Source organism: Tautonia sociabilis (assembly GCF_003977685.1).
GTDB lineage: Bacteria > Planctomycetota > Planctomycetia > Isosphaerales > Isosphaeraceae > Tautonia > Tautonia sociabilis.
In genome coordinates this window covers 57,672-114,543 of record NZ_RYZH01000019.1, presented here as the reverse complement: position 1 = coordinate 114,543, position 56,872 = coordinate 57,672, and the positions used below count along the sequence as shown (strand labels likewise).

At 69.8% G+C, this 56,872-nt stretch carries 45 protein-coding genes (1 of these 45 running past the window's edge); 27 read left to right on the top strand and 18 right to left on the bottom strand.

Annotated elements, in window-relative coordinates:
* Positions 1–280: 280 nt before the first annotated feature.
* The gene (locus TsocGM_RS11645) at positions 281–1,432 is read right to left on the bottom strand and encodes a Gfo/Idh/MocA family protein (protein ID WP_126725542.1); all 1,152 of its coding nucleotides are present in this window, start codon (positions 1,430–1,432) and stop codon (positions 281–283) included.
* A gap of 512 nt (positions 1,433–1,944) precedes the next feature.
* Between TsocGM_RS11645 and TsocGM_RS11640 the strand changes: the two genes are divergently transcribed.
* From TsocGM_RS11640 to TsocGM_RS11605, 8 genes are all read left to right on the top strand, one after another.
* Entirely contained in the window at positions 1,945–3,009 is a 1,065-nt protein-coding gene (locus TsocGM_RS11640) for a ferrochelatase (RefSeq protein WP_126725546.1), read from the top strand.
* 224 nt (positions 3,010–3,233) lie between these two features.
* Positions 3,234–4,301 (top strand): dTDP-glucose 4,6-dehydratase, encoded by a 1,068-nt coding sequence (rfbB, locus tag TsocGM_RS11635; RefSeq protein ID WP_126725541.1) that lies wholly within the window; start codon positions 3,234–3,236, stop codon positions 4,299–4,301.
* On the top strand, positions 4,298–5,209 hold the full coding sequence (gene rfbA, locus TsocGM_RS11630) for a glucose-1-phosphate thymidylyltransferase RfbA (protein WP_126725540.1): 912 nt from the start codon (positions 4,298–4,300) through the stop codon (positions 5,207–5,209). Before rfbB ends, rfbA begins: the two co-directional genes overlap by 4 nt.
* A complete protein-coding gene (gene rfbC / locus TsocGM_RS11625; RefSeq protein ID WP_126725539.1) occupies positions 5,206–5,772 on the top strand; it encodes a dTDP-4-dehydrorhamnose 3,5-epimerase in 567 nt (188 codons plus the stop codon). Before rfbA ends, rfbC begins: the two co-directional genes overlap by 4 nt.
* A 44-nt stretch (positions 5,773–5,816) precedes the next feature.
* The gene (locus TsocGM_RS11620; protein WP_126725538.1) at positions 5,817–6,716 is read left to right on the top strand and encodes a hypothetical protein; all 900 of its coding nucleotides are present in this window, start codon (positions 5,817–5,819) and stop codon (positions 6,714–6,716) included.
* A 189-nt stretch (positions 6,717–6,905) separates the two neighbouring features.
* Positions 6,906–7,985, top strand: a complete 1,080-nt coding sequence (locus TsocGM_RS11615; protein ID WP_126725537.1) for an NHL domain-containing protein — start codon at positions 6,906–6,908, stop codon at positions 7,983–7,985.
* A gap of 69 nt (positions 7,986–8,054) precedes the next feature.
* Positions 8,055–9,206: a YheT family hydrolase gene (locus TsocGM_RS11610; protein ID WP_126725536.1), complete on the top strand. Its 1,152-nt coding sequence runs from the start codon at positions 8,055–8,057 to the stop codon at positions 9,204–9,206.
* Positions 9,179–9,517, top strand: coding sequence for a hypothetical protein (locus TsocGM_RS11605; RefSeq protein WP_158633506.1), 339 nt, complete (start codon positions 9,179–9,181; stop codon positions 9,515–9,517). Before TsocGM_RS11610 ends, TsocGM_RS11605 begins: the two co-directional genes overlap by 28 nt.
* A gap of 107 nt (positions 9,518–9,624) precedes the next feature.
* Here TsocGM_RS11605 and TsocGM_RS11600 read toward each other — a convergent pair whose 3' ends face one another.
* Entirely contained in the window at positions 9,625–10,905 is a 1,281-nt protein-coding gene (locus tag TsocGM_RS11600) for an MFS transporter (RefSeq protein ID WP_126725534.1), read from the bottom strand.
* 224 nt (positions 10,906–11,129) lie between these two features.
* Between TsocGM_RS11600 and TsocGM_RS11595 the strand changes: the two genes are divergently transcribed.
* Together TsocGM_RS11595 and TsocGM_RS11590 are read left to right on the top strand one after the other, a co-directional pair.
* Entirely contained in the window at positions 11,130–12,725 is a 1,596-nt protein-coding gene (locus TsocGM_RS11595) for a DUF4070 domain-containing protein (protein WP_126725533.1), read from the top strand.
* 195 nt (positions 12,726–12,920) lie between these two features.
* Positions 12,921–13,706 carry a hypothetical protein gene (locus TsocGM_RS11590; RefSeq protein ID WP_126725532.1) on the top strand — a complete coding sequence of 262 codons (786 nt, stop codon included), beginning with the start codon at positions 12,921–12,923 and terminating at the stop codon, positions 13,704–13,706.
* Here the strand turns inward: TsocGM_RS11590 and TsocGM_RS11585 are convergent.
* Positions 13,610–14,791, bottom strand: a complete 1,182-nt coding sequence (locus TsocGM_RS11585) for an esterase/lipase family protein (protein WP_126725531.1) — start codon at positions 14,789–14,791, stop codon at positions 13,610–13,612. The genes TsocGM_RS11590 and TsocGM_RS11585 overlap by 97 nt on opposite strands.
* A gap of 595 nt (positions 14,792–15,386) precedes the next feature.
* On the opposite strand from TsocGM_RS11585, the gene TsocGM_RS11580 reads away from it, so the two are divergent.
* The 3 genes from TsocGM_RS11580 to TsocGM_RS11570 all read left to right on the top strand — a co-directional run bounded on the left by TsocGM_RS11580 (position 15,387) and on the right by TsocGM_RS11570 (position 17,890).
* On the top strand, positions 15,387–16,388 hold the full coding sequence (locus TsocGM_RS11580; protein ID WP_126725530.1) for an ABC transporter ATP-binding protein: 1,002 nt from the start codon (positions 15,387–15,389) through the stop codon (positions 16,386–16,388).
* Entirely contained in the window at positions 16,375–17,325 is a 951-nt protein-coding gene (locus TsocGM_RS11575) for an ABC transporter permease (RefSeq protein ID WP_233578759.1), read from the top strand. Before TsocGM_RS11580 ends, TsocGM_RS11575 begins: the two co-directional genes overlap by 14 nt.
* A gap of 148 nt (positions 17,326–17,473) precedes the next feature.
* Positions 17,474–17,890: an amidohydrolase family protein gene (locus TsocGM_RS11570; protein WP_233578754.1), complete on the top strand. Its 417-nt coding sequence runs from the start codon at positions 17,474–17,476 to the stop codon at positions 17,888–17,890.
* Here TsocGM_RS11570 and hisG read toward each other — a convergent pair.
* From hisG to hisS, 3 genes are read right to left on the bottom strand one after another with little or no spacing between them, the layout of a single operon-like run.
* On the bottom strand, positions 17,875–18,900 hold the full coding sequence (hisG, locus tag TsocGM_RS11565) for an ATP phosphoribosyltransferase (RefSeq protein ID WP_126725528.1): 1,026 nt from the start codon (positions 18,898–18,900) through the stop codon (positions 17,875–17,877). The genes TsocGM_RS11570 and hisG overlap by 16 nt on opposite strands.
* Positions 18,897–20,132 carry an ATP phosphoribosyltransferase regulatory subunit gene (locus TsocGM_RS11560; RefSeq protein ID WP_126725527.1) on the bottom strand — a complete coding sequence of 412 codons (1,236 nt, stop codon included), beginning with the start codon at positions 20,130–20,132 and terminating at the stop codon, positions 18,897–18,899. The genes hisG and TsocGM_RS11560 overlap by 4 nt, the downstream gene beginning before the upstream one ends.
* Positions 20,133–20,190: 58 nt before the next feature.
* Positions 20,191–21,585, bottom strand: a complete 1,395-nt coding sequence (gene hisS / locus TsocGM_RS11555; RefSeq protein ID WP_126725526.1) for a histidine--tRNA ligase — start codon at positions 21,583–21,585, stop codon at positions 20,191–20,193.
* A gap of 683 nt (positions 21,586–22,268) precedes the next feature.
* Between hisS and TsocGM_RS11550 the strand changes: the two genes are divergently transcribed.
* The 9 genes from TsocGM_RS11550 to ettA all read left to right on the top strand — a co-directional run bounded on the left by TsocGM_RS11550 (position 22,269) and on the right by ettA (position 35,186).
* A complete protein-coding gene (locus tag TsocGM_RS11550) occupies positions 22,269–24,056 on the top strand; it encodes a PAS domain-containing sensor histidine kinase (RefSeq protein WP_126725525.1) in 1,788 nt (595 codons plus the stop codon).
* 35 nt (positions 24,057–24,091) lie between these two features.
* The gene (locus TsocGM_RS11545) at positions 24,092–24,979 is read left to right on the top strand and encodes a response regulator (protein ID WP_233578752.1); all 888 of its coding nucleotides are present in this window, start codon (positions 24,092–24,094) and stop codon (positions 24,977–24,979) included.
* 111 nt (positions 24,980–25,090) lie between these two features.
* Positions 25,091–26,281, top strand: a complete 1,191-nt coding sequence (locus TsocGM_RS11540) for a glycosyltransferase family 4 protein (protein WP_126725524.1) — start codon at positions 25,091–25,093, stop codon at positions 26,279–26,281.
* A gap of 78 nt (positions 26,282–26,359) precedes the next feature.
* Complete coding sequence (locus tag TsocGM_RS11535) at positions 26,360–27,706, top strand: lipopolysaccharide biosynthesis protein (protein WP_126725523.1); 1,347 nt, start codon at positions 26,360–26,362, stop codon at positions 27,704–27,706.
* 261 nt (positions 27,707–27,967) lie between these two features.
* The gene (locus tag TsocGM_RS11530; protein ID WP_158633504.1) at positions 27,968–30,334 is read left to right on the top strand and encodes a polysaccharide biosynthesis tyrosine autokinase; all 2,367 of its coding nucleotides are present in this window, start codon (positions 27,968–27,970) and stop codon (positions 30,332–30,334) included.
* A 115-nt stretch (positions 30,335–30,449) separates the two neighbouring features.
* Positions 30,450–31,355: an efflux RND transporter periplasmic adaptor subunit gene (locus TsocGM_RS11525; RefSeq protein WP_126725521.1), complete on the top strand. Its 906-nt coding sequence runs from the start codon at positions 30,450–30,452 to the stop codon at positions 31,353–31,355.
* 202 nt (positions 31,356–31,557) lie between these two features.
* Positions 31,558–32,394, top strand: a complete 837-nt coding sequence (locus TsocGM_RS11520) for a transketolase (RefSeq protein WP_126725520.1) — start codon at positions 31,558–31,560, stop codon at positions 32,392–32,394.
* Positions 32,391–33,350: a transketolase family protein gene (locus tag TsocGM_RS11515; protein WP_126725519.1), complete on the top strand. Its 960-nt coding sequence runs from the start codon at positions 32,391–32,393 to the stop codon at positions 33,348–33,350. Before TsocGM_RS11520 ends, TsocGM_RS11515 begins: the two co-directional genes overlap by 4 nt.
* 159 nt (positions 33,351–33,509) lie before the next feature.
* Complete coding sequence (gene ettA / locus TsocGM_RS11510; RefSeq protein ID WP_126725518.1) at positions 33,510–35,186, top strand: energy-dependent translational throttle protein EttA; 1,677 nt, start codon at positions 33,510–33,512, stop codon at positions 35,184–35,186.
* A gap of 259 nt (positions 35,187–35,445) precedes the next feature.
* On the opposite strand, the gene TsocGM_RS11505 is transcribed toward ettA, so the two are convergent.
* The 4 genes from TsocGM_RS11505 to TsocGM_RS11490 form a co-directional block, all read right to left on the bottom strand.
* A complete protein-coding gene (locus TsocGM_RS11505) occupies positions 35,446–36,444 on the bottom strand; it encodes a quinone oxidoreductase family protein (RefSeq protein ID WP_126725517.1) in 999 nt (332 codons plus the stop codon).
* Positions 36,445–36,466: 22 nt separating this feature from the next.
* Positions 36,467–36,787 (bottom strand): Rieske (2Fe-2S) protein, encoded by a 321-nt coding sequence (locus TsocGM_RS11500; RefSeq protein ID WP_126725516.1) that lies wholly within the window; start codon positions 36,785–36,787, stop codon positions 36,467–36,469.
* Positions 36,788–37,067: 280 nt separating this feature from the next.
* Positions 37,068–37,868, bottom strand: a complete 801-nt coding sequence (locus TsocGM_RS11495) for a CAP domain-containing protein (protein WP_126725515.1) — start codon at positions 37,866–37,868, stop codon at positions 37,068–37,070.
* A gap of 449 nt (positions 37,869–38,317) precedes the next feature.
* Positions 38,318–39,706: a Gfo/Idh/MocA family protein gene (locus tag TsocGM_RS11490; protein WP_126725514.1), complete on the bottom strand. Its 1,389-nt coding sequence runs from the start codon at positions 39,704–39,706 to the stop codon at positions 38,318–38,320.
* Positions 39,707–40,498: 792 nt separating this feature from the next.
* On the opposite strand from TsocGM_RS11490, the gene TsocGM_RS11485 reads away from it, so the two are divergent.
* Genes TsocGM_RS11485 through TsocGM_RS11475 form a run of 3 tightly spaced genes read left to right on the top strand, consistent with a single transcriptional unit; the run spans position 40,499 to position 43,764 of the window.
* Positions 40,499–41,248, top strand: coding sequence for a class I SAM-dependent methyltransferase (locus tag TsocGM_RS11485; protein WP_126725513.1), 750 nt, complete (start codon positions 40,499–40,501; stop codon positions 41,246–41,248).
* On the top strand, positions 41,248–42,669 hold the full coding sequence (locus TsocGM_RS11480; RefSeq protein ID WP_126725512.1) for an amino acid permease: 1,422 nt from the start codon (positions 41,248–41,250) through the stop codon (positions 42,667–42,669). The genes TsocGM_RS11485 and TsocGM_RS11480 overlap by 1 nt, the downstream gene beginning before the upstream one ends.
* Before the next feature lie 51 nt (positions 42,670–42,720).
* Positions 42,721–43,764: a serine hydrolase gene (locus tag TsocGM_RS11475; protein WP_126725511.1), complete on the top strand. Its 1,044-nt coding sequence runs from the start codon at positions 42,721–42,723 to the stop codon at positions 43,762–43,764.
* A gap of 83 nt (positions 43,765–43,847) precedes the next feature.
* On the opposite strand, the gene TsocGM_RS11470 is transcribed toward TsocGM_RS11475, so the two are convergent.
* Positions 43,848–44,825 (bottom strand): 2-hydroxyacid dehydrogenase, encoded by a 978-nt coding sequence (locus TsocGM_RS11470; protein ID WP_126725510.1) that lies wholly within the window; start codon positions 44,823–44,825, stop codon positions 43,848–43,850.
* Positions 44,826–44,925: 100 nt separating this feature from the next.
* On the opposite strand from TsocGM_RS11470, the gene TsocGM_RS11465 reads away from it, so the two are divergent.
* On the top strand, positions 44,926–45,735 hold the full coding sequence (locus TsocGM_RS11465) for an SDR family NAD(P)-dependent oxidoreductase (RefSeq protein ID WP_126725509.1): 810 nt from the start codon (positions 44,926–44,928) through the stop codon (positions 45,733–45,735).
* A gap of 12 nt (positions 45,736–45,747) precedes the next feature.
* On the opposite strand, the gene TsocGM_RS11460 is transcribed toward TsocGM_RS11465, so the two are convergent.
* From TsocGM_RS11460 to TsocGM_RS11450, 3 genes are read right to left on the bottom strand one after another with little or no spacing between them, the layout of a single operon-like run.
* Positions 45,748–46,974: a right-handed parallel beta-helix repeat-containing protein gene (locus TsocGM_RS11460; RefSeq protein WP_126725508.1), complete on the bottom strand. Its 1,227-nt coding sequence runs from the start codon at positions 46,972–46,974 to the stop codon at positions 45,748–45,750.
* 16 nt (positions 46,975–46,990) lie between these two features.
* Positions 46,991–48,418 carry a DUF1501 domain-containing protein gene (locus TsocGM_RS11455; RefSeq protein WP_126725507.1) on the bottom strand — a complete coding sequence of 476 codons (1,428 nt, stop codon included), beginning with the start codon at positions 48,416–48,418 and terminating at the stop codon, positions 46,991–46,993.
* A gap of 58 nt (positions 48,419–48,476) precedes the next feature.
* Positions 48,477–51,458: a DUF1553 domain-containing protein gene (locus TsocGM_RS11450; protein WP_126725506.1), complete on the bottom strand. Its 2,982-nt coding sequence runs from the start codon at positions 51,456–51,458 to the stop codon at positions 48,477–48,479.
* A 248-nt stretch (positions 51,459–51,706) separates the two neighbouring features.
* Here TsocGM_RS11450 and TsocGM_RS11445 point away from each other — a divergent pair, with 248 nt between their 5' ends.
* Positions 51,707–54,454, top strand: a complete 2,748-nt coding sequence (locus tag TsocGM_RS11445) for a bifunctional acetate--CoA ligase family protein/GNAT family N-acetyltransferase (protein ID WP_126725505.1) — start codon at positions 51,707–51,709, stop codon at positions 54,452–54,454.
* Between the two features lie 24 nt (positions 54,455–54,478).
* Here TsocGM_RS11445 and TsocGM_RS11440 read toward each other — a convergent pair whose 3' ends face one another.
* The 4 genes from TsocGM_RS11440 to TsocGM_RS11425 all read right to left on the bottom strand — a co-directional run.
* Positions 54,479–54,862: a VOC family protein gene (locus tag TsocGM_RS11440; RefSeq protein WP_126725504.1), complete on the bottom strand. Its 384-nt coding sequence runs from the start codon at positions 54,860–54,862 to the stop codon at positions 54,479–54,481.
* Between the two features lie 196 nt (positions 54,863–55,058).
* Positions 55,059–55,565, bottom strand: coding sequence for an EVE domain-containing protein (locus TsocGM_RS11435; protein WP_126725503.1), 507 nt, complete (start codon positions 55,563–55,565; stop codon positions 55,059–55,061).
* A 284-nt stretch (positions 55,566–55,849) separates the two neighbouring features.
* On the bottom strand, positions 55,850–56,353 hold the full coding sequence (locus tag TsocGM_RS11430) for a BlaI/MecI/CopY family transcriptional regulator (protein ID WP_158633503.1): 504 nt from the start codon (positions 56,351–56,353) through the stop codon (positions 55,850–55,852).
* Between the two features lie 126 nt (positions 56,354–56,479).
* Positions 56,480–56,872: the 3' portion of a hypothetical protein gene (locus tag TsocGM_RS11425; protein WP_126725501.1), read on the bottom strand. It continues 546 nt past the right edge of the window; 393 of the gene's 939 nt are visible here — the last part of the coding sequence; the start codon falls outside the window, past its right edge; the stop codon is at positions 56,480–56,482.

The following is a 56,872-nucleotide window of genomic DNA, read 5'->3' as shown; positions in this document are numbered from 1 at the left end:
AAGCTGCGTCGGGCGACGACCTTGAGCTGATCGTCGAGGACGCACAGGACGATGGTCTTCTTGTGGAGGTCGATGCCGACGTGGTGCACGGGAGTCCTCCGGTTCGGTGGGGCAGGAGTTCGGTTCTGCACCTCCAGTCTTCCACCGGCTCGGGGCCCCGGGCCCCGTCGGCTCGACCTCCCCTCTCATAGTTTCAACGAGGCGGCGCAACGTGTTGCGCCGCCTCGTGTTCTCGATTCGATCCGGAGCGCACCGATCGCGCTCCGGGGGCGTACCGGGGTCAGAAGGTGGGGATCTTCACCTGCTTGCCGCCGTTCATGGCGGATTCATGGGCGCAGAGGCCGACCATCGTCCAGTTGGCCGAGGTCTCGGCGTCGGGGAGGGCGGGGCGTTCTCCCTTGATGGCCATGAGGAAGGCGTGGGCCAGGTGGGGGTGGCTGCCGCCGTGGCCGGCCCCTTGGGTGAAGGAGAGGTGCTCCTCCCCCTCGCCGCCGTAGACCCCTCGGGTGGTGAAAGCCTGGATCGGCTCGGGGAGCAGGTGGGCGTAGTCGGGCACCGTGACGCGCTGGGGGATCTCAGGCTCGGGGATCGGATGGGCCTGGGTGCTCTTGGTGTGGATGATCGGCTCCTCGTTCTCGATCTGCTGCCACTCGAACGACTTCTTGGAGCCGTAGGCGTCGAAGCTTTCGCGGTACTGGCGGGCGGTGTCGAACAGGGAGCGGGTGACCTCGGCGCAGACGTCGGAGTCCTTGATGGTGAAGGTGGCCGTTTCGATGGCGAAGGGGCTGCCATACTTGGGGATCAGCTCCTCCCGGATCCGGCCGGAGCCGTAGCAGGAGACGACGTCGGCGTGCTTGCCCAGGATCGCCAGGCAGGGGCTGACGCAGTGGGTGGCGTACCACATCGGAGGCAGGCCGGGCCAGTAGTCGGGCCAGCCGTCCATGTCCTGCTGGTGGGAGCCGCGGAGGAACTGCAAGCGGCCGAGCTCTCCCTTGTCGTAAAGCTCTTTGACGAACAGGTATTCGCGGCTGTAAACGACCGTCTCCATCATCATGTAGACGGTGCCGCTCTCGCGCTGGGCCTCGACGATCTGGCGGCACTCGTCGATGCTGGTGCCCATCGGCACCGTGCAGGCGACGTGCTTGCCGGCCTTCAGCGCGGCGATCGACTGCGGGGCGTGGTCGGGGATCGGGCTATTGATGTGGACGGCGTCGATCTCGGGGTCGGCCAGCAGCTCGTCGAAACTGGTATAGCGCTTGGCGATGCCGAAGCGGTTGCCGCACTCGTCCAGCGCCGCCTTGTTGCGGCGGCAGATGGCGTGCATCTCGGCGTCGGGGTGCTTCTGGTAGATCGGGATGAACTCGGCCCCGAAGCCCAGGCCGATGATCGCCACCCGGATCGGGCGGTCGGTGATCGTCTTCGTTGTCGCCATGATCGGTCGGTCCCCGTCCTCGCCGGGCCGGAAGGGGAGGGCGGCCCGGCCTCGCCTCGATGGGATCGCCCCGTCGCCCGGGCGCAGACCGTGATCCTCCGGGCCGGGGGCGTTCGGCTGCAAGATAGGCCCGCCGGCCTCCCATCGCAAGGGCCGAGCCCCGCCGACCGCTCCCGAGCCCGGAGCCTCCTCCTTCGGGCGGACCTCGGTCCGGTTCTCCCGGCCGGGACGCCCCCGGGACGGGAGCGGTCCGGAGCCGGGTCAGGGATCGTCGAGAAGGGAAGGCCGGGGATCGTCTCGGTGGTGGCGAGGGGGGGCTCCCCCCTCCTGGGGAGCGATCGATCCGACGGCTCGCTCCTCGATCGGCTTGATCTTGTGGGTTGCGGACCGGGAACATCGGGATCATATTCAGAGGAGCGCCGACTCATCCCAGGCCAAGCGATGCGATCATGATCCAAGCGCCGACCCCTCTCCCCGCCACCGACCCCACGCCGGGCATCGCTGGCCCTCCGGTGGCGGAGTTGCCTTATGACGCCATCCTCCTGGTCAGTTTCGGCGGGCCGGAGGGGCCGGACGATGTGCTTCCGTTCCTCGAGAACGTCCTCCGGGGCCGCCCCGTCCCCCGGGAGCGGATGCTCGAGGTCGCCGAGCACTACCGGAGCTTCGGCGGAGTCAGCCCGATCAACCAGCAGTGCCGGGACCTCATCACCGCCCTCCGCCCGGCGCTCCGGGAGGCCCAGGTCGAGCTGCCGATCTACTGGGGCAACCGCAACTGGCAACCGATGCTCCCCGACACGATCCGACAGATGGCCGACGACGGCATCCGGCGGGCCCTGGCGGTGGTCACCTCCAGCTTCAGTTCCTACTCCGGCTGCCGCCAGTACCGCGAGAACATCGAGGAGGCCCGGCGCCAGGTCGGCGAGGACCGCGCCCCGATCGTCACCAAGATGCGCGTCTGGTACAACCACCCCGACTGGATCGCAGTCAACGCCGAGCGGGTCCGGGACGCCCTCCGGACGATCCCCGCCGACCGCCTCCCCTCGGCCCGAGTGGCCTTCTCGGCGCACAGCATCCCCGAGGCGATGGCGAGGAACTGCGACTACGTCGCCCAGCTCACCGAGTCGTGCCGCCTCGTCGCCGAGACGCTCGGCCTTCCCGAGGAGCGCTGGGCGCTGGTCTACCAGAGCCGAAGCGGCAGGCCGGAGGATCCCTGGCTGGAGCCCGACGTGCGCGACCACCTGCGGGCCATCCGATCGGCCGGCGCGACCGACGTCGTCGTGCACCCGATCGGCTTCACCTCCGACCACATCGAGGTGCTCTTCGACCTGGACGAGGAGGCGAGGCGCACCGGAGCGGAGATCGGGCTGAACGTGGTCCGCTCCGCCACGGCCGGCACGCATCCGAGGTTCGTGGCGATGCTCGCCGAGCTGATCAAGGAGCGCATCACCGCCTCCCCGGTCCGCCGCGCCATCGGCCGGTGCGGCCCGAGCCACGACGTCTGCCCGCCGCTCTGCTGCCTGCCCCCGGCCCGACCGTCCCGGCCCAGCGCCCCTGGCGGGGGCCCGCCGGGGGGATGACGCGGCCCGAGGCGGTTGCGATGGAGCAACGCGTTCTCCGATCGGGCGTTGGGGGGGCTCGGCCGGGCTTGTTCGCCGGGGGGCGATCTGTCAGAATGCCGACGACCCGGGGAAATCCCCCGACCGGGGCGATCGACGCCGAGGCGCGTCTGCCCCCCGATCCCGGCCCCTCGCGCCCCCGCTCCATCGAGTCTCCTCCCAACCGCCTCGGAGGGCCCGCCCGGATGAGGATCCTCGTGACCGGCGGAGCCGGATTCATCGGCTCGGCCCTGGTGCGCCAGCTCATCGGAGAGACGAGCCATGAGGTCGTCAACGTCGACAAGCTGACCTACGCCGGCAACCTCGACTCGCTCGGCCCGGCCCTGGACGATCCCCGGCACCACTTCGAGCGGGTCGACATCTGCGACGCCGCCGGGGTCAAGCGCCTCTTCGACCAGTACCGGCCCGACGCCGTGATGCACCTGGCTGCCGAGTCTCACGTCGACCGCTCCATCGACGGCCCGGCCGCCTTCATCCAGACCAACGTCACCGGCACCTTCTGCCTGCTGGAGGCGGCGCTCTCCCACTGGCGGTCGCTCGACGCCCCGGCCCGGGACGCCTTCCGGTTCCTGCATATCTCCACCGACGAGGTCTTCGGGTCGCTCGGCGCCGAGGGGTTCTTCACCGAGACGACCCCCTATTCGCCCAACTCGCCGTACTCGGCCAGCAAGGCCAGCTCCGACCACCTTGTCCGAGCCTGGCACCACACCTACGGCCTGCCGACGCTGATCACCAACTGCTCGAACAACTACGGGCCGTACCAGTTCCCCGAGAAGCTCATCCCGGTGATGATCCTCAACGCCCTGGCCGGCAAGCCGCTGCCGATCTACGGCAAGGGGGACAACGTCCGAGACTGGCTGTACGTCGACGACCACGCCCGGGCCCTCCGCCTGGTGCTGGAGCGGGGCACGCCGGGCCAGACGTACAACGTCGGCGGTCACAACGAGAAGACCAACATCGAGGTCGTCCGCACCATCTGCGCCTTGCTCGACGAGCTGGCGCCGGAGTCTCCCCACCGGCCTCACGAGTCGCTGATGACCTTCGTCACCGACCGCCCGGGGCATGACAAGCGCTACGCGATCGACGCCTCCAAGATCGGCCGGGAGCTGGGCTGGACCCCGGCCGAGACGTTCGACACCGGGCTGAGGCGGACGGTTCAGTGGTATCTGGAGAACACCGAGTGGTGCGAGCGCGTCTCCTCGGGCGCCTACCGCGATCGCCTCGGCCTGCAGCGGGAGCAGCAGTCGGCATGAGCACCGCCACCGCCACCCCTTACGTCAGCGACCGCCGCGGCCTCATCCTGGCCGGCGGCCTTGGCACCCGGCTCTATCCGCTGACCCGGGTGACCAGCAAGCAGCTCTTGCCGGTCTACGACAAGCCGATGATCTACTACCCGCTGAGCACCCTGATGCTGGCGGGAATCCGAGAGATCCTGCTGATCTCCACGCCGACCGACCTGCCCCGCTACCGGGACCTGCTCGGCGACGGCTCCCAGTGGGGCCTTCGCCTCGAATACGCCGAGCAACCCCGGCCCGAGGGGCTGGCCCAGGCGTTCCTCATCGGCCGCCGGTTCATCGGCGACCGCCCCTCCGCCCTGGTCCTGGGAGACAACCTCTTCTACGGCCACGGCTTCCCCGAGATGCTCCAGCGCGCCTCCCGCCAGCCCGACGGCGCCACGGTCTTCGGCTACCACGTCACCGATCCCCAGCGCTACGGCGTCGTCGAGTTCGACGCCAACCGCAAGGCCATCAGCATCGAGGAGAAGCCGACCCAGCCCAAGTCCAACTACGCCGTGGTCGGCCTCTACTTCTACGACAACCAGATCCTCGACATCGCCGCCAACCTCGAACCCTCCCCCCGGGGGGAGCTGGAGATCACCGACGCGAACCTCGAATACCTCCGCCGCGGCCAGCTCCGCGTCGAGGTCATGGGCCGGGGGATCGCCTGGCTCGACACCGGCACGCACGAGTCGCTCGCCCAGGCGTCCGACTTCATCCGAGTGATCGAGCAGCGCCAGGGCTGGAAGGTCGCCTGCGTCGAGGAGGTCGCCTACCGCATGGGCTACATCGACGCCGAGAAGGTGCTGGAACTCGCCGCCGGGCTGAAGAACGAGTATGGCCGGTATCTCGTCGACCTGGTGGAGCGCGAGCCGCTGCGATGAACGTCATCGAGACCGAGCTTCCCGGCGTCCTGATCCTCGAGCCGAAGGTCTTCGGAGACGACCGCGGCTTCTTCCTTGAGACCTGGAACCAGGCCCGATACGCCGAGCTGGGCCTCTCCGGCCCCTGGGTGCAGGACAACCTCTCCTACTCCGGGAGGGGAGTCCTCCGGGGGCTGCACTACCAGCACCCGACGGCGCAGGGGAAGCTTGTGAGTGTGCTCAAAGGAGAGGTCTTCGATGTGGCCGTCGACATCCGCCTGGGCTCCCCCACCTTCGGCCGGTGGGCCGGCGTGACGCTCTCGGCGGCCAACAAGCGGCAGTTCTGGATCCCCCCCGGCTTCGCTCACGGCTTCGTCGTCACCGGTGACGACGCCCTGTTCTGCTACAAGTGCTCCGGCCACTCCTACTCCCCGAAGGACGAGGGGAGCGTCCGCTGGGACGACCCGGATCTCGGCATCTCCTGGCCCGTCGACCAGCCGACCCTCTCCGCCAAGGACGCCGCCGGTCTCCCCCTGAAGGACATCCCCCGGGACCGCCTCCCCCGGTTCTCCCCGGCCGGCTGACCCCCTGACGGAGGGGATCGCCCCGGGATGGGGCCCCATCGCCGATGCACATCCTCCTCAGTTTCCGGAACGTCCGCCCCCCCTCCCGGGCCGCCCTCGGTCTGTTCGACCCGGCCTCCGGGCGCTTCCGGATGGCCCTCGAGCTCCCCCCCGGCGGCCTCCGCTGCGACGGCCTGGGCGGCCTCGCGCTGGCCGGCCGGACCCTCTGGGTGGCCTCCTCCCCCTTCCGGCACCTGGGAGAGGCCGAGCCCTCGCTGCTCGCCCTCCGGGCCGACGACCTGATGCCCGAGGCCCGCTACCGGCTCGGCGGCCTGGCCGGGGTTTCCGCCCTCTGCTGGCACGAGGCGACCCTCTACGTCCTTTCTTCCGGCTCCGGCGAGGTCGTCGCCTTCCGCGCCGACTCCGGCCGACTCGTCGACCCCGACGACCGCTTCTCCTGGCGCCCCCGGATCGCCGTCGAGGGCCGCGCCGACCCCGAGCTGACCGATCTGGCCTTCTTTAGGAACGAGCTGTACGCCTCCGCTGTCGACCGGCTCGGACCGGATGCCTTCCTGTTCAACGTCACCCGGGACGCGATTGCCGCCCGGGCCCTCCAGGATCCCCAATCGCTCGCCGTCCTGGGAGACGCCCTCGGCTACGCCGCCGGCCGGTTCGGCGCCGTCCATCTGCTCGGGGAGGACTTCTCCCCGAGCCGATCCGCCGGCCTCGAGGGCGACTGCCGGGGGCTCTGCCTGGCCGACGGCTCCGCCTTCGCCTCCTCGACCACCCCCGACGGCCGCTGCCTGCTCCATCGCCTGGCCCCCGACGACCTGGCTGTCGAGCGGATCGAGACGCTGCCGGTCGAGGGCCTGGAAGTCGCGGCCCTGCTGCCGGTCGAGGGGGCCGGCGCCTGGCCCGATCCCCCTGAATCACTCTGGTTCGAGACCTTTGGCGAAGGGATCTGACCGGGGAGGCCGGCTTCCTCGATCAGCCGGGCCTCGGGCCCGTTTCTCCGAACCGGTGGGACCGGACCTCCGCCGAGCGTCCCGAACCGAGATCGTCTTCCGTGGAGGCCTCGGGTCGGTCAGAATAGGCCCTTCCCGCGGCGATCCGAAGCCCCATCGACCCGATCGACGAGACCCGGGACCATCGCCATGCCGCCCCTGATCCTGACCCTGGTCCTGCTCCCATCCCCTTCGAGCCAGGCCCCGATCATCGAAAGCCTCGTCGGCACCGGCCAGGCGGGAGACTCGGGGGATGGCGGCCCGGCGGCCGAGGCCCAGCTCGACCAGCCGTTCGACGTGGCCTTCGACGCCGACGGGAACCTGTACCTCTCCGACACCTTCAACCACCGGGTCCGAAGGGTCGACGCCCGCACCGGGATCATCACCACCGTCGCCGGCAACGGCCGCAAGGGGTTCTCGGGAGACGGCGGCCCCGCGACCGAGGCGAGCCTGGACGAGCCCTACGGCATCTGCCTCGACCGCGAGGGGAACCTGTACCTCGTCGACCGCCTCAACCGCAGGGTCCGCAAGGTGGACGCCGAGGGGATCATCACCACCGTCGCCGGGACGGGGACCAACGCGAGCAGCGGGGACGGCGGCCCGGCCTCGGTCGCCGCGCTGGTCGAGCCGAACGGCGTGGCACTCGACCCCGAGGAGACGACCCTCTACATCGCCGACGTCTCCGGCCACCGCGTCCGAGCGGTCGACCTTCGCACCGGGGGGATCCGAACCGTTTCCGGCACGGGAGAGCCCCGCCATTCCGGCGACGGCGGCCCGGCCCGCGACGCGAGCCTCCACGGGCCGAGGGCGGTCGAGGTCGGGCCGGACGGCACCCTGTACATCCTCGAGCGCAACGGCAATACCCTCCGGGCGGTCGACCCCCGCTCGGGGATCATCCGCACCATCGCCGGCACCGGCCGCTCGGGGTACTCCGGCGACGGCGGGCCGGCAATCCTCGCCACCTTCAACGGCCCGAAGGAGATGGCGATTGCCGACGGCGCCATCGTCATCGTCGACACCGAGAACCAGGCCATCCGCACGCTTGATCTCGCCTCGGGCCGGATCGGGACCGTCGCCGGCTGCGGTGTCCGGGGAGGCTCGGGGGACGGCGGACCGGCGACCGAGGCCCAGCTCGACCGCCCCCACGGCGTGGCCATCGCTCCTGACGGCTCGATCCTGATCGGAGACACCAACAACCATCGCATCCGCCGGGTCCGTCCCGCCGAGTGATTGCCGATCGCCCTGCGACTCCCTCGGCCGCCGTCCGATCCCCCGTCTTTCCCGGTCTGCCTCCCCGCCATGATCGAACCCGACGCCCCCGGCTCCCTCGCCGCCGACTTCCCCGCCTTCGAGCCCCACCCGATGCTCCGAGGGGGCCACGCCCAGACCCTCGCCGGGGCCCTGATCCGGGGGAAGCCCGTGCTTCTTCCCGTCGATCGGGTCGAGCTGGAACTGGACGACGGCGACCGGCTCGTCGTGCTGGAGAGCTCCCCGGCCGACTGTCCGGCCGACCGGCCGATCGTGGTGCTCGTGCACGGCCTGGCCAGCCACGCGGAGAGCGGCTATCAGGCCCGGCTCACCGACCGCCTGCTCCGCCTGGGGCTCCGGGTCATCCGGGTCAACCTCCGCAGCGCGGGGGCGGGCCTGGGGAAATCCCGGGGAATCTACCACGGCGGCCGGAGCGACGACATCCGGGCGGTGGCCGAGTGGCTGGCCCGCCGCTTCCCCGAGGCGCCGATCGGCCTGGTCGGGCTGTCGCTCGGCGGGAACATCGTCCTGAAGCTGGCCGGGGAGGCCAGCGACCAGCCGGTGCCCAACCTCGACTGCGTGCTCGCCGGCAACCCGCCGATCGACCTGGCCCTCTGCTGCTCGAACCTGCAGCGATTCCCGCTGAACCTGTACGACCGGTATTTTGTCCGGAAGCTCGTCTCCGACATCCGTCGCCTGCACGAGCTGGTGCCCGAGCTCGGGCCGATCGACCTGGCCCGGGTGCGGTCGATGGTGCAGTTCGACGAGTGGTACACCGCTCCCCGGAACGGGTTCTCCGGAGCACTAGACTACTACCGGAGGGCCAGCGCCGGGCCGCTCATCCCGGCGATCCGGGTTCCCGGGCTGGTCGTTCATGCCCTGGATGACCCGTTCATCCCCGCCTCGCCGTTTATCTCGGTCGAATTCCCGTCCCAAATCCGTCTGGAACTTGCTCCTCGGGGAGGCCATCTCGGGTTCGTGTCGAGGAGGCGGTGGGGTCCCGACCGCCGCTGGCTCGACGCCCGGTTCGCCCACTGGTTGGCCAGGCACTGGGGGCGATCGCCGAGCGCGACCGCTCCGGCCGTCCCGGGCGATTCCGAGCTGCAGGCCATGACCAGTCTTTCCGAGGTCGAACGCCAGGCGGTGCCATGTCTCGACCAGTCCAATCCTCCGATTTGCTCCAGGCCGCCGTCTCCGTCCTGAACCAGGCCCGGGAGGCGATGCTCGACCAGATGGCCGAGACCGTCCTCTCGATGGCGGACGAGTTCGCCGAGGGCGGCTTCCAGGTGAACGAATTCCTTGAGCTGAACGGCTCGCGGCTCCACTTTCTCTGTTTGCTCATCTCCCAATTGGAGCAGCTGGGAGAGCTTCGGGCCCTGTCGTCGCCGCCCACTCCCGCCAGGGAACGGAAGCGGGAGAAGCGTTCCCGTCGCTGGGACCAGTCCCCGGTTCGGCCGCCGGGTGAGGAACCATCCTCGACCTGCAACGAGGAGGTCGGCAACGAACCGGGATGAGCCGCGGCAGGAGCACCCCGACCGAAGGCGGGATGGCCAGCGCTGCGAGGGGCCGACCGTGCCGGATCGCCTGACCGATCGGGCCGGGTTCGCGCTCCGGGCCGGGATCAGTTCGTCCGGCCGCCGGACCCCGGCGCGGGCCCGACGGCCGGGACCGCGATTCCGGCCGGGGAAGGGGCGGTCGAGGCTCCAGGAGCGGCCCGGCCCATTTGGAAGGCGCGGCGGGACAGGCCGGCCCAGGCGACGAGCAGGACCGCGTTGACCGCGAACGGCACGATGAAGACCACCGCCGAGTCGCCCGACCGGCCGACCACCACGCCGGCCAGCAGGTTCCCCAGCAGCGCCCCGAAGCCGGCGGTGATGACCGTGTGCAGCCCCTGGGCTCCGGCTCGGCGGTGCGGCGGGGCCTGGCTGTCGAGGAACATCTGGCCGGCGACCGTGAAGCAGCCGATGCCGATGCCGTGCAGCGGGATCCCCGCCACCGCCAGCCAGAGCGGCGGGTCGAGCATCAGGACGCCGTAGCGGACGACCCAGGCGAGGATGCCCAGGGCGAGCGTCCCGCGGTCCCCCAGGCGCCGGAACATCCAGGGCAGGGCCCAGAGGGCGGCGATTTCCGGCACCTGGCCGAGCGTCATCGCCGGGGCGACCCAGCGTCGGGGCAGCCCGATGTGCTCCAGGTAGGTCGGCTGGACCTGGAACATGTAGGGGATCGTCAAGGTGACGCCGAAGGCGGTCACCAGGTAGAGCGCCACGATGGGCCTCCGGACGAGCAGCCGGGCGTCGTCGGCCGCCTCCGACCAGCCCAGGCCCCGGCCGCCGACGGCCAGGGGGGGCGTGCGGGGCAGGAGCAGGCAGTAGAAGGCGAACAGCATCGCCGCGACGGCGCCGACAGCGAAGGCCTCCGAGGCGCCCCTCGGCCCGTCGTCCGAGCCGGTCATCGCCATCACCTGGGCCACCACCCAGCCGGCGACCATCCAGCCGATCGTCCCCCAGAGCCGGACCCCGCCGAACTGCTCCCGGGGCCGGGCCAGGTTGCGCAGGGCGATGGCGTTGCTCAGGCCCGAGGCCGGCGCCACGACCAGCCAGTAGACCAGGAACAGGGCGAAGATCGGCCAGGCCCCGGCGACCCACTCCGAGGCCATCAGGCCGAGCAGGGCGGCGGCGATCGCGTAGATGATCGCCATCAGGCGGTCGGCCGGGATGAGCCGGTCGGCCAGCTGGCCGGCGCCGATCGGGGCGGCGAAGCAGCCGATGGCGAACGTGGCGAAGATCCAGCCGCGGGCTTCTCCGGAGAGGCCGAGATCCTTCAGGTGAACCGCCAGCAAGGGATACCAGGTGCCCTGCACGGCGTAGAGCAGGGCCATCATGATCGCCAATCGAGCGCGCACCGAGATCCTCCCGAGCCATTCCGTCCGCGGGTGACTCGGAAATCATAGTGCGGAGGGGAAGGCCGGCCGAGGCCCGGGACTTGCACCCGGCCGGGAATCGGCCGAGGGGATGGGCCGATTCCTTGCGATCGGGCGCAGCGTGGCGGAGCCGGTCCGCCTATGATGTGGCGCCCCGACGCCGGTCTCGAGGGCCGTCCCCCGTCCGCCGCGCTTCAGGAGGGCCAATGGCCGACATTGTTCTGATCAATCCGAAGTTCGAGATCTCCTACTGGGGGCTGGAGCATGCCCTCCCCCTGATGGGGAAGAAGGCCAACCTGCCCGTCGCGGCCCTGCCGCTGCTGGCGGCCCTGACCCCGGAGGAGCATTCGATCACGCTGATCGACGAGAACGTCGAGCCGATCGACTTCGACCGCTGCGCCCGGGCCGACCTCGTCGGTCTGACCGGCATGAGCGTGCAGCGGTTCCGGATGACCCAGATCCTCGAGGAGCTGAAGCGCCGAGGCTGCTTCACCGCCGTCGGCGGGCCATACGTCACCGTGCAGGAGGATTACTTCGAGGGGCTGGCCGACGTCATCTTCGTGGGGGAGGCTGAGCGGACCTGGCCCCAGTTCCTCCAGGAATGGCCGCAGGGAAGGCACCAGTACCGGTATGAGCAGGCCGAGAAGACCGATATGTCGACCGTGCCCACGCCTCGGTTCGACCTGATGAAATCCAGCCGATATGCCTTCGGCTCGGTCCAGTTCTCTCGGGGCTGCCCGTTCCAGTGCGAGTTCTGCGACATCATCGTCACCTTCGGCCGGAGGCCGAGGATCAAGACCGCCGGCCAGGTGATCGCCGAGCTGGAGGCCATTCGCCGCGAAGGGCTGCGGATCGTCTTCGTCGTGGACGACAACCTGATCGGCAACAAGCGGGCGATCAAGCCGATCCTCCGCGCCGTCGTCCAGTGGCAGCAGGCCCACGCCTATCCGCTCACCTTCTTCACCGAGGCGTCGCTCGACCTGGCCGACGACCCGGAGCTGATGGACCTGATGGTCGAGGCCAACATCCTGTTCGTCTTCATCGGCATCGAGACGCCGAACGAGGCGTCGTTGAAGGAGACCAAGAAGCTCCAGAACCTGAGGCAGGGGGGCTCGATCGTCGAGAAGGTCCACCGCATCCAGAACGCGGGGATGGGCGTCTGGTGCGGAATGATCATGGGCTTCGACAACGACGACGAGACGATCTTCGAGGCCCAGCGTCAGTTCCTGCACGAGGCCCGGATCACCACCGCGATGACCGGGATGCTCCACGCGATCCCGAAGACGCCCCTCTATGACCGCCTGCTGGCCGAGGGGAGGCTCGACCTGGACGACCGGCCGGCCTTCGGCACCAACGTCATCCCGCTGAAGCTCTCCCGACAGGAGCTGCGCGACGGCTACATCCGGGTGATGAACCAACTGTACGAACCCGACGCCTACTTCGAGCGGATGGAGGACCTGTTCATCCGGGGGAACCTCCAGCTCGGCCAGGGGCGCGCCCGATGGTGGCGGACGCATCGGCTCCGGCAACTGGCCTCCGAGACGATGTGGCTGGCTCAGTCGATCGGCCTGTTCCTCCGGCTGATGACCGCGGTCCCCGATCCGGGGCTCCGCCGAGAGTACCGCCGCCGGTTGTGGCGGTTCTTGAAGCATCGGCGGAACCCGGGGATGACGCTGGTCTACCTGCTTCACATGGCCATGCATTACCACGCCTTCACCCTGGCCCGGTCGCTGCGGTCGGCGATCGAGCGGTCGGGAGGAGAGGAGTCGGAGCGGGAGGCGGTCCTGATCAACAGCTTCTGAGGAGCCTCGGGAGGAGGACGGGCAGAGGGGGGGGCGGGGGCGGATCGATTGAAGGGGGCCGGCCGGTCGTGCCGATAGAAGAATCTTGAGGCGAGCCTGGGGTTCGGGCCCTCCCGACCCGGGGGGGCCGGCCGGGCCGCCGGTTCTTGATCGGGGCGGAGCCCCGCTCCCGGCGACGGCACGGAGGATGCGCCCATGATCCGCTGGATCCGAGTCGACCGAGCCGCCAAGCAGGCCCCCTCGGCCCGTTCCGCCGAGCCGGCCCGATCCCGGCGGTCGGATCGCAGACGACGGCCGGCGCTGGAGGGGATGGAGGGGCGCCAGCTGCTCTCGGCCGCCGTCCCGGCGACCACGGCCGCAGTCGCCAGCCCGGTCCCGGCGGTCCCCACCGGCGGGGCGCCGGTCGCCGTTCGGCACACCCCGATGCCCCCGGTTCGGATGTGGGCCGGCCAGCCGTTCGATGGGGTCGTCGCCTCGTTCGTCGCCAACACGACGCTGCCGGCCGATCGGCTGGTGGCCGCGATCGACTGGGGGGACGGCACGTCCTCGCCCGCGACGGTCGAAGAGGATCCGTGGGGGGGCTTTAACATCCGGGGAGCGCACACCTACCCACCCGGTGTCTCGGGCATGACCTGGCTGCGGGTCGATGTGGCCGACGCGGCGACCCAGCAATGGATCGTCGGCGTGGAACAGCGGGCGTTCGTCTCCCGGACCTCCCCGGCTCGGGCCTCGCTCTTCTCCGCGGGATTTCAGCCCGCCTCGTCTCAGACCGAGGCCGCCTCCCGTGCCCAACCCGTCCGGCTCCGGTTCGTCGAGCGCCGGCAGCGCTACCACGAGGCCGCCGATCGGTACCAGCAGGGGACGGCCTCGGCCGATGACATCCGCTACCTCCGGCAGATCCTCGAGTTCCAGCGCCAGCAGGACAAGGGCTTCTTTGAGAAGCTCGGCGACGACTTCATGAATGCGTTGCCGTTCGGCTGATCGCGGCCCCCGATCACCCAGGGAACCTCCCCTCCTTCCCGATCCGGTCGGCCGGGGACGATCCGACACCCGGCAGCGCTCCCCCCTTCGACGAGGTGGAGCCGGAGGATCCGGGCGACCTCGGCGGCGACCTCGGGCCGGCCCACCGAATCGTGGGGGCCGGGGACGACCACCTCGGAGGCCGCGCCCTCCAGGTGGCTGCTCTCGTACCGGACGATCCCGTCGGTGTGAAGCCCCGGCAGAGGGAGCCGAAGCCGAGGAATGATCGAGTGGCACGGCACCTCGGGGGCGATCGGCGTCCGGCGCAGGGCCTCCAGGATCGGGCTGTTCCACGACAGGCCGCCGATCGCTCCCATGGGGACGCGACGGAGGGAAGGAGACAACACCTCCCTCCCGTTGAGGAGGACCACCTCCTCGATCGGCCCGGCCAGCTCCGATCGGCGACGGCCGCTCAAGAGCCGATCCTTGAGCCGGGCCGCCGGCACGGCCGGGCCGGCGGAGCCGTGGTGCGGCGTGGCGATGAAGACCAGCCGGGAAACCGAGGCCACCCGACGAGTCACGAACGCGGCGACCAACGCGGTTCGGCCCTCGGACGAGCACCGGATCTGTTCCGGCCTCCGGCTGAAGGTGGCGTCCCAGAGCGTCCAGCCGCTGTCCTGGGCGGCCATCTTGGCGATCAGGCCCCCCTGGCTCTGGCCAACGAGCACCATCCGGTCCAGCGCCGGGTCGATCCCGCCCGGGTCGATCTCCCTTCGGGTTCGGACCAGGGCCGCGCGGAAGCTCGCGGCGGAGAGGGGCAGGGCGACGCAGGAGTCGTAGGAAAAGGTCCAGAACTGGAACCGATCCGCCAGGACCGGATCGGTCCGGAGCCGGGCGATCATCGGCTCCCAGGACCCAGCATCCGACGCCAGTCCGTGGATCAGGACCACGGGAATGGCCCCGGGCCGGTAGGGCTCCCAGAGCCTCAGGGTCGGGGGCTCTCCCCGGCTCAGCGGATGCCAGCCAGCCTGCGCCGCCGGGGGGAGGACCACGGAGGTCGCCAGCAGGATCGCCAGGCAACCGGCCGAAGACGCGCGCTCGGACACCGAGCAACCCCAGGCGGTGCGCTCGGCCGCTCGGACGGAAACCAATGACTGATCCGGGGATACGGGATCGACTTGGGTTCGTTCCGCTCGCCGAACGCGACCGGGAGGCTGCCCGGCGCCGGTAAGCATTCCCCGTACCTGGTCCGCGATCGACTCGATCTGAAGTGCGCGTGTTTGCGTTGTTGCGTGCTTTGATTGATGCTGGCGTGGAGGGAGCGACCTGCGAGCGAAGCCGGGCCGGATGGTGTCGGGCTGGTGGATCATGGGTGCACGCAACCTGCGGCCGGCTTGGTTGGGTGGTTGGGTGTGAGGTGGCGGCTCGGTTCCCGCGCCCATTAGGAAACGTTGCCCGGCCGGCTCGGGAGGGCAAGGGAGACGAGGGGCTCGAGGTGCCTCCGGGGGCCTGAGCATGCGTCTTATCCAAAGAATCGGGAGAATGGAGCGGGACGCACAGGCACAGAAGGCGCTCGGGGATCCCAATGAGGTCGGTCGATCGATCGATCGGTCGATCCGCCCGGCTTGATTCCCCGGGGCGACTTCGAGGATGATGGGGGGTCGGCGGGGAGTTTGAGAACAGGGAGGGTGCGCCGTCGCCATGCCGATCGTCGAGGCCGAGGGCTTGTCGAAGACCTACCGGGTCTTCCAGAAGCGGGAGGGGCTGGCCGGCGCCGTCCGGGGGCTGTTCCAGCGGGAGTATCGAGAGGTCCGGGCGGTCGAGGGAATCAGCTTCACGATCGAGCCGGGGGAGATGGTCGCCTTCCTGGGCCCGAACGGGGCGGGGAAGACGACGACCCTGAAGATGCTCTCGGGCTTGATCTTCCCGTCGGGGGGGACGACCTCGGTGCTCGGCTACACGCCGTCAGACCGGGTCGACGCCTTCCGTCGCCAGTTCGCCCTGGTGATGGGGCAGAAGAACCAGCTCTGGTGGGACCTCCCGGCGCAGGACAGCTTCGAGCTGCACCGGGAGATCTATCAGCTCCCCAGGGCGGAGTACCAGGAGACGATCGACGAGCTGACCGGCCTGCTCGACGTGGCCCACCTGACCCGGCAGCCGGTTCGAGAGCTGTCGCTGGGCGAGCGGATGAAGATGGAGCTGATCGCCGCCCTGCTGCACCGGCCCCGGCTCCTTTTGCTGGACGAGCCGACGATCGGCCTCGACGTGGTGGCGCAGGCGACCATCCAGAAGTGCCTGAAGGAGTACCACACCCGGCGGGGGGTGACGATGCTCCTGACCTCGCACTACATGAGGGACGTCGAGGCGCTCTGCGATCGGGTGCTTGTCATCAATCATGGCCGCCTGATCTACGACGGTGGCCTGCCCGGTCTGTCGGCCCGGTTCGGTCAGACGAAGCTGATCACACTGGAGTTCGCCGAGGGGGAGGCTCCCTCGGACCTGGCGCGGTTTGGCGACGTGGAGCGGGTCGAGGGGGGGGAGGCGAAGATCCGGGTGGAGCGGGCGAAGGTGGCCGAGGTGCTGGGGGCGATCCTCGACGCCTACCGGCTGGCTGACGTCGTCGTGCAGGATCCGCCGCTGGAGCAGGTGATTGCCCGGGTCTTCCAGGAGGGGAAGGGGGGGGCCGACCATGACGCCGCCTGAACTGGACGCCGCGAGCCTCCCTGCCTCCCGGGGAGGCTCGCGGTCCGTCGGCGGCGTGGAGTCGCCCGAGCCCGACCTCCCCGGTCGAGGGCCGACCAAGACGCCCGATCGAGGGCTCGGGGTGATGCTGCGCAAGTACGCGATGATCTACCGCGTTTCGCTCGCCGAGCGGATGACCTACCGCGCCGACTTCCTGATCACGACCCTCTTCCGATTCCTGCCGACCTTGACGACGATTCTGCTCTGGAACGCGATCTACGCCGGGGCGGGCTCTCAGACGCTGGCGGGATTCTCCTACGAGCAGACGATCTGCTACCTGTTGATCGTGAACATCAGCCGGATGTTCTCCAGCATGCCGGGCCTGGCCGGGGGGATCGCCCGAGAGGTGCGGGACGGGACGCTGAAGAAGTACCTGATCCAGCCGCTCGACCTGATCGGCTACCTGCTCTCGTACCGGATGGCGCACAAGACGGCGTACATCATCGGCACGGCCTTGCCCTATGCGCTGCTGTTCGGGGTCTGCTACCGGTTCTTCATCGGCAACGTGCCGACCGAGCCGGGGATCTGGGCCGCGTACGTCGCGTCGCTCCTGATGGCCTTCCTGATCGGGTTCTTCTTCGAGGCGAGCGTGGGGATGGTGGGGTTCTGGTTCCTGGAGATCACGTCGATCCTCTGGGTCGTGATGACGCTGAACTTCTTCATCTCCGGCCAGATGCTGCCGCTGGACTTCCTGCCCCCCTTCTGGGCCGGACTGCTGAAGCTGCTCCCGTTCCAGTACATGGCGTACTTCCCGGCGGTCATCTTCCTGCGAAAAGTGCAGGGGGCCGAGCTGCTCTGGGGCCTGGCGCTGGAACTCTTCTGGGTGGTGTTCTTCGTGGCGCTCTGCCGGTGGTTGTATCGGAGCGGGCTGAAGCGGTACGGAGCGTATGGAGGATGACGACGGGCATCGACGGGCAGGATCGGAAACCGGGGGAAGGGGGGATGCTCAGTCGTTCAGGATGGGGCTGGCGATCGAGAGGGGGGGGCGAGTTGATGGTCCGATCCGCGGCCCGAACTCCGAGTGGATCGGTGAGGAGAACGTGGCGGTGCAACGGCGTCGGCCCAGGATCACGTTCGGTCCCGATGCCGACGGTGACGACCCGGAGCGGGCGGAGGGTCTGGTGCATCGCCGCTCCTCCGGCTTGGATGCTCGGATTCTCGGCAAGGACGTGAGGGAGGAGGGGGTGATCCCACTGGAGGACGCGATCCGCAAGATGACCTTGGCGGTGGCGGATCGGCTGTCGATCCGGGACCGGGGTCTGCTCCGCGAGGGGATGGACGCCGACGTGGTCGTGTTCGACCCGGAGACGATCGCCGACCGGGCGAGGTATGAGGAGCCGCATCGGTTGTCGGTCGGCGTCGAGTCCGTGTTCGTGAACGGTCGGGCGGTCGTCCGGGACGGCAAGCACACCGGGGAGAAGCCGGGGAAGGTGGTGCGGGGGCCCGGTTACCGGGAGGGATGAGGGGCGAGGTGCTCCCGGAGGCGGTCGAAGGTGGACGGGGGGCCTTCGGCATCGAAGAGGAAGCGGGTGGGGAGGCCGACGACGCGTCGGGCGCCGAGTTTCATGAGCTCGCGCTGGTACGAGGTGAGTCGGCCGGCGGCGACCAGGGCCGTGACCCGCCAGCAGGAGCGGCCGCGCTCATCCCACACCTCGCCTCGGACCACGTGCTGGGCCCCGTGCTGGGCGAGGTAGGCGGCGACGGCGGCGGCCTGGTGCCCCTCCTCGGGACCGCCGGCGACCTCGAGCAGGAGCTGGCCGTCGGAGGCTCGGACGCCGTCGAGGCCGTCGAGCAGCAGGGCGAGCGGGCCGGTGTCCCCCTCGGCGACCAGCTCCCGGAGGGTCGGGGCGTGGCCGATGAGGCAGGCGGCCGAGTCGAGCACCTTGCCCCCCTCGATTTCCCGGAGGCGGTTGTCCTTCAGGGTGGTGCCGGAGCTGGTGAGATCGACGATGATGTCGGCGATCTCCAGCGTGGGGTGCAGCTCCAGGGCGCCTTCGGAGTGGATGATCTGGTAGTGGTAGATCCCCCAGCGGCGGAAGTGGGCCTGGGTGAGGGTGCCGTACTTGGTCGAGACGCGGAAGGCCTTGCCGGCGGCCTTGAACTCGGTGGTCAGGTCGACGAGGTCGAGCATGTGGGTCACGTCGATCCAGCTCTCGGGGACCGCGACCACGAGTCGGCAGCCGCCGTAGCCGAGGTCCGGCTCGACGACGACGGCGTCGGTCGCCTCGGCCTGGTGCTCGGCGAAGACGTCCATGCCGGTGACGCCCAGGTGGCAGCGGCCCTCCTGAACCTGGATGACGATGTCGGTCGGCCTCATGAACACGACGTGGAAGCGAGGATGGCCGCCGATGGTCGCCTCGTACTGGCGGTCGCTGGCGCGCCGGACCTTGTAGCCGGCGGCCTTGAGCAGGTCGACGGCCCCCTCGTACAGGTGGCCCTTGGAGGGGAGGGCGATGCGGATCGGGTCGATCATCGGGGGAGGGCCTCCAGCGCGTGGTAGAGGCGCTCGACGCCGAAGGCGAAGCCGACGCCGTGGGGATCGCGGTCGGAGCCGAGGACGCGGGCGAGGCCGTCGTATCGGCCGCCGTGGCAGATGGCGACGGGGCCGGAGGGAGTGGGGGCGGCGAGCTCGAAGATCATCTGAGAGTAGAAGCCGATGCCGTGGCCGAAGCCGAGATCCAGCTCGACACGCTCGGGGGGGATGCCTCGGCCTTCGAGCAGCCGGAGCATCTCCAGGAATCCCCGGATCGTGCCGGGGGCGATCGAGGAGAAGCCCAGCTCCAGCCGCTGGAGGACCTCGACGGCGGGGCCTCGGAGGTCGGCCAGGGAGTGGACGCGGTCTCGGACCCGGTCGAGGGCCTCGCCGAGGGAGTGCCCGAGGGCCCACTTGGTGCGGAGGCGGCCGATGATCTCCCGGCCGGTGCGTCTTCCGGTGACTCGGGGGACGAGGTGGCGGAAGAGGCGGTCGACGCCCGGGTCGTCCGCCTGATCGATGGCCGGGAGGACGGCCTTGGCCTCGCGCTCGGCCTCACCCTGGAGCCAGCCGGAGAGGCGGTCGAACGCCGACTCCAGGGCGCGGACGCCGCGGCCCTCCGAGGCGGCGTCGCTGAGGTGCTCGATCAGGCTGGAGACGGCGGCCGAGGGGAGGCCGGAGCGGTCGAGCAGCTCGACGATCAGGCCGGTATGTCCGACCCGGATCCTCGGGTCGGCGACGCCGGCGGCCCGGGCGGAGTCGACGGCCAGGGCGATGACCTCGGCGTCGGCCTCGGGGCCGGGAGCCCCGAGCAGCTCGACGCCCGCCTGGGTGAACTCGCGGGATCGGGTCGGTCCCGGATCGCGCTCGAAGCGGAAGACGGGGCCGGAGGAACAGACGCGCCAGGGAATCTCGGGGGCCGGTTCGGCGTCGATGAAGGCTCGGACGACGCTGGCGGTCAGCTCGGGGCGGAGGCAGAGCCGGGCGGGGCCGTCGGCGACCTCGAACAGCTTGGAGACGATGGCGGCGCCGCTTTTGCGCTCATGCAGCTCGGTGACCTCGAGGATCGGGGTCCGAATCGCCTGGAAGCCGGCGGCGACGAAGCGGTCCATCAGGGTCCGCTCGAGCGAGGCGATCGCGGCATAGGCGCCGGGGAGCCAGTCGCGAGTGCCGCGGACCTGGGGGATGGGTGCCTCTCGGTGCGGGGCGGTCGGGGGCAGGTCGTCGGGCATGGCGGGAGAGGGTCCGGTTCCGGGCCGGGGGCGGATGCAAGGGGGGAGCGGCCGGGGCTCAATAGCTGTCGGCCTTGCCGAGGGCGCGGAGGGCGCTCCGCACGCTGTCCTCCAGGGTCGTCCAGGAGAGGCCGCGGTCCTCCTGGCGAGTGGCGAGGACGCGGAGGTTGAAGACCTGGCTCCGCTCCTCGTCGGGCCCGACGATCACGGCGACGGCGTGCCCTCGGGTGGAGCCGTAGCCCATCTGCTTGCCGATGGGGATGGGCTCGGGGTACACCTCGGCCCCGACCCCGGCGGCCCGGAGGCGGGCGGCCAGTCGGACGGGGATGGTCGGGGAGACTCCGGGGAAGTTGGCGACCAGGACCGGCACGGTCGTCGAGGAGCCCGGGAGCCAGCCGGCCTCGTCCATCAGGGCGAGCAGCCGGTCGAGGCCGATCGAGGCGCCGACGCCGGGGAGGCGTCGCTTGATATAAAGGCTCGCCAGGTCGTCGTACCGCCCCCCGGAGGAGATGGAGCCGAAGCGTTCCCAACCGGTCACGGTCGTCTCGAAGACGATGCCGGTGTAGTAGTCGAGTCCTCGGGCGAGGCCGAGATCCAACACCAGGCGGTCGGTTGGAACGCCGGCGGCGTCGAGCAGGTCGAGGACGGCTCGGAGGTTGGCGATCCCCTCCTTCGCGGCCTCGTGCGTGCCGAGCCGGGCCTCGGCCATCGCCAGGACGGCGTCGCCGGGACCGTTGCCCTGCTCGACGAAGTCGAGGAGGGTCGCCGCCTGATCGGCGGTCATTGCCGGGAGGGAGGGGGAGGGTTCGCCTCCTTCGGAGCCCCGGGGGGCGGCGGTCAGTTCCTTGAGAACCCCGTCTCGGCCGACCTTGGCGAGCTTGTCCAGGGCCCGGAGGACGGCGGCCTTCCGGTCGATGACGCCGAAGGAGTCGAGCAGGCCGTCGAGGATCTTGCGGTTGTTCAGGTGGAGGGAGAAGTCGGGGACGCCGATGCCGGCGAGGGCGTCGTGGATGACCTGGGCGATCTCGGCGTCGGCGACGGGGCTCTCGGAGCCGACGATGTCGAAGTCGCACTGCGTGAATTCGCGGTAGCGGCCCTTGGCGGGCCGCTCGCCTCGGAAGACCGATCCGATGGCATAGCGCTTGAAGGGGGTGCCGAGCTGGTCGATGTGCCGGGCGACGAAGCGGGCCAGGGGAACGGTCAGGTCGAACCGGAGGGCGAGCTCGCCGGGGGTGCCTCCCGTGTTGGTCACCGCGAAGATCTGGCGGAGCACTTCGTCGGAGCCGGCCCCCTTGCCGGTGAGGACCTCCATGCGCTCGATGTGCGGCGTCTCGATGGGGACGAAGCCGAACGAGGAGAAGGTCTTGCGCAGGGTCTCCAGCATCCGCTCTCGCGGGATCATGGCCGACGGGAGGAGGTCCCGCAGGCCGCTGGCGACTCGGGGATCGATCATCGGTAGGGGGTCCTGTCCATCGGGGAGCGTCGCGAATCGGCGCCGGGGGCCGACCGCGGCCGGCCATTGTAGCAACCTCCCGGGCCGGTGCCCAACGGCGACCGGGAGGGCCCGACGGCGGGACTGCCGAGCCTCCCGGTCGCACCGGCGCCAATTGCAGGACGAATCGGACCTGAGGACGGGAATGGGTCGGTGAGGCCGGTCGGGGAGCGGCGAACTCCGTGTCCTCGGGCCCGATCGAGAGTTCGACAGGACCGTCCTTGCGGGGCGCTTCCGCCACGGTTATAGTCCGACCATTCTCTCCCGGACCCAAGATGGCATGGTGGGCATCGTCGCCCTCGATGGGTGGGTCCGAGGTGGAATCGGGGCCGGCCCGATACACCTTCTGGCCGGGCTCGTCGTCGTGGTGCGCATCCGAAGGCGGATGCGCTGTCGGTTGCCGGTCCGTCTCGAGGGGGCGACGGGCGGTTGCCTCACGTCATCGTCGGTTCCCGAATCGGGCCAGGAACGATTTGGGGCAATTGATGGCGTGTGTGCTTGAGCACGGCATCCGATCGGATCCTCGGCCCTGAAGACTGAGGTCTCGTCCCGGCAGGGCTGCCGAGATCGGGTCGGAGCTTCGGGTTTCGGTCGTTCGGATCCTCCTGTTGCTCGTGGCGAGTTCGGCTGGGCGGAGTGATGCCGTGGCGCGATCGAACCGGAGGACGCTGGTCCTCGTCCTGCTGGCGTCGGGGATCGTGGTCGGCGCGAGCCTGGCCCCTGCGGCCGCGCGGGCCGACGAGGAGTCCCTCGGGGACGGGGGCGGGCGTCCCGATGGCCCCGCGCCGGGCCCTCCTGTCGAGCGGGGGAGAGGGAGGGCCGGCCTCGACATCCCGGCGGCTGGTGGGCCGGAGGAGGAGCGGGGCCGATCCGTCGCGATGCTGGCGGTTCTAGGGTGCGTGGGAGGGATGGCCGGGCTGACCTGGCGGGAGGCCCGTCGGCGTCGTCGAGCGGAATTGACCCGCCGGCGCCGAGAGGATCGGTTCCGAGAGTCGTTCGAGTCGGCGACGGTCGGTATCGCGGTGGTCGCCTCGGATGGAACGCTGCTGAGCGTCAACCGGGCGCTCTGCGGCTTCTTCGGCCGGGACGCCGACACGCTCCTCGGCATGAGGCTTCAGGACCTGGCCCTCCCCGGCGACCGGAGCGAGGGGGGCGGAGGGATCGAGGCGATGGCCTCGGGCCGGGTCCGGTTTCGCCGGTCGGAGGCGAGGTTCCTTCGCGCCGACGGGACCGTCGTGTGGGGGATGCTCAGCCTCTCGGTCCTCCAGGACGACTCGCTCGGCGAGGCGTCCTTCATTGGTATGGTGGAGGACATCACCGCCCGGAAGGAGGCGGAGGCGGCCCGGATGGAGGGGGAGCGGCGGTTCCGGGCGATCCTCGACGGGGAGGGCCCGTTCCTCGGCGTGCTGGACCCCGATGGCCGGGTGCTGGAGGTCATTCGGTCGGCGCCGGGGTTCGGCGGGGCGGGGGAGAAGCGGGTGGTGGGCCTTCCGGTCTGGGAGGCGATCGGGGGGGGGATCGACCGCGACTCGAGGAGGAGGCTCCGGGAGGCGTTGGCCGGGGCGGCGAGGGGGGCCTTCGAGCGGCTCGAGGTCGAGGCAATGGGGGCCGAGGGCGAGCCGACCTTGATCGACCTCTCGATCACGCCGGTCCGGGACGGGTCGGGGAGGGTGGTGGTGCTCCTCCTCGAGGGGAGTGACGCAAATGACCGCGGTCGGCTCGAGCGGGATCGGGAGCAGGCCGTCCCGCATTGGGAACGGGTCCGGGCCGACGCGCAGCGGGACACGGCGGCTCTGGTCGAGTCAAGGGATCGGGCCCTGGCGGCCGTCCGGGCCAAGAGGGCCTTCCTGGCGAACATGAGCCACGAGCTGCGGACGACGACGACCGGGCTGATCGCCACGGCCGAGTTGCTGGCGAACTCGGACCTGGACCGGCAGCAGCGGGAGCTGGTCTCAACCATCCGATCCGGCGGCGACGCGATGCAGGGGATCCTGGACGACATCCTCGACCTGTCGAAGATCGAAGCGGGCCGGATGGTGCTTCGGCCCGAGCCGATGGACCTGAGGGCCCTGGTCGAGGACGTGGCCGCCTTGCTGGCTCCGACGGCGCACCGCAAGGGAGTCCGGCTGCTCAGTCTGGTGTCGGCCGAGGTGCCGCTCGGGGTGGTCGGGGACGCGAAGCGGCTCCGACAGATCCTGATGAACCTGCTGGGCAACGCCGTGAAATTCACCGAGAACGGCGAGGTGGTGGTGGAGGTCCAGCCGATCGGGAGGGGAGCCCGGGGCGTGTCGCTTTCAATCAGTGTGAGGGACACGGGCATCGGGATCGAGCCGGGGGACTTCGAGGCGATCTTCGAGAGGTTTTCGCAGGGAGCGGCGGGGGGGGGGGGGCGGGGCTGGGGCTGGCGATCAGCCGGCACCTGGCCCACCTGATGGGAGGGCGGATCGAACTGGAGAGCGAGCCGGGAGTGGGCAGCACGTTCCGCCTGGTCGTCACGCTGCCCGAGGCCGAGCCGGACGGGATCCGGCCCGACCCGGCGGGCCCGCCGGAGCTCCGAGGGCTCCGCATGCTGGTGCTCGCGCCAGACGACCTGGGCAGAGCGTCGGTGGTCGAGCAATTGCGATCGTGGGGGAGCCTGGTGGAGGCGGTCTCCTCTCCGACCGAGGCCCGAATTCGACTGTTCGACGAGTCCTGGGAAGATCGGCCGGGCGTGTTGATCGTCGACGACGCGATGTCCGCCGAGGTCGGGAGGCTTGCGCCTCTCGGCGAGCGATTGCCCCGGGTGCTGGTCCGCCGGCCGGGAGCCGGGGGGCCGGCCCGGACCGAGCAACCCGACTCCCTGACCGTTTCCGAGCCGATCCGACGGTCGGCGCTGCGGGAGGCGATTCTCCGGGCGCTTCGGCCCGAAGCGATCGTCTCGGCCCCTCCGTCGCGGTCGCCGTTGCCGAGCTTCGGGTTGCGGGTTCTGGTCGCCGAGGATTTCGAGACCAATCGGGAGCTCGTCTGCCAGATGCTCCGGCTCCTCGGCTGCCGCGCCGAGGCGGTGCCGGACGGCCGGCTCGCGGTGGAGGCGGCGGTCCGGGATCGCTTCGACCTGGTGTTGATGGACCTGGAGATGCCGGGGCTCGACGGCCTCCAGGCGACGGCCGAGATTCGGTTCGCCGAGCGCGGGAAGGGCCGTTATACCCCGATCTTCGCCTTCACGGCCCACGCCCTGGAGGAGGATCACCGTCGCTGTCGGGACCTGGGGATGGATGGCATCCTCACCAAGCCGATCCGGATGGCGAACCTGCATGCGTTCCTCTCGGAGTTCCTCAGCTCGAGGAGTGGGAGGAACGCCCTCACGCCGGTCTGATGCCGGAGGAATCGGTCGGCCGGAGGCCCGGGGCGTCGTAAGGTTCTCCCGAGAGGCCGTCCGCGCGGGCGGCCGGAGAGGAGGACCGGATCCGGACGCGAGAGGCCGACGATGGCGACCCCCCTGCTGATGCTCTCGGCCGACGCTCCCCCGCAGCTCGGGGGGGTCTCGGCCTACTCGGAGTCAATCGCCCGGTCGCTGGTCGAGTTGGGGGTCGATCTGAGCGTCGAGGCCTCGGTGCCCGACCCCTCGGACCGTCCCATCGGAGGAGCGCCGACGCGCCGAGGCCCGTCGGTGTTGAACCGAAAGTATGTGAAGATCCTCCCGCTGTTCGCCGCCGGGCTCCGAGGCTGCCTGCGGTTCCCAAGGCCGATGTTGCTGTTGATGAAGTGCAATCATGAGGGTGTGGCTGGGTATGTTCTGCACCGCCTCTTCGGGGTTCGCTACGCGGTGGTCGCCTTCGGCAGCGAGCTGCTCCAGTTCTCCGACCGGCGGTGGACCGGGCCCTTTCTGCGTCGGATGATGCGACGGGCCGAGTGCGTGGTGGCGATCAGCGCCTATACGAGGGATCTGGTCGTCGACGGCCTGGGGGTCGATCCGGGCCGGGTCCTGATCGTCCCCCCGATCGTGGAGCCAACCCCGGAGCCGACGGACGAGGGACTCGACGCGATCCGGGACCGCTTCGAGTTGCACGGGAAGCGGGTTCTGTTGACGGTTGCCCGGCTGGTGAGGCGCAAGGGGCATGACATGGTCCTCCGGGCGCTGGCCGATCTGCGGGAGGACTACCCGGATCTGGCCTACGTGATCGTGGGGGACGGAGGGGACCGGGAGGCGCTGGAGCGTCAGATCCGGGCCCTGGGAGTGGGGGATCTGGTGCGGATGGTCGGGGCTCGGTCGGCGGAGGAGGTGGACGCGCTGTACCGGGTGAGCGAGATCTTCGTGATGCCGTCGAGAAGGGAGGGGTGCGACATCGAGGGATTCGGGATCGCCTTTTTGGAGGCGAACCTGAGGCGCAAGCCGGTGGTCGCGGGCCGTTGCGGGGGAGTGGCGGACGCGGTGGTCGACGGTGAGACGGGGATGTTGGTCGACCCGACGCGCTGGGAGGAGACCGCGGCGGCCCTTCGGACGCTGCTCGATGACCCCGATCGGGGCCGGAGGATGGGGGACTCGGGCCGGGATCGGGCCCTGAGGGCCTTCGGGCGCGATCGGCAGGTCGAGTGTCTTCGGGAGGTGGTTGATCGGCTGGGCCTGCTCGAGGAGGCCAGGCCGGTCGCGGCAGGACGAGCCTGCGAGGTCGCTTGAGCCGGCGAGGACCGAGCCGGACCATCCCCCCCGATCGCGATCCCGATTCCCTGGCCAATCGACCTCGGCGCCCCTCCGATGACGAACGACTCCGATCCAGGCGATCCGGCATTGGGCCGGAGCCCGACACGGCGAAGCAAGGCGGCGCGCTATGCGTTCACGGCGGCGTCGCACCTGGGAGCGCTGGTGTCGGGGATGCTGACGTTCAAGCTGGCGGCCCTGGCGTTTGGGGTGGAGGGGTTCGGCGCGTACGCGGTGGCGAGGAGGGCGATCTCGATCCTGGCCTTCCCGATGATGCTGGGGCTGAGCGTGAGCCTGCCGAGGTGCGTGGCCTCCCTCCCGGCGGGGAAGGGGGGGGGGAAGGGCGGAGTGTTCCTGCTGGCGGCGTGGCTGATCGCGGTGCCGGGGATGGCGGCCCTGACCCTGGGGGCGGCGACGAGGCCCGGCGCGATGGCGGTCCTGATGTTCGGCCGGGGGGGGCACGAGGAGCTCGTCTGGCCGACGGTGGCGGCGGTGCTTGGGCTTTGCGGCCATACGATCGTCTATGGGTTCGAGATGGGGAGGATGCGCCTGGGAGCCGCCGGGACGCTCTGGCTGGTGAACCTGGCGGCCGTGCCGCCGGCGGCGGTGGCGCTCTCGGGGGGAGAGGTGCCCCGGGCGCTGCTAGGGCTGGGGATTGGCTGGTCGGTCGCCTCCGCGGTGGCGGGGCTGTCGCTGGCGGCGGGGCTGCGGATCGGGACTCCTCGAGCGTGGGGCGCGGCGCTTCGGGAGCTGGTGCGGTTCGGTGTGCCGAGGATGCCCGGCGATCTGGCGATGTTCGGCCTGTTCGCCGTGCCGACGATTCTGGTGGCGCACCGATCGGGGCTGGAGCCGGCGGGCCTCGTGTCGTTCGGCCTGAGCCTGGTGCAGATGATTGGCTCGGTGTTCACGGCGGCCGGCATGCTGCTGCTGCCGATCGTCAGCCGGCTGCGGGCCGACGGGAGGATTGGCGAGGCGAGGAGGCTGGTTGACCGGTCCCTGATGGCGAGCCTGGCGGCCGGGGTGCTGATTGTGCTGGCGGCGGAGGCGAGCCTGGCGACGGTGATCACGATGCTGCTGGACGAGGGCTTCACCCCGGCGGCCGGGTTGGCGCGGAGGCTGCTGCCGGCGGCCGTGCCGTTTGTGGCCTATATCGTTCTTCGGGGACCGATCGATGCCCTGGATGTCTGGCCGCACAACGCGGTGAACCTGGGGCTGGCGCTGGCGGTGACAAGTGCGGTGATGATCTTCGGCTCCGGGCCGATGGAGGCGGCGACGGCGTCGCTGGCTGGCTTCTCGGTGCTCGGTCTGGCGAGCATCTGGTCGGTTCGTCGATGCCTGGCAAAAGCCGAGCGGGTTTCCCGAGCGGAAAGGAAGGTGGCGGGGGCGCTGGCCGCGTCGCCGTAGGAGGGGGCGGGGAATCGCGACTCGGGGAGGAGCGGGGCCTGGGGGCGGGAGACCGGGGGCGGAGGGCCCGTCGCGCGTCGGGCGTCGTCCGAGGTCCGTTGGCCCTCTCGATGCCTGCTTGCCGTCCGGGAGTTCGACCGAGGGTTCGCCCGGAATCGGCCGGGAGGGCGTCGGGGAGTTCTCCTCGGGGAGATCGGCGCCGGAGAGTACTCCCGGAGGATGAGGCTCCCCGACCCTCAAGGCAGCGAAGCGGATTCGACGATGAGCGACCGACCCCTCGCGAGCGATACGAACCCGTCGGCCCATCTGGGGGCCGCGGAGCTCAAGCACCTGATCCGGGTTGTCCGCCGGGAGTGGCGGTGGTCGGCCGTGGGCCTGGCCGTCTGCCTGACGGCGGCCGCGATCTACCTTGTGCGGACGCCGAGGATGTACCAGGCGACCGCCCGGGTCCTGGTGCTGGAGACCGGCCGACAGCCGCTGAAGGTGACCGAGGCAGACGCCGGCGGCGGCGAGGGGGGGGTCGACCGCTTCCCGACCTACGCGGCGATCCTCAGCAGCCCCCACATTGTCGGTCGGGCGATCGAGCAGGTGGGGGTCGAGAACCTGCCGACCTTGCAGCTCGCCAAGCGAGAGGGAAAGACGCCGACCCAGGCGGCGATTGAGGAGCTGGACGTCAGCCGACCGGACCGGGCGGCGTCGGTCCTCCGCATCGACTACCGGGCCCGGACCAAGGAGGAGGCGGTCCTGCTGACCGACGCGCTGATCCGGAGCTTCGAGGCGTTTCTCGAGGAGAGCTACCAGTCGAACAACACGAAGGTCGTCACGCTCATCACCGAGGCGCGCGACCTGATCAGCAAGGAGCTGGTCGACCTGGAGCAGAAGTACCTGGAGATCCGCAAGAAGAACACCGTGCTGGCGACCGACCAGTCGGGCCGGTCGTTCATCACCCGACGGGTCGACGGCTGGGATTCGGTGATCAACCAGACACTCGTGCGGGCGGTGGAGCTTCGGACGCAGTTGGAGCTGGGCAAGTCGCTGCGGGAGAAGGGGGTGGGGCTGGCGGGGATCGCCTACGCCCTGGGTCAGTTCCGGGGGGATCCGGGCGAGAGCCTGGCGATCAGCAGCTCGGCGGGCCGGAGCCAGGCACTGGCGTCGGATTACGTTCGGCAGTTGATCAACGAGCAGCAGCGGCTCGCCGACCGCTTCGGCGCCGATTACTCGAGGGTCCGAGACATCGAGGAGCAGATCGCCCGGGTGCAGCAGGTGGCGGCCGATTCCAGGAGGAGCGTGGAGTCGGTCGAGGTGGACGACCTGATCTTGTCGATCGAGCAGGCGGTGGCGTCAGTCGAGGCCCTGCAGCAGGAGTACACGGATCGGTTCCGGGAAGACCTGGAGCAGGCCAGGCAGATTCTCAACGATCAGGCGGAGGAGGAGAACATCCGAGCACAGCTTGATCGTCAGCAGCGGCTCTTCAACACGGTGGTCGACCAGTTGAAGCAGGCCCAGCTGGTGGGGGAATACAGCGGCGTGGTCACGCAGACGATCGAGCCGCCGCACGCTCTGCGCAAGGCGGTGCGCCCGAGGGTGCTGCTGACGCTTTGCATGGCGCTGATGTCCGGGCTGGTGCTGGGGACGATGGCCGCCCTGGCGGCCGATGGGCTGGACAGCCGGGTCCGGTCGCTCGACGAGGTGCGGTCCATGCTTGGCTCCCGGATCCTCGGGGTGATCCCCAGGCTCTCCAAGGCGGAGCTGGCCGAGACCACCGAGCCGGGGCTGGTGGTGCACCAGCGGCCCGGGTCGCTGACGGCCGAGGCGTACCGGGCGCTGCGGACGGGCCTGGAGTTCGTCCGTCGGGAGCGGGACGTGCGGGTGATCGTCGTCTGCAGCCCCTCGCCGGGGGACGGCAAGAGCACGGTGACGAGCAACCTGGCGATCGGGCTGGCGCAGGCGGGGCGTCGGGTGCTGCTGATCGACTGCGACCTGAGGAAGCCGTCGCAGGACCGGATCCACGGGATCGACCGGGCGCCAGGGCTGTCGGAGGTGCTGCGGGGGATCTCGACGTGGCGCGAGGTTCTGCAGCCCTCGGCGGCGGAGGACCTGCGGATCATGACCACCGGCGGTCCGGTCGAGAACCCGGCCGAGCTGCTGATGAGCGAGCGGTTCCGTTCGCTCGTCGCCGAGCTGCGGGGCGAATTCGACCGCGTGCTGATCGACACCTCGCCGCTGCTCTACGTGGCCGACCCGTCGATCGTCGCGCCCTCGGCCGACGGGGTGCTGCTGGTGCTGCGGCCTTCGGAGATCCGCCGGGCGGCGATGCACCGGGTGGCCGAGGTGGTCCAGATGATGGGCACTCCTCTGCTCGGCTCGGTCGTCAACGCCGACGGCTCGGACGACGCGCAGTTCCTCCACGCCGGGCGGTACTACGGACGCTACGGCCGCTCGTACGGCAGCGTCGACGGCTCGGGCCCGAGAACGGGATCGGTCTGGCCGTCGGGCACGGCGGCTGGAGAGGGGGCGTCGGCCTCGTGGGCGCCGGCCTCTCTGCTGCGACGACTCCGGACCGGCGGTCCCGGGCCTGGCTTCGGCAACGGGGGCCGGGGAGTCAACGGGAACGGGAAGCTCGGTTGATCGACGGCCCCGGGAGAGCCGCCCGGGGCGGTTCGATCCTGGACTCCGACTCCGGCGCTTTTCCAACCCTCGACGCGATTTCGAGACGGAATGAGTTGATGGACGGGACCCGACCATGCTGTTGACGACCTCGATGCTGCTGTCGCTCGGACCGATCCTCTTCCCCGACGTCCCCGACGGGGAGGGCGGGGGGCCGCCGCCGCTGGCGGTGCTCCGCCGGTGCACGATCGAATACGCGAACACGACAGACCTCGGTGCCGCCCAGTTCGGCATCTACAAGGAATGCCTCGTCCGTCGGGGGGACTCGGTCGAGGCCGGACAGGTGCTCGGCCGGCTGGAGGACGATGACGCGAGGGCCGAACTGGCGCTCAGGACGATCGAGGCCGAGAGCACGATCACGGTACGCATCAACGAGGCCCGGCGCGACCAGGCGGCGGAGAAGCTGCGCGCCTCGGAGATCCTCATGCGGCGAGACGCCTTGAGCCTGGAAGAGTTCAACCTCCGCCGGCTGGAGGCGACGACCGCCGCGCTGGCGGTGGAGGAGGCGGAGTATCAGCGGGAAATCGCCGCGATGCAGCGCAAGCAAGCGGAGGCGATGCTCCGGCTCCGGCAGTTCGTCGCGCCGCACGACGGGATCGTCGTCGAGCTGTACAAGGAGCCCGGCGAGCCGATCTCGCCGAACGAGCCCGTCATCCGGGTGGTCGATGTCGACCGGGTGCGCGTGACCGGACACCTTGACGTCAAGGACGCCTGGGACGTCCACCCCGGCCAGCCCGTCCGGATCGCGCCGGACGTGGGCGGCACGGAGCTGTGGGTCGAGGATCGCTGGTTCCCCGGCGAGTTGGTGTTCATCGACCCCCAGATCGACCCCGATACGCAGACCTGCGTGATCATCGCCGAGGTCCCCAATCCCGGCCGGCTCCTGAGGGCCGGCCTGGAGGCGAGGATGGAGATCCTCCCCGCGGGGGCTCCCTCGGGGGAGGAGGCGGAGCAGGGAAGGCGATCGAGAGCGGCGGAATGATCGAACGCGGAGGAGGGGCGGCGAACCGGGTCTTCCCGAGCGACCCGTCCCGGGAAGGTCGTCTGGGCGAGCGTTGTCCCGTCGGCCATCCTCCGCCCCTCTCCCGCTTCCGCTGGGTCCCCACCTTCGATCCGACCTCCGACATCCACCGTGACCCATCATCCATTGAGAACGCTCAGGCACTCCATCCCAAGGATGAACCATGCCACCCACCGAAGAGGAACTTGCCCAGTTGGCCGAGCTGGCACGTCGGCTGAGACTGAGGACGATGGAGATGATCCGGCGGGCGAGGAGTTCTCACGTCGGCTCGTGTTTCTCGATGGCCGAGCTGATGGCGGCGCTCTACGGCGGGGGGATCTTGAGGATTGATCCGGAAGACCCCGGCAATCCGGGTCGAGACCGATTCATCCTGAGCAAGGGGCACGCCTGCGCGATCTATTACGCGATGCTCGCGGAGCGGGGCTTCTTCCCCGAGGACTGGCTGGAGCGCTTCTACTCAGACGGCGGCGAGCTGGCCGGGCACGCGACGCACAAGGGGGTGCCGGGGGTGGAGGTGTCGACGGGGTCGCTCGGGCATGGCCTGCCGATCGGCTGCGGGATGGCACTGGCGGCGAAGCGGTCGGGAATGCCGTACCGGACCATCGTCCTGCTGGGAGATGGGGAGTGCGACGAGGGCACGATCTGGGAATCGGCCCTGATCGCGGCGCAACACCGGCTGGACAACCTGACGGTGATCGTTGACTTCAACAAGATTCAGAGCCTCGGACATGTGCGCGAGGTCCTGGACCTCGGGGACCTGGCCGGGAAGTGGCAACGCTTCGGCTGGGAAACGCGAGAAGTGGACGGACATGACCTCGGTCAGATCCTGGACGCGATGCGATCGCTTCCGTTCGAACCGGGGAAGCCATCGTGCCTGGTGGCGCATACGGTCAAGGGGAAGGGGGTGAGCTTCATGGAGGATCGCTTGCTCTGGCACTACCGGACCCCGGCCGGCGAGGAGTACGAGGCGGCCCGGATCGAACTGGAGGCGTCGGCATGAGGACCGAGTTCATCGAGGAGCTGACACGGCTGGCGGAACGGGATGACCGGATCTGCCTGGTCGTCGGCGACCTGGGCTTCGGCGTGGTCGTGGACTTCGCGAAGCGCTTCCCCGACCGCTTCCTCAACGTGGGGATCGCCGAGCAGGCGATGACCGGGCTGGCGGCCGGATGGGCGCTGAGTGGGAAGGTCGTGTTCACCTACTCGATCGCGAACTTTCCCACGCTTCGATGCCTGGAGCAGATCCGCAACGACGCCTGTTACCACGGGGCCAACGTGAAGATCGTCGCCGTCGGCGGAGGCTTCGCGTATGGGGCGCTCGGGGCGACGCACCACGCGACCGAAGATCTCGCCGTGCTCCGCGCAATGCCGGGCATGAGGGTGGTGGCGCCGGGGGACACGGTCGAGGCCAGGCTCGCCACCCGGGCGGTGGCTGATCTCCCCGGCCCGTGCTACCTGAGGATCGGTCGGGCGGGAGAGCCGACCGTCCACGATGCGGAGCCCGAGTTCCGGATCGGAAGGGCGATCACGGTCCGGGAGGGGACCGACGTGGCGATTCTCTCGACGGGGGGGATGCTCAAGACGGCGGTCGATGCGGCCGAGCTGCTCGGGGCCGATGGCATCTCGGCCCGGGTCGTGTCGATGCACACGCTTCACCCGATCGACGAGGGGGCGATCTTGCGGGCCTCGGCTGAGACGGGGGCCGTGCTGACGCTCGAGGAGCACAGCATTGTCGGCGGGCTCGGAGGGGCGGTGGCCGAGGTGCTGGCGGAGTCGGCGTCGGGCGTCCCGTTCCGTCGGCTGGGGACGCCGCCGAGGTTCGCCCCTCGGGTGGGGAGCCAGGAGTTCATGCTTCGGCAATCCGGGCTGACCCCCCCGGCCGTGGCGGAAGCGGCCCGCGGGTTGTTGCTCCGTCATGCGGCGCTCGGGCCGCTCATGACTGTTCCGGAGGGTTGAGGGACCCGATCGCCGAGTGATTCTGGGGTTCCGAAGCCCCGGGCGATTCGGTGTAATTGGGTGGTCGTGCGCGGTCCGGCGCCGGGGGGTCCTGGCCGCCGACGGGGGAAGAGTCCTGACCGCGCGCCCTGCCGTCGAGCCTCGCACCCGGGATCGTCGATGCCCCCGCAGTACATCTACACCATCGAGCGCCTCTCAAAGAATCACGGCAAGAAAGAGGTCCTGAAGGACATCACGCTGATGTTCTACCCCGGGGCCAAGATCGGCGTCCTGGGGCCGAACGGGGCGGGCAAGAGCACGCTCCTGCGGATCATGGCCGGAGAGGAGAAGGAGTTCCTCGGGACGGCCCGGCCGGCCCCGGGGGCGACGATCGGCTACCTGCCTCAGGAGCCTCACCTGAACCCTGATCGGGACGTGCTCGGCAACGTCGAGGAGGCCGTCGGCCCCGTTCGAGCCCTGCTCAAGCGGTTCGACGCGATCAACGCTCGGCTCGCCGAGGGACCCGACGCCGACGAGATGGACGCCCTGCTCGCCGAGCTGACCGAGGTGCAGGACGGCATCGAGGCCGCCGACGGCTGGGAGCTGGACCGTCGGCTCGAGATCGCCATGGACGCCATGCGCCTCCCCCCCGGCGACGCTGACGTGACCAAGCTCTCCGGCGGGGAGCGGCGTCGCGTGGCGCTCTGCAAGATCCTGCTCCAACGCCCGGACATCCTGCTGCTGGACGAGCCGACCAACCACCTCGACGCCGACAGCGTCTCCTGGCTCGAACGCCACCTCCAGGAATATCCCGGCATGGTGGTGGCGATCACCCACGACCGCTACTTCCTCGACAACGTCGCCCAGTGGATCCTGGAGCTCGACCGAGGCCGGGGCATCCCCTTCGAGGGGAACTACTCCGGCTGGCTGGAGCAGAAGCAGGCCCGGCTGGAGAAGGAAGAGAAGCAGGATCGTTCCCGGAAGCGGACCCTCGAACGGGAGCTGGAGTGGATCCGGATGTCTCCCCGGGCCCGGGTGTCCAAGAATCGGGCGCGCATCCAGCGGTATGAGCAGCTCGCCGCCGAGGAAGCCGAGCGCCGCGACGAGCCGGTCACGATCCAGATCCCTCCGGGTCCGCATCTGGGCGACCTCGTCGTCGAGGCGGAGAACGTCTCCAAGGCGTTCGGCGACCGGATCTTGTTCGAGAATATGAGTTTCCGATTGCCCCCCGGGGGCATCGTAGGCGTGATCGGCCCCAACGGCGCCGGCAAGACGACCCTGTTCCGGATGATCGTCGGCCAGGAGACGCCGGACTCGGGAGCGCTCCGGGTCGGCAGCACGGTGAAGCTCTCCTACGTCGATCAGAACCGGGATGCGCTCGACCCGGACAAGACGATCTTCCAGGAGATCAGCGGCGGCCTCGACCAGATCGAGCTGGGCAAGCGGAAGGTACCGGCTCGGGCGTATGTCTCCTGGTTCAACTTCAAGGGGCCGGACCAGGAGAAGAAGGTCGGCACGCTCTCCGGCGGCGAGCGGAACCGGGTCCACCTGGCCAAGCTGCTCACCACCGGCGGGAACCTGCTGCTGCTGGACGAGCCGTCGAACGACCTGGACGTGGACACACTCCGGGCGCTGGAGGACGCGCTGCTGGACTTCTCCGGCTGTGCCGTGGTCATCAGCCACGACCGCTGGTTTCTCAACCGCATCGCCACCCACATCCTCGCCTTCGAGGGGGACAGCCAAGTCGTTTGGTGCGACGGCAATTTCGAGACCTACCTGGAGCAGCGTCGAGCGAGGCTGGGGATCGAGGCCGATCAACCGCACCGGATCAAGTACAAGAGCCTGGTTCGGGACTGAGGCCCCGGCACGCTGGACGCTTCCCGGCCGAATCGTGGGAGAGTCTCCGGGGCCCGATCCCACCCGGAGCGGCCCGGTCGATCCTTCGATTCGGCCGGGCCGGGGGGGGAATCGCGCCCATTCCCCGGGGAGACGCTCCCCAAGGTGAATCTGTTTGTGATCGCGTCTTGATTTCGTGCCGGTTATGCGATGCCGGTCGACGGCGCCGGCGAGCCGGCCAGCGCGATCCAATAAATATTGGTCGGCTCCGGGCGGGAGATCAGCCGCCGACGGTGATGACCACCTTGCCCACGAGTGTGCCGGCGCCGCCGACGGTGTTGTCCTCGAGAAACTGCTGGGCCTCGGCGGCCTGCTCGAGGGGGAAGGTCCGGCCGACGATGGGGCGGAGGCGGCCCTCGGTGACCCATCGGATCATGTCTTCGGCACAGAGCAACTGCTCATCGGGTGAGTAGTTGAACATGGCGAAGCCGAGGATCGAGCAGTTTCGCGGGTAGAAGGAGCCGAGCGGAAGGGTGGGGGTGGCATCCCGGCCGGCCATGAGGACGGCCCGCCCTCGCTTGCGGAGCAAGGGGACGATGGTCATGAGGTCGGGGTCGCGCTGGGTTTCGTACCAGACGTCAATCCCCTCCTCGGACCACGCTCGGAGCCGGGCGGGGACGTCGTCCTGCTTGTAATTGAGGACGAGGTCGGCGCCGAGTTGCCGGCAGAGGTCGAGGGTCTGCTCGTGGCCGGCGGTGGTGGCGACTCGGGCGCCGGAGGCCTTGGCCATCTGGATGACCATCGAGCCAACCCCGCCGCCACCGCCGGAGACGTAGACCGACTCTCCGGGTTTTAGCCGGGCTCGGTCGAAGAGCCCGAGGTGGGCGGTGATGCCGACCAGGGCCATCGAGGCGGCCTCGGCGTCGGAGAGGCTGGGAGGGGTGGAGTAGAGCCATCGCTCGTCGGTGCAGAGCAGCTCGGCGGCGGAGCCCTGGCGGCCGAGCAGCCCTTGATTCGATCCCCAGACTCGGTCGCCGGGGCGGAAGCGGGTCACGCCCGGGCCGATCGCCTCGACGGTGCCGGCCACATCGGTCCCGACGATGTAGGGGAAGCTCATCGGCATGGCCACGCGGCCGGCGCGGAGATACAGGTCGATCGGATTGATCGCGGCGGCGCCGACGCGGACGAGCACCTCGCCGGGCCCGGGGGAGGGGTCAGGGAGCTGTCCGACGATGATGGACGAGGCGTCGCCGTGCGACTCGATGTAGGCGGCTCGCATTGGGGGCGGTTCTCGATTCGGTTCAATCGATGTTGACCTGGATCTCGTCGCCGACGACTCGGACGGGGAAGGTGGGAACGCGAGACCGGGAGCCCTCGAGGTGGCGGCCGTCCTCCAGGCTGAAGCGCCAGCCGTGCCAGGTGCAGGTGACGGAGCGGTCAAAGACGAGGCCGTCGCTCAGCGGTGCGCCCTGGTGGGGGCAGTAGTCTTCGATGGCGTAGTAGGTTCCGCCCTCCAGGAAGACGGCGACCATGACGCCGTCGACGTCGAAGGCACGGCCGTGCCCCTCGGGAATCTCCCCGACCTTCGCGACCGTGTGAAAACGCTCGGATTCGGACGACACCGGGGACCTCCGGTCCGGAAGAAGCGGGGGAAGCCAAGGGCGGGGGGCGTCGGAGCCCCATCCGGCAGGGCTCCATCATAGCGGCCCGACGGAGCGGAGCGGAACCCCGAGGCCCGTCGTCTCCGGGGCGGAGGAGAAGAAGTCGAAGGGGGAGACCGGGACGCCTCCGTGTGTCCCGGTCGGCCGGGATGCGGAGGCCGACGGGCGTCCGCGTCCCGGTGGTGCGCGACGGAGGATCGACGGACGGATCCGACGTCCCTCCGGAGAGCCCCGGAAGGGCTCAGTAGGCGTTGAAGGTCCAGTAGGCCCCCATCCCGGCGATGCCAATCACCCGGATCGACGGGTCGAGCAAGGCGGCGGCGTGCGCCGGAGAGGCGAGCCACTGGGCGCCAATCGTGGAGAACGAGCCCATGGCGCTGTTCTGGCGACGAGCCGGGCCCATGACGTGATGCCCGAGGCCGTAGCTGTTCTGCTGGGCGTTGTTCATGTTGGCCCAGGCCGCCAGGTTGGCATCGTGCGAAACCGGAGCCAGACCGTACTGGGCGCGGACGCCGTTGAGCCAGGCGGTGAAACCGTAGGGGTCGCCGGACGCGGCGGCCGGCTGGGCCGTCGCGGCGGGCTGAGTGGCGGGATCGATCGGGGCGGCCGGCTGGGCGTAGGCGGCCACCGGGGCGGCCTGCTGGTTGTAGTAGGAGGGCCGCGGGGGCTGGCCGGTCCAGTAGGTCACCGCGGCATTAACGGTGTTCTGGAACGTCTGATACCCGCCGGTGGCCGGCCTGGCGTATCGAGGGATGGTGTAGTAATAGGTCGGCCGTTGTCTCGGGGCAGGATAAGTCGTCTGTTGCGCGACGTCGACGGCGGAATCGAGCATGCGACGGAGGTCATCGTCGCCGATCAGGGCGCGAGTCTCATCGGCCGTCCTGGCCTCTCCGTCGTCGCCCACCGGGACGCCGGGTGCGGCGGCCTGGACCAGGGCGATCATCAGCCCCCAGAGCGGATCCGCCGAGGACGCGGCCCGGGCGGACGGCGTCGCGGCGGCAAGGGTCAGGCCGATCAGGGAGAGGGTGCGGATGTGAATCATCGTGAAGGTGCGCTCTCGGGTCTCCGTACATCGCCGCGGCGGGACGCTCCCTGCGCCTGCGATCGGCGTTGGGACGGCCGACCCGACTCGGGTTCAGGCCGCCCCCTTGCCGCAGCGATCCGAAGAGAATGACCGCTCCCACCCTGCCGTTGCAAGGGCAAAATACCCCTCATGCGCGAACCCGCCATCTTTGGAAATGGCCGGGATTCGTGCGGATTGCCTGCGTCGGATCGTGGTGAGCGTTATTGATGAGATGAAACTATGGTGGGGATTGCGGGCGGGGGCAGGCGCCATTGCCGGTACGGTGACAACCGGCCGGACCGCCCGAGTGACGGTGGGCCGGCAGTGGTCGGCAGGCCGTCCTGGCGTCGCATCGTCGACAACGGCCCGGGCGTCCCCCGCACGGCCGCCGGCCGCGCGGGGAACGAGGGGCGGTAGGAGGTCGGGGCTCAGCCTCGGGTCACTTCCCAGCCCCGGCGGTACTCGGTCTGGATGAAGGCGTTGGCCTCGGGGTAATTGGTGATCTTCAGGGCCGGGCCGTCCCACTCGAGGCGATGACCGGTGCGGATGGCGACGTTCCCCAGCAGGAACGCCTCGGTCAGCAGGCTGGCGATGTCAAAGTTCGAGTAGGCGATCTCCGGCTTGCCGGCGGTGATGGCCTCGACCCATTCGTTCTTCATCCCCTGGTCGCCCTGGCCGTTGGCCGGCAGGTGCTCGGGGGTGTCGAGGTTCTTCCCTTCGGCCAGCGCCTCGGGGTGGATGCGGAACTTGGCGCCGTAGTCGTTCGGCGAGTAGAGGATCCCCTCGTCGCCAACGAGGATCGACCCGCTGCCGGGGAGCTTCTCGCCGGGGGCGAGGATCTTGGCCTGGAGCTCCTTCGGGGGCAGGACGAGCTCGCCGTTCTCACGGCCCTCGTACCAGGTGAGGGTGACTGGCGGCATGTCCTCCCGGGCGGGGAACTCGATGGTGACGCGGGCCCAGGCGGGGTAGGTCTCGGGGTTGACCTCGCCGCTCTCGGCCGAGACGGCGACCGGGTGGGCGAGCTTCAACGCGCGGAAGGCCATGTTGGCGGTGTGGCAGGCCATGTCGCCGATGGCGCCGGTGCCGTAGTCCCACCAGCCCCGCCAGTTGAACGGGTGGTAGACCTCGGCGACATAGGGCCGCAGCGGGGCGCCGCCGATGAACTGATCCCAGTGGATCGACTTCGGCCAGGGGTCGGCCTTGTCGGGTCGGGAGGTGATCTGGGGGGCCTGCGGCCAGACCGGGCGGTTGGTCCAGACGTGGACCTCGCGGACCGGGCCGATGAGGCCGCTTTGGATCAGCTCGACGGCGCGCCGGAGGCCGTTCTCGGCCGATCCCTGGTTGCCCATCTGGGTGCAGACGCCGTGCTGGCGGGCGGCCTCCTTGAGCACCCGAGACTCGAAGACGGTCTGCGTGAGCGGCTTTTGGCAGTAGACATGCTTGCCCATGCGAATGGCCATTAGCGAGGCCAGCGCGTGGGTGTGGTCGGGGGTGGAGACGGTGACGGCGTCAATCTCCTTGCCCATCTCATCGAGCAGGTCGCGGAAGTCGTAGTAAACCTTCGCGCCGGGCCACTTCTCGGCCTTCGGGGCGATGCGGCCCTCGTCGATGTCGCAGATCGCCACGACCTCGCCAAGGTTGGCGGCCTGGTCGATGTCGCTACTCCCCTTGCCGCCGACGCCGATGCCGGCGAAGCGGAGGGTCTCGTTCGGCTTGCGACCCAGCCGGGCGGCCGAGTAGGCCGGCGCGGTGTAGAAGTAGCCAAGCGAGGCGGCCCCAGCGCCCAGGAAGCCGCGCCGGCTGACGTTGGTTTTCATCGCGAGATCGCTCCGTCGAGGGATTGGGAGTGGTGAGGTGGCGGGTGGGGGGATGTCCCCCCGCGCCTGCCAGCGTAGTGGCCGGTGGCCCGCGCAACAACGGCCCACCGGCGGCGGCACGCGCTGGAAATCCTCGGTGGTCCTCGATAGAACGAGGGGCATCCGATTCGGTCCCCCGGGGAGGCCCCGAGATGACACGGACGATCAGGTCATCGACGCTGGTCGTCGCGGTGCCGAGCATCGAGGGGAACTCCTGCCTGGGCCTCGCGGTGACGCCCTGCCCGATCGTCCTGGAGGGCCGGGGGAGCCCGGCGCTGCCGAACAGCGGGGGAGCGTTCGACCGGATCGGCCCGTCGTGGCCCGGCCCCAGGTTTTCGGACCGTTCGACGTCGCGGCCTTGCCGATCGCCCTGGCCTTCCTCGGAAGGCGGGGGGAAGGGCCGATCGTCGGCCGGCGCTTCCTCGGAACGTTCGGCACGATTGTGGCGGGCTCCCTCGCTCGCGGCGAACATTGGCGAGATCACGATTCCGAGGGACTCGGAGGTCCCGGGGGGAACGAGTCGGTTGCCTCGCCGTTTTCCTCCCGATCCCGGAGGCCGACCCTGCCGTCCGGGGGTTCAATCAACTGTTCGGGACGGCAGTGATGATGGTCACGACGGGATCCATTGCCGTCCTGGTCCGCTCCGCCCGATCGCCGGAATCCCGATCGTCCGGCCGGACGGCCCCCCCGACGGGGGCCTGACGCCCGAGGATTGGCCCCGATCCTGTCCCCACCGGCCCAAGGAGGCCTGTCATGTTCCCCCGCCTGCTGGTCGTGTTCCTCGCTCTGGCCCTGGCCGCCCCCCCGGCGGTTCGATCGCAGGAGATCACCGGCGCGAAGCCGGAGCTGAACGATTCGTTCCGGGAACCGGACGTGGAACGCTACGTCGAGCGATTCGAGAGCGAGTCGCGCGAGGTCTTCACCCGGCGGGATGAGGTGGTCCGGGCGCTCGGGCTGGAGCCGGGCATGGACGTGGCCGACGTGGGCGCCGGGACCGGCCTCTACACGATCCCGATGGCGGCCGCCGTTGGCCCGAGGGGGGCGGTCTTCGCGGTGGACATCGCCCCGAATTTCCTGAGGTATATCGCTGATCGGGCGAAAAAGGAGGGGCTGAACAATGTCTGCACCGTGCTCGGCGGACAGGATTCGCCCAACCTGCCGCCGGCATCGGTGGACCTGGTGTTCATTTGCGACACCTATCATCACTTCGAGAATCCGGCGGCGATGCTGGCCGGGATCCACCGGGCGCTGCGTCCCGGGGGACGGCTGGTCGTGATCGACTTCGACCGGAAGGAGGGAGTCAGCTCGGAGTTCATCCTGGAGCATGTCCGGGCCGACCGGCAGACGTTCCTCTCGGAGATCACCTCGGCCGGGTTCGAGCTGTCGGCCCCGGAGGGCGAGGCCGCGCCGGAGCTGGAGGAGAACTTCTTCGCTGTGTTTGATCGGCAGCCCTCACCGGACGACCCTCCCGTCCGACGTCGCCGACGGGGAGCTGACCGCTGATGGCATCCGACCCGGAGGATCCTCGCGCCGGCGAGGGTGCCGACCTACCCGCCTCGTTCGGCCTGGCGACGGCGACCTTCGTCGTCGTCGCCAGCATGGTGGGGACCGGGGTGCTGACGACCTCGGGCTTCACGGCCTTCTTCGTCGGCAGCAACGCGTGGATGCTGGCGCTGTGGGTGGTCGGCGCGGTCATCGCCGCCTGCGGGGCGCTCTCGCTGGCGGAGCTGGCCGCGGCCCTCCCCCGATCGGGAGGGGATTATGTGTTCTTGTATGAAGCCTATGGACCCCTGGCCGCGTTCCTTTCCGGCTGGGTGTCGTTTCTGATCGGCTTCGGGGCGCCGATCGCCGCCACCGCGTTCGCGGCCAGCGAATACCTCCTTCGGCCGATCGAGCTGGACGGCCCGACGGGGCTGATCGCCCGCCGAGGGCTGGCGACGGTGCTGATCCTGGCGTTCGGGCACGTTCACGCCTGGACCCGGGGCGGCTCGGTCGGCGTGCAGGGGGCCTCGACCGTGCTCAAGTTCGGTCTACTGTCCGGGCTGGCGGTGTTCGGGCTGGCCGCGGGATGGGGGCGGTGGGAGAACCTGGCGGATGCTCCTCCGATCGAAGCGATCGACCGGGGGCTGGTTTTGTCGGCGCTGTCGTCGCTGGTCTACGTTTACTACGCCTACACGGGGTGGAACGGGGCCGCCTATCTCGCCGGAGAGATGGCCGACCCCCGGAGGCAGATGCCCCGGGCGATCTTCCTCGGAACCGGCCTGGTCGTCCTGCTCTACCTGGCGTTGAACCTGTTCTACGCCCTGGCCCTGACCCCGGGGGATCTCGGGGCGATCGTCGAACGTGCCGAGGCGGCGGGGAATCAGGAGCCGTTGAACGCCCTGACTCGAATCGCCGAACTGGCCTCGGCCCGGTTGTTTGGGGAACGGGTCGCGGCGGGGTTGTCGGTGGTGATCGGGTTGACGCTGCTGGCATCGCTCAGCGCGTTCATTCTCACCGGGCCTCGGGTCGCGTTCGCCATGGCGAAGGCTGGTCAGTTCCCGGTCGTGGCGGCCCGGCTGTCGGGCCCATCGAAGACGCCGGCCGTCGCCACGGCGATGCAGATTTCCTGGTCGCTGGTGCTGCTCTGGACCGGGTCGTTCGAGGGGATCATCGTCTATGCGGGGGTCGGGCTCGCGCTCTTCTCGATGCTGACGATTAGCTCGGTCTTCGTCCTCCGCCTCCGACGGCCGGATCTGCCCCGCCCGTTCCGGACTCCCGGCTACCCGGTCGTGCCGGCGGTCTACCTGCTCGCGACGCTTGCGCTGACGGTCGCCGCGTGCGTGCAGCGGAGCGAGGCAGCCATCGCCTCGCTCCTGAGCATCGCGCTCGGCGTCCCCTTCTATTTCGGCTGGAGGTGGTTCGTGGGGAGTCCCGCCAGATGACCGCCCGGGAGTTGGAGGCGAGAGGTCTCCCCGTGCGGTGAGGTGAATCGGATGATCGCAGCGATCGCTCCGCTGATTGTGGCCCTGCTCGTCGGCCCGGATGCCGACGCGGAGGTCGTTTTCCCCGGCGAGGGATGGGAGCATCGGGATCCGGCGGAACTCGGCCTCGACCCCGAAGCGCTGGATCGGTTCGCCGAGGAGCTCGGCGGCCGGGGATGCGTCGTCCGGAACGGCTATGTGGTGAAGCAATGGGGGGACCAGTCGGAGCGATCCGACTGGTACTCGTCGGTCAAGCCGTTGTTCAGCACGTTGCTGTTCTTCGCGATCGAGGAGGGCCGCGTCTCGGGGGTCGATCAGCCCGTCGCCGAGTTCGGCTGGGATCTCCAGGGAAACGATCGTGCGATCACCTTCCGCCACCTGGCCGACATGACCAGCGGCTACGCCCGCCCCGAGCCCCCGGGAGCCGCCTGGGCGTACAACGACTTCGCCATCCAGCTCTATCAGCAAACCCTGTTCGACCGCGTTTTCCGGGGAGAACCTGGCGAGGTCGTCTGCGACCCGGCCCGGCTCGGCCCGCTGGGATTTCAGGACGGCCTGGAGTTCAACGGTCGTCGTCGACTGATCGCCTCGGTGCGCGACTTCGCCCGCCTGGATTGGTTCTGGCTGAACCGGGGGAGGTGGGGGGACCGGCAGCTCCTCCCCTCCCGCTTCTTCGACGACTTCATGACGCCTGACGTGCCGGCCGACCTGCCGCAGACCGCCAAGGCGGAGACCGAGGATCCGCTCGGTCTGGGCACCTTCGGCGGCGGGTCGGACCACTTCACCGAGTTCGGCCCGGGAATCTACGGTTTCAACTGGTGGTTCAACGCCTCGGGGAGAACGCACCCCGGAACACGGACCTGGCCGGATGCCCCGCCCGATGCCGTCATGACCATTGGCTTCGGCGGGAACTGCTCGGTCATCCTGCCCGGGGATCGGATCGTGGTTGCCTCCGCCCGGGGAGATTGGGGGAGGCTCGAGGCCGGCCAGGCCGAATCCACCATGAACCGGCGGCTCTCCTCGCTCATGAGGGCCATCGAGCCGGGACGCGACTGATCTCGTCTAGCCATCGCGGCGAGGACGGCTCGGGGAGCGGACTCTCCTCGGCTCGACTGGACCAGGGCCTGCTGGGAGATGGCTCAGGGGGATCCCAGGGCAGTCGGCGGGACCGGGCTGGGCAGCGGGAGGCCGTCGAGGCCGGCGAGCAGGTTCGCGACCGAGAGCTCGGCCATGCGGCGGCGAGTGCGGTCGGTCGCGCTCCCGAGGTGGGGGGTGAGGACCAGGTTGTCCATCGCGAGCAATCCGTGGTCTCTCGGGAGCGGTTCCGGATCGGTCACGTCGAGCCCGGCCGCGGCGATGGTGCCGGAGCGGAGGGCGGCCAGAAGGTCATCGGTCACGACGACCGGCCCCCGGGAGACGTTCACGAGCACGGCCGTCGGCTTCATCCGGCCGAGGGCGTTGGCGTCGATGAGCCCTCGGGTGCGGTCGGTCAGGGGGACGCAGAGGACGACGAAGTCGCTCTCGGCAAGGAGCTGCTCGAAGCTGGAATAGCGGAGCCCGAGCGCGGCCTCGACCTCGGGGCGGGGGTTTCGGTTCTGGTAGCAGACGGCCATGTCGAAGCCGATCGCGCGGCGGGCGACTTTCTCGCCGATCCGACCGAGGCCGACGATCCCGAGCGTCGAGCCGTGGACCTCCCGGCCGAGCATGGAGCCGGGATCGTAGGAGGTGAAGGCGGGGGAGCGGGCGTAGCGATCCCCTTCGACGACACGTCGAGAGGCGGCCAGCAGCAAGGCGAAAGCGAGGTCGGCGGTTGCGCCGTCGAGCACGCCGGGGGTATTGCCGACGGGGATCCCCCGGGCGGAGGCGGCGGCCATGTCGATATGATCGATCCCGACCCCGTAGTTGCTCACCACCCGGAGGCCGGGCAGGCGGTCGAGCATCTCGGCGTCGACGGCCGGGTGGCCGTAGGTATAAAGCCCATCGACCGGGAGAATCGGCCCGGCGGTCGCCTCCCAGGGGAGCAGCTCGACCCGATCGCCGAGCAGGGCGAGGACGGTTGGGTCGAGTGGGCCGTCGGCTGCGACCCGGGGACGGGGAGAGCGGGGCTGGGTGTCCATCGGCGGGTGATCGTGCGAGGGTGTTCGGGGCGGGGCTTGATTGGGCCGTCGGGAATCATCATCCTGGCCGATCTTCGATGGTGCAACCGGAGGGCAGCACATGCGGATCGACTTGGAGGGCGAGGTCGCCATCATCTTCGGCGCCGCCCGGGGGATCGGCCGAGCGATCGCCGAGGGGTTCAGCGAGGCCGGCGCGATCGTCGCGTACGTCGACCGCAGCCCAACCGTCTCCTTCATCGCCGGCCAGTACCGCCGCCTCTCCGGACGGCCGACCGCCGCGTACGTCGCCGACGTCACGGATCCCGAGCTGATGAGACAGGTGGCCGATGACACGCTCCGCGACCTCGGCCGCGTGGACCACCTGGTCTACGCGGCGGCCGTCGGCTCGGGGAAGTTCGGCATGCCGTTCTGGAACCTGGAGCCGGAGGACTGGGGGCCGGTCCTCCGCGTCAACCTCCTCGGCGCCGTCAACGTGGCGCACGCCTTCGGCCCGAGGATGGCCGAGGCCGGGCGAGGGACCCTGACGATGATCGCCTCCGTCTCCGGGCAGATCGGCTCGCAAACCGACCCGCCCTACAGCGCCTCGAAGGCGGCTCTGATCAACTTCGCCCAGTGCGCCGCCAAGGACCTGGCCCCCAGCGGCGTCCGAGTGAACACGATCAACCCGGGAATGGTCGACACGCCGCTGAACCGATCCGTCTACGAGGCCTGGTCGGCCACGCAACCGAAGGAGGCCCGCCAGAGCTGGGAGCAGTGGAGCTTGGAGAAGATCCGGAAGCTTGTCCCCCTCAACCGCTGGCAGGAGCCCGAGGACATCGCTGCGATGGCCGTCTTCCTTGCCTCTCCTCTGGCGAGGAACGTGACGGGACAGACGATCAACGTGGACGGCGGATACGTGATGCACTGGTAGGGAGCGCTCCGATCACGGCGAGGGGCTCGTCGCGGGGGAGATCAGGTCGCCAATCTCGGAATTGTCGAGCGAGCCGAGGTCGCCCTCCTCCACCTCGGTCAAGACGTTCCCGTCGACGACCACTCGGCGAACGTTCCCCCGCACCTCAATCGCCTTCGGCCCGACGCCGGAGAAGAGGTTGCCGCTCAGGGCGATGTCGCTCGTGCCGTCGAGGACCACGCCGCCGGCCTCGCGGTCGCCCTCCAATCGCTTCTCGGACTGTGGGCCGATCGTGCTATCGGCGAAGCTGTTGCCGGTCACGGCGACCCGGGCGCTGGCGGAGCCGATGACCAGGGCGTGCCGGCGGACGATCGGGAAGGCGTTCCCGGTGACCGCGATGCCGTGGGCGTCTCGCAGGTCGATGCCGTCGGCCGACTCGTGGGCGATGACGTTGGCGCTCAGGGCGATGCCGTAGCAGTCTCGGTCGAGGACGATCGCGGTGCCCTGGCATTCCTCGATCATGTTGCCGGAGACGACGGAGCCGTAGGTGTTCTCGATCACGACGCCGTTGCCGAGATGGTCGTCGACGCAGTTGCCGGTCATGCAGAGGTTGTAGCCGTCGGTGCAGCGGAGCGCGTCGATGTTCTCTTCGAACTGGTTGGCGGAGACGACGATGTCGTGGCAGGCGATCAGGTTCAGGCCGGTTCCCTTGTTGTAGGTGATCAGAGAGTTGCAGATGCGAGGATCTTCGTAGCAATTGTCGAGCACGATGCCGTCGCCGCCGTGCTCGCTGACGGTGACGCCATCGACGAAGAGCTCGTTCACCCCTCGGGCGACGATGCCGGGGCCGCTGCGCTCGTTGCCAGTGACGCGGAAGTTGGCCAGGCGGATCCGCCAGAGGCGGGCGCGGTTGTCCTGATCGAAGCCGGCAGGAGCGACGAGGATGGTCGGCTCGCCGTCGGTGTTGGTGTTCTTGAGCTGGGTGGCGGTCCCGGCCCCTTCGATGCAAACGTCCTCGGAGGTGATGCGAAGCGGTTCATCGAGCTCGAAGGTCCCGGCCGGCAGCCGGACGAGGCCGCCCTCGGGAGGGAGGGCGTCGATGGCGAGCTGGAGACTGGCGTAATCGATCGCCTCGATCGTCGGCCGAGCGCCGGCGAGTCCTCCTCTCCCCTGCTGGGCGACACCGGAGGAGGGGCGTGTGGCGATCCAGGCGGCCGCCAGCAGGGAGGAGGCGAGCAGGAGCGGAAGAGAATGTCTCATCGGAGGGGACTCGGGGTTAGGCCAGGATGTCGAGCAGGACGTGCCCGTGCACGTCGGTCAGGCGGCGGTCGATACCGTCGTGCCTCACGGTCAGCTTCGTATGGTCGATCCCCAGCAGGTGCAAGACGGTGGCATGCACGTCGTAGCCGGTGGTGGGGTGCTCGGCCGCCTTGTACGACCACTCGTCGCTCGAGCCGTAGGTCACGCCTCCCTTGATGCCGCCGCCGGCCAGCCAGTTGGTGAAGGTGAACGGATTGTGGTCGCGCCCCTTGCCGCCCTGCGAGCAGGGCATGCGGCCGAACTCGGTGGTCCAGAGGATGATGGTGTCGTCGAGCAATCCTCGCGTCTTCAAGTCCTTGATTAGGGCGGCGGCGGGGCGGTCCATGCTGGTGCCCATCTCGCCGTGGTCTCGGGCGAGGTCTTCGTGGGAGTCCCAGTTGCGGCGGGGGAAGCCGTTGTCGGCGCCGCTCCAGATCTGGACGAAGCGGACGCCGCGCTCGAGCAGGCGGCGGGCGATGAGGCAGTTGCGGCCGAAGTCGGCGGTGATCTCGGCGTCGAGCCCGTAGAGGCGGCAGGTCGCCTCGGTCTCTCCCGAGAGGTCGAGCACCTCCGGGGCGCTGAGCTGAAGGCGGGCCGCGAGTTCGTAGGAGGCGATGCGGGCGTCAAGGCGGGAGTCGCCGGGGCGGTCGTCGGCGTGCTCGAGATTGAGGCGGGCGAGCAGGTCGCGGCCCTCGCGCTCGGCGGAGTCGGTGAGGGAGAGGGCGTCGGGGAGCCGGAGGTTGCGGATCGGCCGGGGGGCCGAGGGGCGGATCATCGTTCCCTGGTGTTCGGCGGGCAGGAAGCCGGCGCTCCAGTTGGCCGGGCCGTTCGGGGCGAAGCCGCGGGAGTCGGGCAGGACGACGAATGTTGGCAGATCCTCATTCATCGATCCGAGGCCGTAGGAGATCCACGCCCCCATCCCCGGGAAGCCCGGCCGAACGAACCCGGTCGCCTGAAGGAACGTCGCGGGTCCGTGGACGTTCGAGGAGGAGACCATCGCCGGCAGGAAGGCGATGTCGTCGACGCAGGACGCCAGGTTCGGGAGCAGGTCGCTGATCCAGGCGCCGCATTCCCCGTGTTGCCGCCAGCGCCAGGGGCTGGCCATGACCGCTCCCGGTTCGCTCTGGAACAGCTCGACCTTGCCGCCGGGGTCGAAGGGCAGGCCGTTGCGCTTGATGAGCAGCGGCTTGTAATCGAAGGTGTCGCACTGGCTCGCGGCGCCGGACATGAACAACTGGACAACCCGTTTCGCCTTCGCCGGGTGGTGGAGGCCCCCGTTGAGATCGGCCCGAGGGGGCGAGGAGGCCTCGTCCGACGCGAGCAGGCCCTCGACCCCGAGCAAGTGGGCCAGCGCGATGCCGCCGAGCCCTCCTCCCGAGCGCCAGAGGAACGATCGCCGGCTCATCCCCGTCCCCGTTCCGATCATCGCCAGCCCCTTTCGCGTCGGATCCGCTCTGTCTGATTCAGTCGACGAAGACGAACTCGTTTGTGTTCATGAGCAATCGGCAGGCGGCGGCCATGCCGTGCCGGGTCGCGAAGGAGGCAAGCTCCGCCCGCTCCCGATCGGTGGGGGGCCTTCCAAGGGCGATCCGGAACGCCTCCTCGATCCGGCCCGGCGCGTCTTCCGCACCCTGCTCGACGCGATCGGCGAGATCCTTGGCTCGGGCGATCATGAAGGGGTCGTTCAGCAGGGCGAGGGCCTGCAACGCTGTGATCGTCTCGTTCCGGATGGGGACGCTGACGTTCGGATCGGCGCCGTCGAGACAGTCGAGGAAGGGGTTGGGCACACTCCGCACGACGAAGCGGTAGATGGTCCGACGCCGGCCCTCGATCGGGTCGACGTGGGCCGGGTCGTCGTGGTCGTAGATGGGAGAATGATCATCCTTGAAGCGGAAGAGGTCGAAGCCCGGGCCTCCCATCGCAGTGTCGAGCACGCCGCCGACGACGAGGGCGGCGTCTCGGATCTCCTCGGCTTCCAGGCGTCGGCGATTCTGACGCCAGAGGAGGCGGTTGGCGGCGTCGATCCGGGCGGCGTCCTCGTTGTGATCGGAGGCTTGCCGGTACGTGGCGCTCGAGACGATTAGGCGGTCGAGGGCCTTGAGCGACCCTCCCGAGTCGCGGAACTCGACCGCGAGCCAGTCGAGCAAGTCGGGGTGGGACGGCATCGAGCCGTTGCGGCCGAAGTCGTTGGGCGTGTCGACGAGGCCGATGCCGAAGCGGTCCTGCCAGGAGCGGTTGACGATCGACCGCCAGGTCAGCGGGTTATTGGGAGAGGCGATCCACTCGGCCAGGGCGGCCCGCCGGGCTCCCTCGTCGGCGGAGCTGTCAACGTTCGAGTCGAGCCCGGGGACGCAGGACAGGGCCCCGGGACCAACCTCCTCGCCGGGTTGCTCGACGTCGCCGCGAGCCAGGACGTGGATCGGTCGCGGTTCTCTCGGGATAACGCCATAGACGAGCGATGGCTCGGGCATGGCCTCCAGATCCCCGGCGACCGCGATCGCGTCGGCCTCGATCGATTCGGCGGCGGCCAGCGTCTCGGGGGGGACGAGCATCGTCCTGAGGCGGGCCAGTTCGGCCACTCGCGTCCGCTCGGCCGACTCATAGAGCGAGGCCCGGCGCTCGATCGCTTCGAGCGTCGCCGGGTCGTCCAGGTCGGCGAGGAGGTGGCGGCTGTCGGCGCCGTCGATGAGGTGATCGCGACCCCAGCGGCCAGATTCGATGGAATCGAGCGCCGAGACGATCGCTTCGGGGGCGAGGTTGCGGCCTCCGGATCGGACGATGACCTCGCTCAGCGCGAAGACATAATCGTTCGTCCGCTCCCAGAGCCGGGTGGCCGTGATCCGGACGTAGCGGGCCGAGACCTCGGTGCCGGAGGGGGGAGCGATGCGCAACGCGACATCCCCGGGGTTGGAGACATCCTCCTCGGTGTGATCGGCCAGGACGATGGGATCCTCGAAGGAGGGGTCGTCCCCGGAAACCTCGACCCGGAATCGAGGAGGGAAGCCGAACCCGGGGGTGTCCGGGAAATCCACCGGCCGGGCGGGAATCAGGAGGATCGCCTCGATGGGGACGGCCCGGCCGAGATCGAGCTGGACCCACTTCGCCGAGTCGGGGGAAGACGCGATCGCGCTATGATACCCGTTCGTCGGGCTCTCTTCGGGGAGCGTCGGCCTGGGCAGGGCGTCGATCGCTCGCATCTGGGAGGCGAACTCGGCCTCGACCCGTTCTCGGCCCGACTTCGTGAGCTCGTCGATCTGGCTTCGGAGCGATTCCAGGAGGGAGCGGTTCTCGTCCCGCCGGCGCCGCAGCGTCTCTCGGCGGGAGGCCCGCTCGGCGCTCTCGAAGGGCCGGTCGCCGCGGTCGACGCCGGCGAAGACGGCCTGAAGGCGGTAGTAGTCCTGTTGGGGGATCGGGTCGAACTTGTGGTCGTGGCAGCGGGCGCAGTGGACGGTGAGGCTGACGAACGTGGACATGGCGTTGGCGAGCATGTCGTCGCGGTCGATCAACCGGGTCTTCAGCTTGTCGATGGTCCCCTCGCGCAGCTCGACGTGGCCGACGAAGTCCCAGGGCCCGGCGGCGATGAAGCCGGTCGCGATGATGCCGTCGGGATCCCCGGGGAAGAGGACGTCGCCGGCGATCTGCGCTCGGATGAATCGGGGGTAGGGGAGGTCGCGGTTGAACGATCGGATGACATAGTCGCGGTAGGGCCAGGCGTTCGGTCGCCGCTTGTCCTTGTCGTAGCCGTGGGTGTCCGCGAAGTGGACCAGGTCGAGCCATCGCCGGGCCCGGCGCTCGCCGTATCGGGGGGAGGCGAGCAGGCGGTCGACGAGCCGATCGTAGGCGTCCGGGTGATCGTCGGCGAGGAAGGCGTCGATCTCCTCGGGGGTCGGCGGCAGGCCGAGCAGGTCGAAGGTCAGGCGGCGGATGAGGGTGCGGCGGTCGGCCTCGGGGGAGGGAGCCAGCCCCTCGGCCTCGAGTCGGGAGCGGATGAAGGCGTCGATCGGGTTCCGGATCCCCTCGGTCGCTCGCACCGAAGGGATCTCCGGGCGGGTCAGGGGGGAGAGCGACCACCAGGGGACGTCGAAGCGGCGGTCCTGGAGCGTCACCCGATCAGGCCACGGGGCCCCCGCGATCAGCCATTCCCGGATCGCCTCGACCTGTTCGGGAGCCAGGGGGTCCCCCTCGGGAGGCATCAGCGGCTCGTCACCGGAGACGGCGTCGAGCAGCGGGCTGACCTCGGGATCGTCCTCGTCCAGCGCGGGCCCGGAGAGCCCTCCTTCGAGGAGCCCGGCGCGCGATTCCAAGGAAAGCCCCCCCTTCGGCCGGTCTCCACCGTGGCAGTGGACGCATCGGGATTCGAGGATGGCGGAAACCCGGTCGAAGGGCTCGTCGGCCGTCGGACCGGCCGAGGCCATTCCGAGCAAGATGAGCGGTCCGACGAGCATGGTCCGAAGCCCCTCAAGATTCGAGTCGGGGGGACGGCGACATCCTCCGAGCGACCCTAACCGAGCCGTCCGGGGTGTGCAACCAGCCGGGGATCGGTCCCGGGGTCGACCGGATCTTTCGAGGGGGCGGCCGGAATCGGTCGGGAGCCGATCGATCCCGGAATCGGCCCGGTGGCCGTCGCCAGGAGGGGCCGCGACGGATACCATGAGGACTCCGGAACGACCCGATGGATCACCCGGAGGATCTGATGACGTCCGCCGACGCCCACGGCCACAATCCGGCGCACGACGTGCTCCGCGCCACCCGGAGCGACCTCGACCCCATCTTCGCTCCCAGGACCGTCGCGGTGGTCGGCGCCTCCGAATCGCCCGGCAGCGTCGGCCGGACGATCCTCTGGAACCTCCTGAGCAACCCCTTCGGCGGCACGGTCTACCCGGTCAACCCGAAGCGGCCGAGCGTGCTCGGGGTGAAAGCCTATCCCCGGGTCGCCTCCCTGCCCGAGCCGGTGGATCTGGCCGTCATTGTCACTCCGGCCTCCTCGGTGCCGGGGGTCGTGGGAGAGTGCGTCGACGCGGGGGTCAAGGGGGCGATCGTCATCTCAGCCGGCTTCAAGGAGGTCGGCCCCGAGGGGGCGGCGCTGGAGCGACAGGTCCTGGAGCAAGCCAGTCGGGGCCGGATGCGGATCGTCGGGCCGAACTGCCTGGGCGTGATGAATCCCATCGTCGGACTCAACGCCACCTTCGCCGGAGCGATTGCCCGCCCGGGGAATGTCGCGTTCCTGAGCCAGAGTGGGGCGCTCTGCACGGCGGTGCTCGACTGGAGCTTCCAGGAGCAGGTCGGCTTCAGCGCCTTCGTCTCGCTCGGCTCGATGCTGGACGTGGGCTGGGGCGACCTGATCGACTACCTGGGCGACGACCCCAAAACCCGGTCGATCGTCATCTACATGGAGTCGATCGGCGAGGCGAGGAAGTTCCTCTCGGCGGCTCGGGAGGTGGCGATGACCAAGCCGATCATCGTCATCAAGGCGGGTCGGACGGCCGAGGCCGCCGCCGCCGCCGCCTCGCACACCGGCAGCCTGACCGGCAGCGACGAGGTGCTCGACGCCGCCTTCCGGCGCTGCGGCGTGCTCCGGGTGAACACGATCGCCGACGTGTTTCACATGGCTGAGGTGCTCTCCAAGCAGCCAAGGCCCCAGGGGAATCGGCTGGCGATCGTGACCAACGCCGGAGGCCCTGGGGTGCTGGCCACCGATGCCCTGATCCAGAACGGCGGAACACTCGCGACGCCGGCCCCCGAGACGGTCGCGGCCCTCGATGCGATTCTCCCCCCCGCCTGGAGCCACGGGAACCCGATCGACGTGCTCGGAGACGCCGGGCCCGACCGCTACGCCAGCGCCGTCGAGGTCGCGGCCAGGGATCCGAACAGCGACGGCCTGCTCGTCGTCCTCACCCCGCAGGCGATGTCCGACCCGACCCGGACGGCCGACCGATTGAAGACGTTCGCCCGGCTCGGGACCAAGCCGATCCTCGCCAGCTGGATGGGCGGGACGCACGTCGCCGCCGGGGTCGACATCCTCAACCGGGCCGGGATCCCGACCTTCTCCTACCCCGACACCGCGGCCTGGGCCTTCGCCACCATGTGGCGGTACAGCGACGTGCTCCGAGGCATCTACGAGACGCCGACCGAGACGGAGCACGAGGGGGAGGGCGAGGTCGACCGCCTCGCCGCCGAGGAGATCGTCCGCTCCGCCCGAAGCGCGGGGCGCACGATCCTGAATGAGTTCGAGTCGAAGCGGCTCCTGGCGAGCTACGGCATCCCGACCGTCGAGACGGTGATCGCCACCGACGAGGACGCCGCCGCCTCGGCCGCCGAGCGGATCGGCTTCCCGGTGGTGCTGAAACTGCACTCGGACTCAATCACCCATAAGACGGACGTCGGCGGCGTGGTCCTGAACCTGGCCGACGCCGGGGCGGTCCGGGCCGCCTTCCGGGGTATCAAGGAGTCTGTCGGGAAACGCTCCCGCCCCGCGGATTTCCTCGGCGTGACCGTGCAGCCGATGGTCCGCCCGGTCGATGCCTACGAGCTGATCGTCGGCAGCAGCCTCGACCCGCAGTTCGGCCCCGTCCTGATGTTCGGTACCGGAGGCTCGCTCGTGGAGGTCTTCCGAGACCGAGCCCTCGCGCTGCCGCCGCTCAACACGACGCTCGCCCGGCGGATGACGGAGCGCACCCGGATCCACTCGGCGTTGAAGGGGGTCCGGGGCCGGCCTCCGGTCGATCTGGCGGCCCTGGAGCGTTTACTGGTGCGGTTTAGCCAGTTGGTGGTCGAGCAGCGCTGGATCAAGGAGATCGACATCAATCCGCTGCTCGCCTCGAACGCCGGGCTGCTCGCGCTCGACGCCCGGGTGATCGTCCACGGCCCCGACACCCGCGCCGAGGACCTGCCCCGGCCCGCCATTCGCCCCTATCCCACGCAGTATATCGAGCCGTTCACTCTCCGGGACGGCACCCGCACGACCATCCGGCCGATCCGTCCGGAGGACGAGCCGCTGATGATCGCCTTCCACCAGAACCTCTCGGAGCGGAGCGTTTACTCCCGATACTTCCAGACGATGAAGCTCAGCACGAGAGTCGCCCACGAGCGGCTGACGCGGATTTGCTTCATCGACTACGACCGCGAGATGGCCTTGGTCGTCTCCCGACGCCCGAGCCAACCGGGCCAACACGAGATCCTCGCCGTCGGTCGGCTCAGCCGATTGCACGGCGCCGACGTGGCCGAGTTCGCCCTGCTCGTCGCCGATCCGTACCAGGGACAAGGGCTCGGTGCCGAGCTGCTCCGCCGCCTCCTGCGGATCGCCCGGGACGAGGGGATCCGCGTCGTGACCGCCGAGATGCTCCGGGACAACGGGCCGATGCAACGGGTCTGCGAGAAGCTCGGCTTCCGCCTCAGCTACGACCCCGACGACCAGATCGTGCACGCCGAGATCGAACTCTGAGCGAACCGGCCTCGGGCCGTCGGCTCAGGAGACGAGCGGCTTCGGCCGCTTGATGATCTGAAGCCTGTTCCCCTCGGGATCCCGGAAGAAGGCGGTGGTCATCGACTCGTTGTCGACGGCCGTGTCCTGCTCGAAGACCACGCCCTTCGCCTCCAGCTCGGCCCGGGAGGCGGCCACGTCGTCGACGAGGAAGGCGATGTGGCACATGTACCTCGTGTCTCCCGCCTCGATCCCCTCCGGTCGGCCGATCAGCTCGACGGCCACGCCAGCGTCATCGGCGAGGAAGTAGCCGGGGGGCGTCGCCTTGCTGTTGTCGAGGACCAGGCGGAGGCCGAAGGCGTCGATGTAGAACTCCTTCAGCGCGTGCGGGTCGGCGGCGAAGAGGGCGACATGCTCGATGCGAGCCATGGGAGGGCTCCGGGAGGTTCGAGGGAAGGTGATTGGCGGTTGGATGCCGGCCGGTGCCAGATCGCCGACAATCGGGAGGGGATTCGTCCCGGGGGAGCGATCGGGCGGGAAGGCGAGGGGCCGGGGGATCACCGCCGGGCTCGGTCGGCCGGCCGTCGTCTCGGCTCGAGTCGGCGATCGATCCCGAGCCGGAGGCTCAGGCCGGCTTCCGCCGGGTCTTCGACTTCGGCTGGGGAGCGGTGAGCCCGATCATCTCCTCGATGACGGCCCAGTGGTCGGCGCTCACCGGCATGACGGACAGGCGGCTCCCCTTGCGCAGCAGCTCCAGGCCGTCGAGGCGGGGCTCGGCGCGGAGCTGGGGAAGCGTCAAGGGGGGCTCGACGGGGCGGACGGCTCGGATACTGACCTGGAACCAGATGGGGTTGTCGGGGTCGCTCTTGGGGTCGTAGTGGTCGGCCTGGGGGTCGAAGGCCGTGGGGTCGGGGTGGGCCTCGCGAACGACCTCGGCGATGCCGGCGATGCCGGGGGGATTGGCGTTGGAGTGGTAGAAGAGGACGAGGTCGCCTCGCCTCACCTGGTCTCGGAGGAAGTTCCGGGCCTGGTAGTTGCGCACGCCGTCCCAGCCGGTCGAGCGCTCGGGGGCGGCCATCAGGTCCGCGAAGGAGAAGCAATCCGGCTCGGATTTGAACAGCCAGTAGGCCATCGCTCGGGATCCCCGATCGACTCGACCCGGCCCCTGCGTCCCGTCCCCCGGCCGGGTCGCGATCTTCCCCTCGGGACGGCTCGGTAGCCTAACACGCCGGAGGCCGATCGGCGAGGGCAAGGGACGGCCGCCTCGGGGGCGCTCGAGGACTGGCCTCCCGCGGCGTATCGAGGACGGCTCGCGTCTCGGAGCAGCGCTCCCAGCCGCTGCACCTTCTGCCGGACGGATCCGCCGGGGACGACGGGCAGCCGGTTCCGAGGGATCGGCCGAGGGGGCCTGGCGCGTCATTTCCGGACTCCGCCGGCACGCCGGGGTGCCCCGATCGCGGCCGCGTCCTGACCCCCGGGAACGTGGCGCATCGCCCTGGCGCCGACGACCGAGCCGGCCCCCCCCTCGTGGGCCGGGGCTCCCGTCGCGGAGCGGTCGAGGAGCCTCCGGATCTCGTCCCGATCCCGCTCGCTGAGGGGACGGGCCTCAAGGAGCTGGGCGATCATGCGGCCGGCCGAACCGTCGAAGAGGCGGTCGAGCAGGGTGCCGATCATGCCCGCCGAGGTCGCCTCCCGGCTGACCGAGGGGGACCACCGGTAGCCCTTCGGCCCCCGATGCCGAGAGACAAGCCCCTTGCCCATCATGACCGTGAGCATCGTCGCCACGGTGGTGTTGGCCACCGGCCGGCGCAGTTGGAGCGCCGAACGGATCGTCCCGAGCTCGCTCGGGCCCTCCTCCCAGAGGACCTTGAGGATCTCCAGTTCGACTTCGGTTGGGTGTCGGCTGGGCGGCCTGGGCACGGCGGTCGGGCCCCCGAGGAGGCCTCGGTCGGGTCGGGTCGGGGAGGAAGGAATTCGGAGATTCCAACGGAATCGAATCGATCCGGTCAACAGGATGTTGATCGGAACCGACGCGGGGGGGATCGATCAGGAGGGGGGGCGGTCGGGTGGGGGCTCGTCCGGGTCTTCGGAGCGGCCGTGCAGCCAGTCGTCGAGTTCCTCGGGGCTGATCTCCTCCCGGGGAGGGGAGTGGAAGCGCCGGCCGGAGGTCGAGCGGAACAGGGATCGGGCGGTGGTCATGGTCCGGGCGAAGAGGTACGCGACGAGCAGCGCGATGGGGGCCAGCAGCCACACGGGGCGGGAGCCGCCGAGGCCCGGCGGGACCGGGGCGCCGGCCTCATCCGGGATGTACTCGATCCTCCCGATGAGCATGGGGGCCTTGCGGGGCTTGTCGGCGGCGTTGTAGGCGAGCAGCTTGAAGAAGTAGCCGTGGAAGACGACGAAGGCGCGGACGTCGTCTCCGGCCGGCAGGCCCTCGGG

What these genes read in the sequence shown, in the direction of transcription:
- TsocGM_RS11460 (WP_126725508.1), bottom strand. Translation starts at nt 46,974, where the DNA reads ATGAGACATTCTCTTCCGCTCCTGCTCGCCTCCTCCCTGCTGGCGGCC.
- TsocGM_RS11465 (WP_126725509.1), top strand. Translation starts at nt 44,926, where the DNA reads ATGCGGATCGACTTGGAGGGCGAGGTCGCCATCATCTTCGGCGCCGCC.
- TsocGM_RS11445 (WP_126725505.1), top strand. Translation starts at nt 51,707, where the DNA reads ATGACGTCCGCCGACGCCCACGGCCACAATCCGGCGCACGACGTGCTC.
- TsocGM_RS11475 (WP_126725511.1), top strand. Translation starts at nt 42,721, where the DNA reads ATGATCGCAGCGATCGCTCCGCTGATTGTGGCCCTGCTCGTCGGCCCG.
- TsocGM_RS11615 (WP_126725537.1), top strand. Translation starts at nt 6,906, where the DNA reads ATGCCGCCCCTGATCCTGACCCTGGTCCTGCTCCCATCCCCTTCGAGC.
- TsocGM_RS11485 (WP_126725513.1), top strand. Translation starts at nt 40,499, where the DNA reads ATGTTCCCCCGCCTGCTGGTCGTGTTCCTCGCTCTGGCCCTGGCCGCC.
- TsocGM_RS11470 (WP_126725510.1), bottom strand. Translation starts at nt 44,825, where the DNA reads ATGGACACCCAGCCCCGCTCTCCCCGTCCCCGGGTCGCAGCCGACGGC.
- TsocGM_RS11450 (WP_126725506.1), bottom strand. Translation starts at nt 51,458, where the DNA reads ATGCTCGTCGGACCGCTCATCTTGCTCGGAATGGCCTCGGCCGGTCCG.
- rfbA (WP_126725540.1), top strand. Translation starts at nt 4,298, where the DNA reads ATGAGCACCGCCACCGCCACCCCTTACGTCAGCGACCGCCGCGGCCTC.
- hisG (WP_126725528.1), bottom strand. Translation starts at nt 18,900, where the DNA reads ATGATCGACCCGATCCGCATCGCCCTCCCCTCCAAGGGCCACCTGTAC.
- TsocGM_RS11535 (WP_126725523.1), top strand. Translation starts at nt 26,360, where the DNA reads ATGACGAACGACTCCGATCCAGGCGATCCGGCATTGGGCCGGAGCCCG.
- TsocGM_RS11505 (WP_126725517.1), bottom strand. Translation starts at nt 36,444, where the DNA reads ATGCGAGCCGCCTACATCGAGTCGCACGGCGACGCCTCGTCCATCATC.
- TsocGM_RS11610 (WP_126725536.1), top strand. Translation starts at nt 8,055, where the DNA reads ATGATCGAACCCGACGCCCCCGGCTCCCTCGCCGCCGACTTCCCCGCC.
- TsocGM_RS11515 (WP_126725519.1), top strand. Translation starts at nt 32,391, where the DNA reads ATGAGGACCGAGTTCATCGAGGAGCTGACACGGCTGGCGGAACGGGAT.
- TsocGM_RS11620 (WP_126725538.1), top strand. Translation starts at nt 5,817, where the DNA reads ATGCACATCCTCCTCAGTTTCCGGAACGTCCGCCCCCCCTCCCGGGCC.
- TsocGM_RS11480 (WP_126725512.1), top strand. Translation starts at nt 41,248, where the DNA reads ATGGCATCCGACCCGGAGGATCCTCGCGCCGGCGAGGGTGCCGACCTA.
- TsocGM_RS11440 (WP_126725504.1), bottom strand. Translation starts at nt 54,862, where the DNA reads ATGGCTCGCATCGAGCATGTCGCCCTCTTCGCCGCCGACCCGCACGCG.
- TsocGM_RS11540 (WP_126725524.1), top strand. Translation starts at nt 25,091, where the DNA reads ATGGCGACCCCCCTGCTGATGCTCTCGGCCGACGCTCCCCCGCAGCTC.
- TsocGM_RS11560 (WP_126725527.1), bottom strand. Translation starts at nt 20,132, where the DNA reads ATGCCCGACGACCTGCCCCCGACCGCCCCGCACCGAGAGGCACCCATC.
- TsocGM_RS11580 (WP_126725530.1), top strand. Translation starts at nt 15,387, where the DNA reads ATGCCGATCGTCGAGGCCGAGGGCTTGTCGAAGACCTACCGGGTCTTC.
- hisS (WP_126725526.1), bottom strand. Translation starts at nt 21,585, where the DNA reads ATGATCGATCCCCGAGTCGCCAGCGGCCTGCGGGACCTCCTCCCGTCG.
- TsocGM_RS11575 (WP_233578759.1), top strand. Translation starts at nt 16,375, where the DNA reads ATGACGCCGCCTGAACTGGACGCCGCGAGCCTCCCTGCCTCCCGGGGA.
- TsocGM_RS11590 (WP_126725532.1), top strand. Translation starts at nt 12,921, where the DNA reads ATGATCCGCTGGATCCGAGTCGACCGAGCCGCCAAGCAGGCCCCCTCG.
- TsocGM_RS11525 (WP_126725521.1), top strand. Translation starts at nt 30,450, where the DNA reads ATGCTGTTGACGACCTCGATGCTGCTGTCGCTCGGACCGATCCTCTTC.
- TsocGM_RS11645 (WP_126725542.1), bottom strand. Translation starts at nt 1,432, where the DNA reads ATGGCGACAACGAAGACGATCACCGACCGCCCGATCCGGGTGGCGATC.
- TsocGM_RS11495 (WP_126725515.1), bottom strand. Translation starts at nt 37,868, where the DNA reads ATGATTCACATCCGCACCCTCTCCCTGATCGGCCTGACCCTTGCCGCC.
- rfbC (WP_126725539.1), top strand. Translation starts at nt 5,206, where the DNA reads ATGAACGTCATCGAGACCGAGCTTCCCGGCGTCCTGATCCTCGAGCCG.
- TsocGM_RS11595 (WP_126725533.1), top strand. Translation starts at nt 11,130, where the DNA reads ATGGCCGACATTGTTCTGATCAATCCGAAGTTCGAGATCTCCTACTGG.
- TsocGM_RS11455 (WP_126725507.1), bottom strand. Translation starts at nt 48,418, where the DNA reads ATGAGCCGGCGATCGTTCCTCTGGCGCTCGGGAGGAGGGCTCGGCGGC.
- TsocGM_RS11490 (WP_126725514.1), bottom strand. Translation starts at nt 39,706, where the DNA reads ATGAAAACCAACGTCAGCCGGCGCGGCTTCCTGGGCGCTGGGGCCGCC.
- ettA (WP_126725518.1), top strand. Translation starts at nt 33,510, where the DNA reads ATGCCCCCGCAGTACATCTACACCATCGAGCGCCTCTCAAAGAATCAC.
- TsocGM_RS11520 (WP_126725520.1), top strand. Translation starts at nt 31,558, where the DNA reads ATGCCACCCACCGAAGAGGAACTTGCCCAGTTGGCCGAGCTGGCACGT.
- TsocGM_RS11435 (WP_126725503.1), bottom strand. Translation starts at nt 55,565, where the DNA reads ATGGCCTACTGGCTGTTCAAATCCGAGCCGGATTGCTTCTCCTTCGCG.
- TsocGM_RS11530 (WP_158633504.1), top strand. Translation starts at nt 27,968, where the DNA reads ATGAGCGACCGACCCCTCGCGAGCGATACGAACCCGTCGGCCCATCTG.
- rfbB (WP_126725541.1), top strand. Translation starts at nt 3,234, where the DNA reads ATGAGGATCCTCGTGACCGGCGGAGCCGGATTCATCGGCTCGGCCCTG.